This is a genomic window from Rhodohalobacter sp. 8-1 (assembly GCF_038150125.1).
Classification (GTDB): Bacteria; Bacteroidota; Rhodothermia; order Balneolales; family Balneolaceae; genus SW132.
Map to the genome: position 1 here is coordinate 288,357 of NZ_JBBVMF010000003.1, position 57,671 is coordinate 346,027.

At 43.8% G+C, this 57,671-nt stretch carries 51 protein-coding genes (2 of these 51 cut by a window edge); 22 read left to right on the top strand and 29 right to left on the bottom strand.

The window, feature by feature from the left end; all coding sequences use genetic code 11:
* From AABW11_RS04395 to AABW11_RS04420, 6 genes are all read left to right on the top strand, one after another.
* On the top strand, window positions 1-879 hold the 3' portion of the coding sequence (locus tag AABW11_RS04395; RefSeq protein ID WP_340103567.1) for an FkbM family methyltransferase. The gene continues 4,398 nt to the left of window position 1, outside the view; 879 of the gene's 5,277 nt are visible here — the last part of the coding sequence; its start codon lies off the left edge, out of view; its stop codon occupies window positions 877-879.
* A gap of 215 nt (window positions 880-1,094) precedes the next feature.
* Complete coding sequence (locus AABW11_RS04400) at window positions 1,095-2,006, top strand: flagellin (RefSeq protein ID WP_340103568.1); 912 nt, start codon at window positions 1,095-1,097, stop codon at window positions 2,004-2,006.
* 379 nt (window positions 2,007-2,385) lie between these two features.
* Window positions 2,386-3,297 carry a flagellin gene (locus tag AABW11_RS04405; RefSeq protein ID WP_340103568.1) on the top strand — a complete coding sequence of 304 codons (912 nt, stop codon included), beginning with the start codon at window positions 2,386-2,388 and terminating at the stop codon, window positions 3,295-3,297.
* 503 nt (window positions 3,298-3,800) lie between these two features.
* Window positions 3,801-5,012, top strand: coding sequence for a DegT/DnrJ/EryC1/StrS family aminotransferase (locus AABW11_RS04410; RefSeq protein WP_340103569.1), 1,212 nt, complete (start codon window positions 3,801-3,803; stop codon window positions 5,010-5,012).
* Window positions 5,013-5,247: 235 nt separating this feature from the next.
* The gene (locus AABW11_RS04415) at window positions 5,248-7,254 is read left to right on the top strand and encodes a polysaccharide biosynthesis protein (protein WP_340103570.1); all 2,007 of its coding nucleotides are present in this window, start codon (window positions 5,248-5,250) and stop codon (window positions 7,252-7,254) included.
* A 674-nt stretch (window positions 7,255-7,928) separates the two neighbouring features.
* Window positions 7,929-9,053, top strand: coding sequence for a glycosyltransferase family 4 protein (locus AABW11_RS04420; RefSeq protein ID WP_340103571.1), 1,125 nt, complete (start codon window positions 7,929-7,931; stop codon window positions 9,051-9,053).
* Window positions 9,054-9,126: 73 nt separating this feature from the next.
* Here AABW11_RS04420 and AABW11_RS04425 read toward each other — a convergent pair whose 3' ends face one another.
* A complete protein-coding gene (locus tag AABW11_RS04425; RefSeq protein WP_340103572.1) occupies window positions 9,127-9,399 on the bottom strand; it encodes a hypothetical protein in 273 nt (90 codons plus the stop codon).
* 873 nt (window positions 9,400-10,272) lie between these two features.
* Here AABW11_RS04425 and AABW11_RS04430 point away from each other — a divergent pair.
* On the top strand, window positions 10,273-10,524 hold the full coding sequence (locus tag AABW11_RS04430) for a hypothetical protein (protein WP_340103573.1): 252 nt from the start codon (window positions 10,273-10,275) through the stop codon (window positions 10,522-10,524).
* 66 nt (window positions 10,525-10,590) lie between these two features.
* Here the strand turns inward: AABW11_RS04430 and gghA are convergent, their stop codons facing one another.
* The 11 genes from gghA to AABW11_RS04485 all read right to left on the bottom strand — a co-directional run bounded on the left by gghA (window position 10,591) and on the right by AABW11_RS04485 (window position 20,286).
* Entirely contained in the window at window positions 10,591-12,954 is a 2,364-nt protein-coding gene (gene gghA / locus AABW11_RS04435) for a glucosylglycerol hydrolase (RefSeq protein ID WP_340103574.1), read from the bottom strand.
* A 597-nt stretch (window positions 12,955-13,551) separates the two neighbouring features.
* Complete coding sequence (locus AABW11_RS04440) at window positions 13,552-14,316, bottom strand: lysophospholipid acyltransferase family protein (protein ID WP_340103575.1); 765 nt, start codon at window positions 14,314-14,316, stop codon at window positions 13,552-13,554.
* Window positions 14,317-14,331: 15 nt separating this feature from the next.
* A complete protein-coding gene (locus AABW11_RS04445; protein WP_340103576.1) occupies window positions 14,332-14,694 on the bottom strand; it encodes a YraN family protein in 363 nt (120 codons plus the stop codon).
* A 6-nt stretch (window positions 14,695-14,700) separates the two neighbouring features.
* A complete protein-coding gene (locus tag AABW11_RS04450; RefSeq protein WP_340103577.1) occupies window positions 14,701-15,288 on the bottom strand; it encodes a GbsR/MarR family transcriptional regulator in 588 nt (195 codons plus the stop codon).
* Window positions 15,289-15,296: 8 nt separating this feature from the next.
* Window positions 15,297-15,596: an FmdB family zinc ribbon protein gene (locus AABW11_RS04455; protein WP_340103578.1), complete on the bottom strand. Its 300-nt coding sequence runs from the start codon at window positions 15,594-15,596 to the stop codon at window positions 15,297-15,299.
* Between the two features lie 94 nt (window positions 15,597-15,690).
* On the bottom strand, window positions 15,691-16,884 hold the full coding sequence (locus tag AABW11_RS04460; protein WP_340103579.1) for a pyridoxal phosphate-dependent aminotransferase: 1,194 nt from the start codon (window positions 16,882-16,884) through the stop codon (window positions 15,691-15,693).
* Between the two features lie 183 nt (window positions 16,885-17,067).
* Entirely contained in the window at window positions 17,068-17,565 is a 498-nt protein-coding gene (gene coaD, locus AABW11_RS04465) for a pantetheine-phosphate adenylyltransferase (RefSeq protein ID WP_340103580.1), read from the bottom strand.
* Window positions 17,566-17,575: 10 nt separating this feature from the next.
* Window positions 17,576-18,127 (bottom strand): 16S rRNA (guanine(966)-N(2))-methyltransferase RsmD, encoded by a 552-nt coding sequence (gene rsmD / locus AABW11_RS04470; RefSeq protein ID WP_340103581.1) that lies wholly within the window; start codon window positions 18,125-18,127, stop codon window positions 17,576-17,578.
* On the bottom strand, window positions 18,102-19,010 hold the full coding sequence (locus tag AABW11_RS04475) for a hypothetical protein (protein ID WP_340103582.1): 909 nt from the start codon (window positions 19,008-19,010) through the stop codon (window positions 18,102-18,104). Before AABW11_RS04475 ends, rsmD begins: the two co-directional genes overlap by 26 nt.
* Window positions 19,011-19,012: 2 nt before the next feature.
* Entirely contained in the window at window positions 19,013-19,489 is a 477-nt protein-coding gene (locus AABW11_RS04480) for a hypothetical protein (protein WP_340103583.1), read from the bottom strand.
* 134 nt (window positions 19,490-19,623) lie between these two features.
* Window positions 19,624-20,286 (bottom strand): hypothetical protein, encoded by a 663-nt coding sequence (locus tag AABW11_RS04485; protein ID WP_340103584.1) that lies wholly within the window; start codon window positions 20,284-20,286, stop codon window positions 19,624-19,626.
* A 438-nt stretch (window positions 20,287-20,724) separates the two neighbouring features.
* Between AABW11_RS04485 and AABW11_RS04490 the strand changes: the two genes are divergently transcribed.
* From AABW11_RS04490 to AABW11_RS04505, 4 genes are all read left to right on the top strand, one after another.
* The gene (locus AABW11_RS04490) at window positions 20,725-22,032 is read left to right on the top strand and encodes an MATE family efflux transporter (protein ID WP_340103585.1); all 1,308 of its coding nucleotides are present in this window, start codon (window positions 20,725-20,727) and stop codon (window positions 22,030-22,032) included.
* Window positions 22,033-22,261: 229 nt separating this feature from the next.
* Complete coding sequence (locus AABW11_RS04495) at window positions 22,262-22,768, top strand: SixA phosphatase family protein (RefSeq protein ID WP_340103586.1); 507 nt, start codon at window positions 22,262-22,264, stop codon at window positions 22,766-22,768.
* A gap of 245 nt (window positions 22,769-23,013) precedes the next feature.
* Complete coding sequence (locus AABW11_RS04500; RefSeq protein ID WP_340103587.1) at window positions 23,014-23,364, top strand: hypothetical protein; 351 nt, start codon at window positions 23,014-23,016, stop codon at window positions 23,362-23,364.
* A gap of 104 nt (window positions 23,365-23,468) precedes the next feature.
* Window positions 23,469-23,972 (top strand): Dps family protein, encoded by a 504-nt coding sequence (locus AABW11_RS04505; RefSeq protein WP_340103588.1) that lies wholly within the window; start codon window positions 23,469-23,471, stop codon window positions 23,970-23,972.
* A 152-nt stretch (window positions 23,973-24,124) separates the two neighbouring features.
* On the opposite strand, the gene AABW11_RS04510 is transcribed toward AABW11_RS04505, so the two are convergent.
* Together AABW11_RS04510 and AABW11_RS04515 are read right to left on the bottom strand one after the other, a co-directional pair.
* Window positions 24,125-24,913 carry a YiiX/YebB-like N1pC/P60 family cysteine hydrolase gene (locus AABW11_RS04510; protein ID WP_340103589.1) on the bottom strand — a complete coding sequence of 263 codons (789 nt, stop codon included), beginning with the start codon at window positions 24,911-24,913 and terminating at the stop codon, window positions 24,125-24,127.
* A 65-nt stretch (window positions 24,914-24,978) separates the two neighbouring features.
* Entirely contained in the window at window positions 24,979-25,803 is an 825-nt protein-coding gene (locus AABW11_RS04515; protein WP_340103590.1) for a formate/nitrite transporter family protein, read from the bottom strand.
* A gap of 1,216 nt (window positions 25,804-27,019) precedes the next feature.
* Here AABW11_RS04515 and AABW11_RS04520 point away from each other — a divergent pair.
* Window positions 27,020-28,003, top strand: a complete 984-nt coding sequence (locus AABW11_RS04520; protein ID WP_340103591.1) for a hypothetical protein — start codon at window positions 27,020-27,022, stop codon at window positions 28,001-28,003.
* 144 nt (window positions 28,004-28,147) lie between these two features.
* On the top strand, window positions 28,148-28,573 hold the full coding sequence (locus AABW11_RS04525) for a cupredoxin domain-containing protein (RefSeq protein WP_340103592.1): 426 nt from the start codon (window positions 28,148-28,150) through the stop codon (window positions 28,571-28,573).
* A gap of 193 nt (window positions 28,574-28,766) precedes the next feature.
* Here AABW11_RS04525 and hemF read toward each other — a convergent pair whose 3' ends face one another.
* From hemF to hemH, 6 genes are all read right to left on the bottom strand, one after another.
* Window positions 28,767-29,675 carry an oxygen-dependent coproporphyrinogen oxidase gene (gene hemF / locus AABW11_RS04530; RefSeq protein WP_445263740.1) on the bottom strand — a complete coding sequence of 303 codons (909 nt, stop codon included), beginning with the start codon at window positions 29,673-29,675 and terminating at the stop codon, window positions 28,767-28,769.
* A 173-nt stretch (window positions 29,676-29,848) separates the two neighbouring features.
* Window positions 29,849-30,964, bottom strand: coding sequence for a uroporphyrinogen decarboxylase (hemE, locus tag AABW11_RS04535; RefSeq protein WP_340103594.1), 1,116 nt, complete (start codon window positions 30,962-30,964; stop codon window positions 29,849-29,851).
* A gap of 123 nt (window positions 30,965-31,087) precedes the next feature.
* A complete protein-coding gene (locus tag AABW11_RS04540) occupies window positions 31,088-32,326 on the bottom strand; it encodes a uroporphyrinogen-III synthase (protein ID WP_340103595.1) in 1,239 nt (412 codons plus the stop codon).
* A 72-nt stretch (window positions 32,327-32,398) separates the two neighbouring features.
* Window positions 32,399-33,319 carry a hydroxymethylbilane synthase gene (hemC, locus tag AABW11_RS04545; RefSeq protein ID WP_340103596.1) on the bottom strand — a complete coding sequence of 307 codons (921 nt, stop codon included), beginning with the start codon at window positions 33,317-33,319 and terminating at the stop codon, window positions 32,399-32,401.
* Window positions 33,319-34,572 carry a glutamyl-tRNA reductase gene (gene hemA, locus AABW11_RS04550; protein ID WP_340103597.1) on the bottom strand — a complete coding sequence of 418 codons (1,254 nt, stop codon included), beginning with the start codon at window positions 34,570-34,572 and terminating at the stop codon, window positions 33,319-33,321. The genes hemC and hemA overlap by 1 nt, the downstream gene beginning before the upstream one ends.
* Window positions 34,573-34,576: 4 nt before the next feature.
* Window positions 34,577-35,698 (bottom strand): ferrochelatase, encoded by a 1,122-nt coding sequence (gene hemH / locus AABW11_RS04555; RefSeq protein ID WP_340103598.1) that lies wholly within the window; start codon window positions 35,696-35,698, stop codon window positions 34,577-34,579.
* A 325-nt stretch (window positions 35,699-36,023) separates the two neighbouring features.
* Here hemH and AABW11_RS04560 point away from each other — a divergent pair, with 325 nt between their 5' ends.
* A complete protein-coding gene (locus tag AABW11_RS04560; RefSeq protein ID WP_340103599.1) occupies window positions 36,024-36,662 on the top strand; it encodes an aquaporin in 639 nt (212 codons plus the stop codon).
* Window positions 36,663-36,813: 151 nt separating this feature from the next.
* Here the strand turns inward: AABW11_RS04560 and AABW11_RS04565 are convergent, their stop codons facing one another.
* Together AABW11_RS04565 and AABW11_RS04570 are read right to left on the bottom strand one after the other, a co-directional pair.
* On the bottom strand, window positions 36,814-38,220 hold the full coding sequence (locus tag AABW11_RS04565) for an ATP-binding protein (RefSeq protein ID WP_340103600.1): 1,407 nt from the start codon (window positions 38,218-38,220) through the stop codon (window positions 36,814-36,816).
* Window positions 38,217-38,918 (bottom strand): response regulator transcription factor, encoded by a 702-nt coding sequence (locus AABW11_RS04570; protein WP_340103601.1) that lies wholly within the window; start codon window positions 38,916-38,918, stop codon window positions 38,217-38,219. Before AABW11_RS04570 ends, AABW11_RS04565 begins: the two co-directional genes overlap by 4 nt.
* A gap of 112 nt (window positions 38,919-39,030) precedes the next feature.
* Between AABW11_RS04570 and AABW11_RS04575 the strand changes: the two genes are divergently transcribed.
* The 6 genes from AABW11_RS04575 to AABW11_RS04600 all read left to right on the top strand — a co-directional run bounded on the left by AABW11_RS04575 (window position 39,031) and on the right by AABW11_RS04600 (window position 47,357).
* On the top strand, window positions 39,031-39,825 hold the full coding sequence (locus AABW11_RS04575) for an SDR family oxidoreductase (RefSeq protein WP_340103602.1): 795 nt from the start codon (window positions 39,031-39,033) through the stop codon (window positions 39,823-39,825).
* A 455-nt stretch (window positions 39,826-40,280) separates the two neighbouring features.
* Window positions 40,281-40,745, top strand: a complete 465-nt coding sequence (locus AABW11_RS04580) for a hypothetical protein (RefSeq protein WP_340103603.1) — start codon at window positions 40,281-40,283, stop codon at window positions 40,743-40,745.
* A gap of 4 nt (window positions 40,746-40,749) precedes the next feature.
* Window positions 40,750-43,506 (top strand): cation-translocating P-type ATPase, encoded by a 2,757-nt coding sequence (locus AABW11_RS04585; RefSeq protein WP_340103604.1) that lies wholly within the window; start codon window positions 40,750-40,752, stop codon window positions 43,504-43,506.
* Window positions 43,507-43,703: 197 nt separating this feature from the next.
* Window positions 43,704-44,912: a cation:proton antiporter gene (locus tag AABW11_RS04590; protein ID WP_340103605.1), complete on the top strand. Its 1,209-nt coding sequence runs from the start codon at window positions 43,704-43,706 to the stop codon at window positions 44,910-44,912.
* A gap of 210 nt (window positions 44,913-45,122) precedes the next feature.
* A complete protein-coding gene (locus AABW11_RS04595; protein WP_340103606.1) occupies window positions 45,123-46,490 on the top strand; it encodes an MmgE/PrpD family protein in 1,368 nt (455 codons plus the stop codon).
* Between the two features lie 42 nt (window positions 46,491-46,532).
* The gene (locus tag AABW11_RS04600; RefSeq protein ID WP_340103607.1) at window positions 46,533-47,357 is read left to right on the top strand and encodes a phosphosulfolactate synthase; all 825 of its coding nucleotides are present in this window, start codon (window positions 46,533-46,535) and stop codon (window positions 47,355-47,357) included.
* Between the two features lie 226 nt (window positions 47,358-47,583).
* Here AABW11_RS04600 and AABW11_RS04605 read toward each other — a convergent pair whose 3' ends face one another.
* From AABW11_RS04605 to AABW11_RS04615, 3 genes are all read right to left on the bottom strand, one after another.
* Window positions 47,584-48,120: an REP-associated tyrosine transposase gene (locus tag AABW11_RS04605; protein WP_340103608.1), complete on the bottom strand. Its 537-nt coding sequence runs from the start codon at window positions 48,118-48,120 to the stop codon at window positions 47,584-47,586.
* A 149-nt stretch (window positions 48,121-48,269) separates the two neighbouring features.
* Window positions 48,270-50,657, bottom strand: coding sequence for a phosphoenolpyruvate synthase (gene ppsA / locus AABW11_RS04610; protein ID WP_340103609.1), 2,388 nt, complete (start codon window positions 50,655-50,657; stop codon window positions 48,270-48,272).
* A 177-nt stretch (window positions 50,658-50,834) separates the two neighbouring features.
* Window positions 50,835-51,755 carry a DUF58 domain-containing protein gene (locus AABW11_RS04615; protein ID WP_340103610.1) on the bottom strand — a complete coding sequence of 307 codons (921 nt, stop codon included), beginning with the start codon at window positions 51,753-51,755 and terminating at the stop codon, window positions 50,835-50,837.
* Window positions 51,756-51,943: 188 nt separating this feature from the next.
* Between AABW11_RS04615 and AABW11_RS04620 the strand changes: the two genes are divergently transcribed.
* Window positions 51,944-52,840: a dimethylarginine dimethylaminohydrolase family protein gene (locus AABW11_RS04620; protein ID WP_340103611.1), complete on the top strand. Its 897-nt coding sequence runs from the start codon at window positions 51,944-51,946 to the stop codon at window positions 52,838-52,840.
* A 49-nt stretch (window positions 52,841-52,889) separates the two neighbouring features.
* Here AABW11_RS04620 and AABW11_RS04625 read toward each other — a convergent pair whose 3' ends face one another.
* Window positions 52,890-53,591, bottom strand: a complete 702-nt coding sequence (locus tag AABW11_RS04625) for a hypothetical protein (RefSeq protein ID WP_340103612.1) — start codon at window positions 53,589-53,591, stop codon at window positions 52,890-52,892.
* Between the two features lie 178 nt (window positions 53,592-53,769).
* Between AABW11_RS04625 and AABW11_RS04630 the strand changes: the two genes are divergently transcribed.
* The gene (locus AABW11_RS04630) at window positions 53,770-54,738 is read left to right on the top strand and encodes a M28 family peptidase (RefSeq protein ID WP_340103613.1); all 969 of its coding nucleotides are present in this window, start codon (window positions 53,770-53,772) and stop codon (window positions 54,736-54,738) included.
* A gap of 7 nt (window positions 54,739-54,745) precedes the next feature.
* On the opposite strand, the gene AABW11_RS04635 is transcribed toward AABW11_RS04630, so the two are convergent.
* The 3 genes in view from AABW11_RS04635 to AABW11_RS04645 are tightly spaced (at most 12 nt apart) and all read right to left on the bottom strand, a layout consistent with a single transcriptional unit that may run on beyond the window.
* Window positions 54,746-56,203, bottom strand: a complete 1,458-nt coding sequence (locus tag AABW11_RS04635) for an ATP-binding protein (RefSeq protein WP_340103614.1) — start codon at window positions 56,201-56,203, stop codon at window positions 54,746-54,748.
* Window positions 56,204-56,211: 8 nt separating this feature from the next.
* Entirely contained in the window at window positions 56,212-56,712 is a 501-nt protein-coding gene (locus tag AABW11_RS04640; protein ID WP_340103615.1) for a response regulator, read from the bottom strand.
* Window positions 56,713-56,724: 12 nt separating this feature from the next.
* Window positions 56,725-57,671, bottom strand: partial view of an SLC13 family permease gene (locus AABW11_RS04645; protein WP_340103616.1) — the 3' portion only. It continues 445 nt past the right edge of the window; 947 of the gene's 1,392 nt are visible here — the last part of the coding sequence; its start codon lies off the right edge, out of view — the gene reads right to left on this strand; it ends in the stop codon at window positions 56,725-56,727.

A 57,671-nucleotide genomic window follows, 5' to 3' on the forward strand; every position in this document is an offset into this window, starting at 1 on the left:
CCCACCGCAGATGATGTTTGGCTTTATTTTATGGTGAAAATGAATGGAGGGAAATTTAAAGTAAGCCGTTATGAACATAAGCTGATAGAGTGGAAGCAAGAGAACCAAAACACATTGTGGAAAGAAAACCTGATTAATGGTAAAAATGATGAGCAGATTCAAAGAATCATTGAAAAATATGGTGTTCCAATTAAAACTTCTTCGGAACCTGTTTTTACAGTTAGAAGTAATGCAGGAAATTATAAAATGTTACTACCTCAGTGGAAAAATGACCACATCCAAAGAATTATTGCAAATTCAGGACGACCCTATGAGGAAAAAATGCTCTTTGATATGAAGGGAAGAGTAAAAGAGGGAGATCTAATTTTAGATATTGGAGCTAATATTGGAAATCACTCTTTATTTATGGCTAGTATTGGTAAGTGTAAAGTGATTTCCTTTGAGCCAAATAAGCAGTTAGCAGAAAGTTTACGAAGAAGTATTGAAATAAATAAGCTGTCAAATAACATTCAACTTGTCCAAAAAGGGGTAGGCAGAAAAAAATCTTTTGCTAATTTTAAAGATAACATTTCATTCAATTTAGGTGCTCAAAGTTTATCAATCACTGATGATAATGATGGAGCTATAGAGGTGATAACATTGGATAGCATCGAGATTCATGACAATATCATTTTAATTAAAATTGATGTAGAAGGAATGGAGCTAGATGTTTTAAAAGGAGCCAAAAATACGTTGATAGAGCATAAACCAGTTTTATATCTTGAAGCAGGGAAAAAAGAGGACTTTTTGCTACTAAATGAATTCTTGGTGGAGATGGGTTATAAGTATCAAGCGACGTTCAATGCTACTCCTACTCACTTATTTATCAACAAGGCTTAAACTTAATACCAATGCGAAAGTTACATCTTCATATAGGATCCCAAAAGCCCAATACTGACTGTTGTCCAAGTTAGCCTAACCAAGACTGACTAAACATTTTATATAGGAAGTTCTAAAAAAGATTAAAAAATATTTAAGAAGCGGATTTGCCCTACGATAAATGCTGTAACCAACGCAACAAAGCATTTATAAACAAAAAACAAAGGTAAACTATTATGGCAAGTTTTGGTGATTTAAACAGAGTCAATACAAATATTCAGTCGCTGGATTCCCAGCTGTCGCTGAACAGAATTAACAGGGATCTTTCCGACAACCAGCTGAAGCTGTCGACCGGTCTTCGGATCAACAAGGCAGAAGATGATGCGGCCGGATATGCGATCGCAACGAAATTGAACAGCCGGGTGGCCGGCCTTGAGCAGGCAATGTCTAACGTGGGCGATGCCAAGTCGGTTCTTGATATTGCAGAGTCAAGCTTTGACACGGTGATGGACAACCTGATTGAAATGAAGTCTCTGTCGACTCAGGCAGCGAATGATACGCTTGGCGCTGAAGAACGGGGCTACATTGGTGACCAGATTTCCAAACTAGCCGAAGACATCAACGATATCGCTGACCAGACAGTATTCCAGGATACGCAGTTATTGAACGGTGCTGATGGTGGATATTCAGGATCTGTAGATCTGACATTCCAGGTTGGAGAGCGGGCATCAGATACATTGGAAGCATCTATAGATGCTGTGAATGTATCTGAACTTTTTGATGGCGCAGGTACTGGTTCGATTTCTGTGTCAACGGCTGGAGCTGGTGCTCTGTCGTTCGCTGATGGTGCCACGCAAGCAAGTGCTGCGGACTATCGCGGGTTCCTTGAAGGTATCGACGGTGCAATTGAGTCAATGAACGGCCGTGTGAACGAAATCGGTATGACCCAGTCCTCACTGAGCATCCGTGAAGTCACGCTCTCGCAGTCAATCAGCGCGAACAGTTCCGCATCGAGTAGAATTATGGACGCCGATTTTGCCAAAGAGCAGAGTGAGTCTGTCCGTCTTCAGATTCTGCAGCAGACCGCAACGTCCGCACTGGCCCAGGCCAACAACGGACCTCAGTCCGTTCTCGGATTCCTCGGCTAAGACCGGACTCGGAATCTGATATAAGAAGTAAACTTATTCAAAAGCCTCTCGAAATAATCGGGGGGCTTTTTTTTGTTTCAGGGTACAGGGCGCAAGGTTCAAGGTGCAGGAGGGCGGCAAGGAATACTTCAAAATTTAATGAGTGAACTGCAGTGAACAACGTAAGCCTGGAAAATCTGCAATTTTTAATATTAAATTTGACATGCACGGATGGCCATGTTCAATTTCTTACTTGAGCCTTGAGCCTTGAGCCTTGAGCCTTGAGCCTTGAGCCTTGAAAAAAATATTAAAAAATATTTAAGAAGCGGATTTGCCCTACGATAAATGCTGTAACCAACGCAACAAAGCATTTATAAACAAAAAACAAAGGTAAACTATTATGGCAAGTTTTGGTGATTTAAACAGAGTCAATACAAATATTCAGTCGCTGGATTCCCAGCTGTCGCTGAACAGAATTAACAGGGATCTTTCCGACAACCAGCTGAAGCTGTCGACCGGTCTTCGGATCAACAAGGCAGAAGATGATGCGGCCGGATATGCGATCGCAACGAAATTGAACAGCCGGGTGGCCGGCCTTGAGCAGGCAATGTCTAACGTGGGCGATGCCAAGTCGGTTCTTGATATTGCAGAGTCAAGCTTTGACACGGTGATGGACAACCTGATTGAAATGAAGTCTCTGTCGACTCAGGCAGCGAATGATACGCTTGGCGCTGAAGAACGGGGCTACATTGGTGACCAGATTTCCAAACTAGCCGAAGACATCAACGATATCGCTGACCAGACAGTATTCCAGGATACGCAGTTATTGAACGGTGCTGATGGTGGATATTCAGGATCTGTAGATCTGACATTCCAGGTTGGAGAGCGGGCATCAGATACATTGGAAGCATCTATAGATGCTGTGAATGTATCTGAACTTTTTGATGGCGCAGGTACTGGTTCGATTTCTGTGTCAACGGCTGGAGCTGGTGCTCTGTCGTTCGCTGATGGTGCCACGCAAGCAAGTGCTGCGGACTATCGCGGGTTCCTTGAAGGTATCGACGGTGCAATTGAGTCAATGAACGGCCGTGTGAATGAGATCGGTATGACCCAGTCCTCACTGAGCATCCGTGAAGTAACGCTCTCGCAGTCAATCAGCGCGAACAGTTCTGCTTCGAGTCGAATTATGGACGCCGACTTTGCGAAAGAACAGAGTGAGTCGGTCAGATTGCAGATTCTGCAGCAGACCGCCACGTCCGCACTGGCCCAGGCCAACAACGGACCACAGTCTGTACTCGGATTCCTCGGCTAAGACCGGACCCGGATCCTGACATAAGCAGTACAATTATTCAAAAGCCTCTCAAGAAATCGGGGGGCTTTTTTTGTTTCAAGGTGCAGGGTACAGGGCGCAAGGTACAAGGTAGAGGCAGGGAGACGAGTTGGATGATTTTGAAATGTGGTGATCGAAAACTGCAGTGAATAACTATAGCCTGAAAAAAGTCTGCATTTTTCAGTATTAAATTTGACATGCACGGATGGCTATCTTCAACTTTCTACCTGCACCCTGCACCCTGCACCCTGCACCCTGCACCCTGCACCCTGCACCCTGCACCCTGCACCCTGCACCCTGCACCCTGCACCCTGCACCCTGCTTCTTCAAGGGAGAGTCTGAAACTATAAGGAATTATAATCACACTGTAATCCGAATAATGCGTAGGTTTTAATTAGAAATCAGGATTGGTTTTGAGGGTATAAAGGCAATGTTTTCATCTTCATTATCCATCAGGGAAAGATATAACTACTAACTAAACAGTAATGGCAGACCAAAAACAGCGCATTTATCTTTCTTCTCCCCATATGGGCGGAGAGGAACTGGATTTCATCAATGACGCGTTCGAAAAAAACTGGATCGCTCCTTTGGGGTCGAATGTCAACGGGTTTGAGAAAGATCTTCAACATTATACCGGCAGGGGGCACGCTGCAGCAATTACCTCTGGGACGGCAGGTATTCATTTGGCACTGATTTTGTGTGGCGTAAAACCGGGAGATGAAGTCATATGCCAGTCATTCACTTTTGCCGCTACTGCCAACCCCATCCTGTATCAGGGTGCGAAACCTGTGTTTGTCGATTCAGAACCAGATACCTGGAATATGGATCCGGCTCTGCTCGAGGAGGCGATCATCGATCGCTTGACAGTGGGTGAGGGGGAAGAAAGTTCAAAACCCAAAGCAATTATCGCTGTTCACCTGTATGGCATGCCGGCAAAAATGGACAAAATTCTTAAAATTGGAGAGAAATATGGAATTCCCGTGATTGAAGACTCCGCAGAAGCCCTGGGTTCCTCCATCGATAATAGAAAGTGCGGTTCTTTTGGCAATCTGTCAATTCTATCGTTTAACGGGAATAAAATTATTACAACATCAGGCGGTGGCGCTCTTTTGGGAGACGACGAAGATATTATCGCGAAATCCCGGTTCCTGGCCACACAAGCCCGTGATGATGCCCCTCACTATCAGCATTCAGAAGTTGGCTACAATTATCGAATGAGCAACATTGTAGCAGGCATTGGCCGCGGTCAGATGAAGGTGCTGGACGATCATGTGAACATACGGCGGCAGATCCACCAATTTTATTTTGATAATCTCGGACAGTCATGGCTTTCAGGTGACTCTAAGGCAGATCTAAAAAACCAGGCCTCTCCCATGGGGGTCTACTTCCTAAAAGAGCCTGAGGAATGTTTCAGCAACCGCTGGCTGACAACGATCATCATCAACCCGGAAGAAACCGGCGGAGTAAGTCGTGAAGATGTCCGGCTCGCATTAGAAAAAGAAAATATTGAGTGCCGGCCGCTTTGGAAACCGATGCACATGCAGCCACTTTATTCTGAGTCGCCCTATTATGGAAATGGTGTGTCGGAAGTGTTGTTTGAATTCGGTTTGTGTCTGCCGTCCGGAAGTAATATGACGGAGGGGGAACGGGAAAAAGTTCTCTATTTTCTAAAAAAAGAACTTCGAATTGACGATTAATTTTGCAAGGTAATTCGTCGGCCTGGAATAGCAGAAGAAAGGCTTTTAAAAGAGATATAAGACCGATTTTTGGTCATATATTGATAATCCTTAATTATAATATTGTAATCCATGTTTCTAATAAAATTAAATACATTGCTACAAACGTATAGTATTTGGTTATAACGACAATTATCAATTTAGTATCATTATTTACAGAAGATAACAACGTGCCTGCTGTAGATTAGAAATAACAATGTTTCCAAGAAGAGAACAGAATATGGAAGTCGAATCGTATAAGGTTAGGTACAAATATATAAACAGGTTTACCAGGGGGTTATTTTTCCTGGCGGGCGACACATTAGCACTTGTAGTGTCCTCTCTTGTGGCCTATTCAGTCCTTGCACCTTTTGCAGGATCAGAACGGCCGTTACCAGTTGAGTTCACAGGGCTGATGATAGTGTCTCTGCTTGCCGGCCTGTCGGTATTTCGCATGTATGTCGTAAACTGGCGCTACATGAGTATTAGAGAGCTTGTTAGAATATTTGGTGGGCTTACCGGAGGTGGGATTTTTTCACTGATAGTTGCAGAAATGTTTATGAACCCGGGAAATTTCGAGTATGCTTATACGGCCCTCACCCTTATTAATGCACTTGTCCTTGTTGGCGGTTTCAGAATCAGTAAGCGGTTATACATTGAATTGGTATCTGCACCTAAAAAGAGAAAAAAGCACACTATCATTTTTGGTGGGGAAAGTGAGGGAGAGCAAATCCTGCGCGATATCCTCAAAAATGAGCGATGGAACCTCAACGTATGCGGCATATTTGATGACCGCATCATGCCGGGGCTTCTTCTTCATGGCACACGCTTTTTGGGCGGCCGTAGCGAGATGCTCGACTATATCAGGAACAATTCAGTTGACCAGCTGATCGTGGCGTTTCCGGAAATCCCCAAGAAAGACCTTAAAGAGATTATTGATGAGGTAAAATCCATTCGTCCCGATATGGATATAAAAGTCCTTCCGTCCTTCCACTCTATAACTGACGATCCGGTTGGCGTGAAGCATATACGCGATATTAGTATTGAAGATATTCTTGGGCGGGAGCCTGTGAAAATTGATATGGAATCTATAGAGAGCTCTATTACCGGCAAAACCGTATTGATAACCGGCGGTGGCGGATCTATTGGAAGCGAGCTGGTACGTCAGTGCGCCAAACTCAACCCCGAGAGACTTGTGATGCTTGACGTGGATGAAACCGAGTTATTTCACATAGAGAATGAACTTAAGGCAAGTGGATCAAATATTATTCCATGCGTGGCAAATGTGGCTGATGAATTAAAAATGGACCGTATTTTTAAGATGTACCGGCCTGATACCATATTTCATGCAGCAGCATACAAGCATGTACCGATGATGGAATCTTTCCCCGATGAAGCGATTCGCGTAAATGTTGGCGGAACAAGAAATCTTGCAGAGCTTGCATGCAGGTATAATGTCGGAAGATTTGTGATGGTATCGACAGATAAAGCCGTTAATCCTGCCAATGTGATGGGAGCCACGAAGAGAGTAGCAGAAGAGATATGCATGTCGTTTAACGGTACCTGTGATACCCGGTTTATCTCTGTTCGATTTGGCAATGTACTTGGATCAAGAGGGTCCGTTGTTCCCCTTTTCATGGAACAAATATCAAATGGTGGGCCTATCACACTTACCGATCCTAATATGAAACGGTATTTCATGACAATACCGGAAGCAGTGCTGCTTGTGATGCAGGCCGGCGCGATGGGAGATGGCGGGGAAGTGTTTGTGCTCGATATGGGTGATCCGGTAAAAATTATCGATATGGCCAGAGATTTGATCCGACTTCACGGCCTGGAACCGGGTAAAGATATCCAGATTAAGATTACGGGGCTTCGTCCGGGAGAAAAGCTGTTCGAGGAGTTACTGAACGCAGAAGAAGGCGTTATTGATACCAATCATACCGAGATTTTTAAGGCGATATGTAGCAATAAACTTTCTAAGGATGACCTCGATACTAAGATTAACAGGATGACAGAAATTATTAACAGCGGTGATATGAGCACTCTCCGAGATTCGCTGAGGGAAATTGTGCCGACGTACAATTTCAAACAGAGTGATTCAGAAAAGCTGGAAGTTGCCCAGAAGTGGGAAAAATCGACATCAAATAGCGGGGCTAAAAATGGCCGGACGGGATCAAAGGGTTTCAGAAAAAAAGATTCTGTTGCATCCGAGCTGGCATAAGTTAAATAGTAATTTAGTTGTTCAGTGCAGTGCGACCCGATTTTTTTCCGAATATCTAGACTGAAGGAAAAGTAGAGCCACATGACTTTGATAGATATGGATTGAGTGGTAGATTCATAATCAGGCCAGTGCAGTCAATACCTTTTCCAGGATATTTAATAACGATAGATTCAGAAACCGTCAGATGATTTTCCGGTGGATCATGAGTCATCTGTATTATGAAGCGGAGTGTCGTCATTGTCTTCGGTTCAGCACGCTATGTTATAAAACAAAACATTTAAGTATGCCGCACCTTACCTTTCCTCCAAGGCTAAAACTGAATTTAAACGACCAATCAATAGGATGAGATAATAACTGGATGACAGCAGAAATGTGTATTATCGTTAATTTACTGTTTATTTTGATAATTGAACGATGCACATCAGTTGCTTCTCAAATGGCTAATCCATTAGTAAAATTTAATCATAAAAGCGTATTTATAAGCTTTTTCACCTAAGAGATTAATTTTTATTGGCTGCATAATTTCTTAACTATAGATATATCTGAGAAGATCTTGCTTATGCATTGGAGTGCACCATTTTTGGAAAATTAGAAAACAACGTAATACAATAACCGGCATTGTCGGAGAGTAAACGGATAGGCATTTAAATGATAGGGGAAAGAGGAATAATAAAATGAATCTGTACGATTTGATGCTGATCGTGCCTGCTGTATTAACAGCTTACGTGATTAGTTACATATCTATGCCGGCCATTATAAAGGTCGCCGATTTGAAGGAGCTTATCGACAGTCCTGACGGTAAACGAAAGCTGCATAAGCGAATTGTACCCACTATGGGCGGTGTTGGAATTTTTGCTGCTTTTATGATTTCATATTCAGTCTGGGGTCAGGTCGTTGCAGTGGATTCATTCCCGTTTTTTATTGCAGCTCTTTTGATACTCTTTTTGATGGGGGTCCGTGACGATATTGTAGAATTAACCCCTTTCAAAAAATTTACGATTCAGATCATCGCATCAGTTATTCTGGTCTATGGCGGTGGTATTTCACTTAGTAGCTTCAGCGGACTATTTGGTATTGGTGATTTAAGCCTGTCAGGAGGCTCTGTAGCGTCTGTCGTTATACTTATTGCCATCATCAACGCTTACAACCTTATTGACGGCATTGACGGACTTGCAGGCGGAGTTGGAGTGATTGCATCAAGCATATTAGGTATTTGGTTCTGGGGTGCAGGGTTTTTGAGTCTTGCAATTCTATCTTTTTCACTCTCAGGTGCACTAATCGGTTTCCTGGCATTTAACATGTATCCCGCACGTATTTTCATGGGCGATACCGGGGCAATGTCTGTTGGCTTTATATTGGGGTATCTTTCATTGCAGTTCCTGATTTTGAATCACGGGTTGACAGCACAGCCATGGCATATAGCGAATGGCGAGATACTTGCCATATCAATATTAATCATACCAATCATTGATACGCTCCGAGTAATAACGATCCGTCTTAAAAGTGGTAATAGCCCGTTTAAAGCTGACCGTAACCATATCCACCACGAGATACTGGAATTTGGGATTTCTCATCTTTACTCAGCATTCATTCTATGGCTCATAAATATATTTATGATTGGTGCCGCCTATCTCACTATGCCATTGAATATTAACTTACAGCTGATTGTCATTCTCGCAATCGGATTAAGCTTTCTGCCAATTATCAAGATTGTTTACAAGGTTAGCAATAAAATATTTCACTTCGAATCTAATAAGGAAAATCAAGAGTCTCCGAAAACAGCTTACGATATGAAATAGTATTGAAAAGAGAAGCTGGCAGATTTGAGGAGAGGATTTGAACGAAATAAGACTGTTTTAGGCCACCTTCTAATCAGGCGTCTGAATCGCCATTACTTTTGCTCATATCGTATCCGTGCTGCATTTGGAAAAGCCATTCCGAGATCAGGCCTTTTTGGTGTGCCGTTATAAACAGGTCTTTGCTTGTCCTTGCCAGAATCAAACTATGAATGTATAGAGTAGTTCCTATAATTATCTCAGAGCTGAGCGGCCACTGAAGGCCACGCAATATCAGTAATATAATAGAAGCAGACATAATGCTTACTGAGAAGTAATAGAGCAATGTGTATTTTAACGTGCCTTTCATAGAATATCCTTCATTAAAGAGCGGAATACGAGTTTACTGCGCATTTGTGTTATTTCGCTAACACTGTGTTATTTATGCGGCTCCTTATATTAATTAATTCTAATATTAATTAAAAATGGGTAACCCGATTCTAATCTAAATTGGAAAATAGTTTCAAATGAATGTGGGGTGACACATTTCAATCATGCAGTAATTGTCGGAAGGATTAATAAATTCTTAAATAAATTGCCGCTGCAATCAGGTCAATAATCTAATTGAATATTACAGGTAAATGGAATTCAGTTCATTGAATACTGTAAGATTTTATTTCGAACAATATTACCAAAGATGTACAGATATGATGAAATGTAGAAGGAGGTCACTGATCTGTATATTTTTATTTCGCAGTTGTGTTTAGGTTTTTAAAACTCTTGCCGATAATTAAAAGACAATGCTGATACACAAATTTTCAGTGAATATATGTGAAATGTCAAAACCTTATTGGTCAGGCATATAGAAGTGAATATTATAATCAGTGTTATATTATTTATTACATATACACGTTAAATATATACAAATTGCTCAAAGATAATTGTATGTGTGTTAAGCATGTTCATTAAAATCTGAAAATAGTTTTAATGAGGTATTCTGAGAAAAGTTTAAGAATATATTTTCTGAAATAAATTAAACGTAGGTGTAAAGACCTATACGGGAAAGTCTTAAGTGATTTTCACAGTTATCGAACAATAACTTTTGTGTAGATAAGTTTAATTTTGAAATAGGGATTATTAAAATTTATTCATTATTTTTATAGAAAGGTTTTTACAATCAGCACAATTATTATTTGTGGCAAAAATTTTACAATTACAGTTGAAAGATAACAAAGCATAAGTCATGAACATTAAATTTGTTAAGCGTTCACAGATAAAGTCAAGCAAACGGCGATCCTCAAAGTTCAAGCCTTTAATGGACGCACTTGATAAACTTGAACCCGGTGGACAGGCAGTTGAAGTCTCGTATTCGAACGACAAGAGCGTTAATTCCATGCGAACTGCCGTTTATCAATATAATCAAGAGAATAACGTGAAGATTAAAAGTGGAAAAGACGCATCCAACAAACGAATTTATTTCTATCGTGAAAAATAGATAGAAACGTTATTAGGAAATACATTAAAAAAGCCACACTTAGTTGTGTGGCTTTATTTATGTTACTTACTCAGACTTTTCAAATAGGAGTCCCTGGGTAACCGACAATCGAACTGCCTCATCTATCTTTTTTCTCGAGATATTTGGTGTAGATAAAGCAACTTTCCATTTTTCAGGTTCTGTCACGGGTAAGCCCAGAGCTGTTGGAACGACCTGTTTAGACTGCCCTTCCATATTTAGTACAACTACAATCTCTTTTCCACTATTAGGGTCCTTACGGTAGCCGTAGTAAATAACGGTTCCGTTAACCGGCTCAATGTAAGATAAAGTATCCGCCCCCCCGAAGTTGTTAATAAGCCATGGATTATTCATCCTGAAAGTTCTGACATCCAGATTAAAAGATGCTTTATTTGTATTTATATATCGGGCGTGATAATCAACTGTGCAATACGCACTCATATCCCTCATCCATGCGCGGCAAAAATCATGTAATTTATCTGGCGTCCATATGTCTTCATTATTAGAAAGGTGTGAGTTATTCAGCATTGATAAGATATGTTCAACTGAATGATTCGTTGCCTCAACAAGGTGGAGGAGCGTTTTTGTGAAAGATCTTAACTGATCGAGAGTTAAGTAGCCAATATGTTTGAGTCTTTTAAAAAACCGTGACTGTCTGTATTCATTTTCAGTGATTTGCCAATCAAGAAAGTGAGCCTCTTCAGCTACAACTTTAATTGCATAGGTTGTATCTGTATCGCGAATGAAAGTCCAGGGTGTACTTCCGAGAGCCTGAAGAAAATCCATAGGTACGCCCGGTAAAAAACCATTCATTAACAGGGTTGTAGCAGGGTTATTATAGGCATTGTCCATGATCATTTTCAGGGAATTGCCAAGATGGGTATTGATGTTGATCGGCTCCGGATTGGCCTGTGTTCCCCTGCGCATTGTATCATGATTTGCATATCCGCCAATCCATTTCTCCCCCATTAAAAACATCTCCCGAAGGCGCCACCACTTGGAAACCCAGTATGTATAGCTGTAAGGGGTGTTATAGGCAAAAATCATTGGGGCCCATTGAAATGCATGTGGCTGATCCTTAGTCACCTCCCGATAAGTAGAAGCAAGCTCCCAGTCGTCTCGCGGCCAGGGTCGCCCATCTTCGAAAATCATCCAGGGGCGATATTCAACTCCATTCACATTTTGCATCGTGTCGCTCATCTCCCTAAGAAATTGATCATCATGTAGCACTTTATCGCGAGTACTATCATAGTATTTAAAATCTTGTGCCCCATCCACACGGACGCCATCAAACCCATAGTTTATTTTTCTGCGCTGCAGTTCAAGAATCATGGACCGAACAATGGGGTGCTTAAACCTGATGTCCTGCCCGTACATATTTGGTCCGCTAAAAAACATACCAGGCATCACCTCCAGCGCCTGATTATCAGCGTGGCCATATACAACATCAAGCACAACTTTCATAGGACGCGGAAAATTATGTGCGGTCTCAATAAATTCAAGGAGTTCATCCGGGCGCCCGGTTGTGAGCAGAGACGGGTTGATTGCTGCTGCGCCAAATATAGTAACGTCATAGCCCCAATTGAGAATATCAGGTTTACGAAGTCTCACGGTTATTTCTTCACCATTCTTAGATGGAGAGTTAACAGGATCCCAAAAAATATGGCGGTCCGGATGCTCAATAACTGGATCAATGGGCATAAGTTGAATAGCATCGAACCCGGTTAAGTTCATTTCGTCAGCCGTTAGTTCACCACCGTTTTTGAGCTTTGATTCAATCTGTTTAAAACGTTGAGTAAGTGAATGTAATGTCCCGGATATCGTTGCGGTCTGAACATGAATTTCAAGAAGGTTTACGGATGGTTTAATGCGATAGTCTTCTTCCGATGAAAGAGAATGTTTCAGATTATCGAAATAGTGCTGATCCTTCCGCTGCGATAAAGTCCGATCAAGATCGTAGACTTCGGAGGGAGCGTGTATTCCATAAGGCATTGAAATGGCCATCGGATCCCGGATAATTTTTTCACGTCCCGACGGGTACGAATTTTTGACCTGGTACAGAACTCCAAACTGATTATTTGTTCCAACAGCAATTCCATCAACAACAGCGGCCGCAAATTCTCCTTCTGTCTGAATGGGAAAGGAATAGTACTGAAATGATGCATGCTGCTCAGGTTTCTCGAAATTGAGGTACAAATTTGGTATGTACAATTCAAGTAATGTAAGCGATGCTTCCTTAAATTCTGGATTCCAAAATAAAAACCGGGCACTTGAATCATTGAGAACTGTACAGCCCAAGTGGGGCGCAAATGATTGAGCACGCTGGAAAGAGAGTGGTTGCTGAAGATCCGGACGGATATCAAACAAAAATTCACGTGTTTTGTCGCTCCTGTATTCTAAAGACTGACCCATAAATAAATGGCTTATATATTAACCGTTCGAAATATTGTTATTGTAGAGGCAGCGATTTGATATAGTTTTTGAGAGCACTCAGCGATACTGCTTTAACCGATCTGACCTGTAAAGTTACTACTCAACGTCAGCCTCATGTAGTGGGAGAAACTCAGTATTGCAAAACAAAAAATTCATGCTACTACAAATGAATAACTGAGGTAGACTTAATAACCCTTTTAGGTAAAAAAAAACGCTACCAACAGCATCTAATATAGTTGCTGAAAATTAAAAAGCGAATTGATTTTACAGTGACAATAGAAAAGATCGGAATAAATGGCTTGCAGGATGTTATGTGGCTAAATAAAATAATCTTTTGAGTAAGGCATCGAATTACGACCCGTCAGGTTAGTCGAGGCATTGAGCCGGTAAAATCTGTCGAGAATTTTGTGTGATTGCTATCCATGTTTTGCTTTCATATAATTTATTAAAAAATGGAAAGTCATCCTCAAATTTAAAAGAAACATGCAGATTGAACAATCTGAGGATATTAAATCTGTTTGTAGATACGGTGTCTAATTACTTGCAGAATTTCCATTGACAATTAATGGATAAAGGTCACACATCAACGTCGTTTACCGGGAGGTCGAAGTCAGCGGCAGCCCATTGCAGGTAGAGTGCCCGCACGCCGGCAATTTCATCATCGAGCGTGTCGAGGGTCCAGTCATCAGTGGAGATGGCCGGGTAGATATGTGCTGTTGATTTACCTTTTCGCGTAACCAGTGAGCCGCCCTCACTCAGGCGCTGGTTCCCCTCAAAATAGATTGGGACAATGGGATAGCCAAGATCCATGGCTGTACGGAATGGACCTTTTTTGAACGGGCCAATGATACCCTCGTGTTTCCGGGAACCTTCAGGGGCAGCAAAGATGGAGAGTTTTTTCGCTCTCACTCTAGCATATGATTTTTGTAATGTTGTAACTGCTTCTTTTGAATTCTGCCGTTTGATGAAAACCTGGCCGGTGAGTCGCCCAAGAATAAAAAAAAGTGGATTATACTGAAGCTCCCATTTTGCAATGAACCGTACGCGTGGCAGGCCGAGGGCAAGAATAGTAAATAAGTCGAGAGTGGAACTGTGATTGGATATGTAGACAGCCGGAACAGACAGCCTGTCTGTGTGTTGTTTAATGGAGAACCGGATACCGAGAATAAAGAACACCGGGTAAGCGAGCAGCGGAGCAATTTGTTCGATTACAAAGTTGGTTAAACGTCCCAGGGAAATGATAAGCAGAAAGAGAACAAGAGGCGTGATAAGTATGAGTAGTATAAAAAAAACTACCATCGACAAGGATGTTCGCAGTAGTTGTTCCAGTGTTGCTTTCATGCCCGCATTTTAGATTTATCGGAAAGCATCTTCAAAGTGGGTTATATCGGGTGCTTCTTTGTCATTTTGAACGATTGCAATTACATCAAACCGGACAAGTGCAGTTTCCATTTTTCGTTCGTAGACCCACGCCTCGGCAGCTTTTTTCACCAGGGATTCCTTTTGGGGCGTAACGTAATCTTCCGGTCGTCCAAAGTAGGTGCCTGACCGAAGTTTAACTTCAACAAAAATAATCTGTTTATGATCGTAAGCAACAATATCTACCTCAGCCTTTTCAAAATAGTAGTTACGATCGAGAATAAGCCATCCCTTTGACTCCAGATACGCAGACGCAATTTCCTCGCCTTCATCTCCAATTTGACGGCCTGTTTTAGACATAATATTTTAATCGTTGGCGGATACGGTGTTCGCTTCTCCTTTAAGAGACTGATGTGCCTCTGCAAGCTTGACCAGTTTTTTTAGGAATTTTAGATTCTTCTTGTTGATGTAAGGCAGCATCGCTTTTGTGAACCTGTCGAACATCTCCAGGAATTCTATGAAGTTTTCGATTCTCTCCTTAAATTCTTTTTCCTCTTCGGTGAGCTCTTCTCCATTCTCAAAAAGCTTGAGGCATTCTACCAGGTTATGCTGGATGGGGGCAATTTCCCGTTGCTGACGCTCATCAATTAAAACAGCAACAATGTTCCAGACATCTTTTTCGGCAGTATAGAAATCTTTCCGTTTTCCTTTAAAGTGTACCTTATTAACAAGCTGCCACTGCACAAGATTTCGGAGATTCATATTTGCATTCCCACGGCTAATATGCAGCTGATTCATGATCGTATCGGTATCTAATGGCTCGTTTTCTGCATAGAGCAGAGCGTGGATTTGAGCCATCGTTTTGTTGATTCCCCATGCAGATGCCATTTCGCCCCATAGCAACACAAATTGCTCAGATGCTTTTTCATACCGCTTTGACCGTTGTTCAGACATTCGGCTGCTTAATCGGTAGGTTTATCGGGGCCGGACTTAGGCTCTTTTTTATCTGTCGAAGCAGATTTAGATTCCGGCGAATCAGTTTTTGATGAGCTTTCGTTGTTCTTCCCCTTCCCGTTACTTTTCCCGTTTTTGTAATCCGTTACATAGAATCCGGACCCTTTAAAAAGAAGTCCCGTTCCGCCACTGATTAGACGTTTTACAGGCTGACCGGTTGTCGGACACACTTTAAGCGGCTCTTCAGACATTGATTGGAGTACTTCAAATGTGGTACCATCTTCCCTTTTATACTCGTATGTAGGCATACTTGGTTTATTATATTTGTTAATACATTCACTAAACTGACTGAACATACAGCACAAAATGTGCCAAAGTTGTTTTCAGGCGCAAAATGACGGATTAGGTCAAGGCATTAAATCCATTCGATAAACGTTGGATCGCTTCTTTTAATTGTTCCATCGACGACGCATAGCTGATTCTTAACCCGCCAGGTTCTCCAAAAGCATCTCCCGGAACTGCGGCAACCCCATGGTCCTCCAGCAAGTAGAGGCAGAGGTCGGTAGATGTTTTAATAGTTGAGCCAGACGGGGTACTCTTTCCAAGAAATGCACGAATATCGGGGAAGAGGTAAAATGCCCCGGAAGGAGTAAAACAGTCAACACCGTCAATTTCATTGAGCGCTTTAACCATATAATTACGCCGTTCTAAAAAGGAATCTCTCATTCGAGATACTGGGGCCATGGAGCCTGTGTAAGCAGCAATTCCCGCTTTTTGAGAGATAGATGATGGGGCTGATGTTTCCTGGCTTTGAATTTTTGCCAGAGCGCTGATGATAGCCTTAGGGCCGGCAGCATAACCTAGCCGCCAGCCAGTCATGGCAAATCCCTTTGAAAAACCGTTGATCACAACTGTCCTGTCCTGAAGGTCTGGTGCAGCATTCAAAATACTGACATGCTCGCCGTTGAACACGATGTACTCATAAATTTCATCTGAAAAAATGAGAATATCGGGGTATTCTCTTAATACATTGGCAATCTCTTTCAGCTCTTTTAACGTGTAACAGGTGCCCGTTGGGTTGGAGGGCGAGCATAGAATCAGAGCTTTTGTATTAGGAGTGATGTGTTCCCTAAGCTGTTCGGCCGTCATTTTAAACTGATCAGCAAACGATGTTCGTATGGGAACAGGAGTTCCCTGGGCCATTTTTACCATTTCCGGATAAGATACCCAGTAGGGGGCGGGTATTAGCACCTCGTCTCCCAGGTTGATGGTAGCCAGCAGTGAAAACCCGATGGACTGCTTAGCACCGTTGGAGAGGACGATTTCATCGGCGCTGTAAGTGAGGTCGTTGTCTCGCTTGAGTTTATTCACAACTGCCTCCCTCAATTCCGGCATACCTGTATTCATTGTATAGCCATGAAATCCGTCAGTAATAGCTTCGATGGCGGCATTACAAATGTGGGCTGGCGTTTTAAAGTCTGGTTCGCCGGCACTCAGCGATATGACAGACACACCCTCTCTGGCCAGCTGCTTTGCTCGGCCGGATATTTTAAGCGTTTGCGATTCCGATAGATTCTCTGCGCGGTTTGATATCATGGATTGTTGATTTAATTGCTGGAACGCTAAATTTTACTGTCTTGAATGATAGCAATAATCTGCCAAAAAAGAGGGTATTAATACGGAGGAAATGACAAAGTGAATTAAGGAATAATGAATGATAAACACCGAATTACGAACTTGTGTCAGGGTGCAAGATTCGGTGTGCAAGATTCAAATCAATTACTCCATTTTTTTGAGAATGGCCTTATGAATATTGGGTGGAACGAAGCTGGTAATGTCACCATCCCAAAGAGCTACTTCTTTTACAATTGACGAGGATGTAATGGCGTGATTTTCGTCGGGCATCAAAAAGAGTGTATCCAGTTTTGGAGACAGCCTGCGATTGGTAAGTGCCATTTGAAACTCATATTCAAAATCAGAAATTTGTCTTACGCCCCTCAATAGGACTGTAGCATTCTTTTCTTCAGCAAAATCAATCAGCAGGCCCGTAAACTGTTCTACCTCCACTTTATCTTTCCATGGCTTGTCGCTGATGGCTTCACGAATAAGATCTTCGCGTTCCTGTCCTGTAAATAAGGTCTCTTTCTTGCTGTTCACCGCAACTGTTACAACGACCAGGTCAAATATTCGGGTAGCTCGTTCAACCAAGTCAATATGACCGTTTGTAAACGGATCGAAAGATCCCGGATAAATTGCAATCTTTTTGGATTCTTCCATAACCAGACTGTTAAAAGTCGCTGTTCTCCTTCATAAAGATAGATACAATCGTGCGGCCATAGGGCCTTGAATAAACACAGTTGGGATGATCGGAAAAGTCATGGCGTTTATCATGCTCAAGAATAAACCAGCCATCCTTGTTAAGTATATCCCGCTCAAGTACCATCTCAATAATCCCCGTCATGAAAAAGTAGTCGTAAGGCGGATCGGCAAAAATAAAATCAAACGATTGACCCGGGTTTTCAAGATATTCTTCGACGGCTATTATCCTTGTCGAAATTTGGTCTTCAACATCAAATGTGCCTGCAAGTTTTTCGATATGTTTGATGTGGTCCGGTTCTCGGTCCACAAATATTACGCTTTCTGACCCTCTTGAAATAGCTTCAAAGCCCAGATTACCGCTTCCGGCAAACAGGTCAAGCACGATGGTGCCTTCAAAATACCGACGGGCTGCTATCACCGAAAATATCCCTTCTTTTGTGCGGTCGGTAGTGGGACGAAGCAAATCGGTTTTTGGCGTTGGTATCTTTCGTCCTTTAAGAGTTCCCGTTATGATTCTCATGGAGTTCCTTTTCGGGTTGATGATCGAAATTCATGCTCAGTAATATGGCCGGAAATGCACGCTCCAGAGGGAATCCGTACGTTTGTTCAGGGGCCGATATGTGCATTCTTTCCAACGAGTTCATTATAATGTGCTCTCCTGATCGATCCCAGTACGGGGCGAGCACCTTTCGTATTTCAGAAGCGTGGAACCCGTAGAAGTAGATTTGTTCGTGAATGCCACTCATCCAGGAATTTATTTGTGCAAATAGTTTCCAGTAGTAGGGCAGATCGCTGACATTATCGAACCGTATAACAGTAGCACCCCTGAGCTTGCCTAAAAGGAATGAGCTGACGGAGATATAGTTTCGGCTGCAATGAATAGCCAGAAATGACCCATTAATATTGGTGTGATTTTGCCAGTCGATACCAATCTCAAATTCTGAAATGTATTCAGTATGAGACACGTCTCCCAGCAGTTTTTTAAAACCACCCATGGCATTGGAGTCCCGAATAAGCAGAAGGCGATGATCTACATTGCTGAGCTTGTACCAGGTAATTTGAAGATCCTCGCGCGGAACCGATTGTGCAATTATTCGAATGTGAGCTTCCCGTTCATCCGGGTTTTCATATACATAGCGGGGCAGAATTGTCCAGCACTCTTCATCGGCCGGTGACAAGATCCGAATGGAGTTGCAATTGAATCTTTCTTTTAGATCAGCTACTGATCGTTTAATACCGGAAAATGCGTCGTCGTTTCCGTGGACGATCGCATTTTTTACATTGAAGTTAAAGTCGAAAGCACCTATATGCTTCGCTGAAGATGGGTTGTTCTGGTCGTTTACCGAATAATAAATTTGATTATCGGAGTAACAGATTCCAAGACAAACATCCTCATCGGTCATTGTTAATTCCAGTTAGGGGCATTCAGCATTGTCGTACGCTCAAGAGACCCGATTTGATCTTCGCTGCCGGGGTTTTCAAGCAGATACAGTTTAGGCCTAATTGTGTCGTTCAGGGTATATTCGAACCTGTTGTGGGGAGGCCGTGGAGAGTAAATGACGGAATCAGGGTCGTAGGTAGACGGGTCACGGAATTCAAAGAGATCTTCGCCCCGTGCAACCATCATGGAGTCTTGTTTCAAAAATGCTACGAGGCTGTCTAAACCTCCTTCTGTGGGCGGGTAGTTGCCGCGCCGCCGGTTATATTGAACAATTGCATCACGTGCCACTTCCATTCGGTGGCGTTCGCGCTCAACCATTTCACGTTCATCCAGCACTGCCTGGTATGGGCCCACAATGGATATGTACAAGTAATAGCTCATCCCGATTATGATGATGCCGAGTAGTACTGTTAATAGCTGATTACGCTTATCTATGTCCATGAGATAATGAGTTACGTGTTACGCGGGTTATGAAAAATAAAAAGGAAAATAAATGCAGGTGGCCTTACATGCAACTTTCTGTGTGATAACAGGGAAAAAAGAAGTAAAAACAGAGTAACCTACCATTTGACGAGCTATTTACGGGGTTTTAGAATGAGAAGACGTTCAGTAATAGAGCTTTTCAACCCACGCCGCCGGAAAGGAATGAACTGTTCGGAGGGAATTCGCTTTTCTTCGAGCAGGCTAAGTGTAAATTGATCGGAAAAATAATCATCGATCTTTTGTGGTTTTACACTGAATGGTGGCCCTTGCATTTCATGCTGTGGATATACAAAATGATGGAGCAGTATCTTAGTGTCGGGGCCCGCGAGGGAGTGCAATTTATCTACATATGATGTCTGCTTGGTCGGCGGAAGTGCCACAAGGGCGGCCTTATCGTAGATCAGGTCAAAACCTGATTTCTGCGCTGGGTATTTAAGAAAATCTCCCTGCCACAGCTCTATATTTCCAGATGTGTGAATGGTGAATCCTGAATAGTCTTTTGTGTGAAACTCTCTGCGTTGTTCGCTAAAGAAAGAGAGGACAGCTTTTTGAGAAACTTCAACGCCAACCACATCTGCCCCCTGTTGTTCGAGAAAAATCATATCTACCGATTTTCCACAAAGCGGGACTAACACGCGTGAATTGGATGAAAGGTTGAGAGCAGGCCAGTAATTTTTGAGGCCTGGGTAGCCCTCGTCCATGTGAAATCCGGTTTTGTCTTTATTCCAGCGGCTTTCCCAGTAGCTTAGTTCCATGGTATTGGGTAATTGGATTAATAGGTAGTTTAAGGAATTCGGTTATTAGTAATCGGCGTCTGACCACCGAACGCATTATATCAAATCATAAGTAAAGAATTATTAGAATGTTAAATATCTGGCAATTAATAAAACCTACTACGCAAAAGACAGGATGGTATTTTATCTGCCAACGTTCCGGAAGGTTTCAAAAAGTATAAAATGATTATGAAGCCGATTTTATTCATCAAATTTAAACGATAGTTTAAGGAGTTTAAAAAATCGGAATAGCGCTAAAAATTATTCTGTAGTGATTGTTTGGTGTGATGGATGCCGAAAAATTTGAAGCAGTTTAACAATCCGACTTTACACTTTAAACAAAAATGAATCAACCCAGCAGCGTAGTGAAACGCAAAATTATGTTGATACTATCTCAGCGCAAAAAACTTACATGTTAGCGTGAATAAGAAAATACTGAATCTCGCCATTCCCAATGTGATCAGTAACCTGTCAGTGCCTCTACTGGGCGTCGTAGATACGGCGCTGGTGGGTCATCTTGACGAAGTGTACTACCTTGGAGCACTTGCCGTGGGCGGCATGATATTCAATTTCTTGTTCTGGGGCTTTGGGTTTCTCAGGATGGGAACCACCGGGCTCACGGCGCAGGAATATGGCAAGCGCAACCGCCATGGGATTATGATGATGCTGGCCCGGGTTCAGCTGGTTGCGCTTGTAATTGGCATTTTGATTTTGATACTGAAGCAGCCGATATCGGACCTGAGCTTCCAGATAATAGAGAGTGGGGCGGAAGTGGAGCTCTACACACTCGTCTATTTTGATATCCGGATCTACACTGCACCGGCGGTTTTGGCGCTTTATGGCCTGAACGGTTGGTTCCTGGGCATGCAAAATGCAAAATATCCTATGATAATTACAATTGCTCTGAACCTGCTGAACATCGTATTAAATGTATGGTTTATCTACGGGCTGGATATGCATGTCGATGGCGTGGCATACGGAACGCTCATCTCAACTTACCTGGCTCTTGCCCTTGCGATTGCCCTGTTTTTGATTCGATACCGGCGCTATTTTACTCATTTTGTGATGGATGAACTGTTAAACGCAGGGGAGATCCGACAGTTTTTTTCTGTAAACAGGGACATATTTATCCGAACCCTCTGCCTGATTTTCACATTTTCATTCTTTACAGCAAAATCTGCGGAACAGGGCGACCTGATTCTCGCGGCAAATACAATTCTCTTACAGCTCTGGATGGTTGCCTCCTATGGAATTGACGGATTTGCATACGCAGCCGAAAGTATGGTTGGCCGGTTTAAAGGAGCTAAGGATTTACCGCTGCTGAAAAAAGCGGTGTACTACAACCTGGCGTGGGGGCTATCAATAGGAGTTGCAGGATCAATCGTGTATGGCCTTTTTGATGATCAGATCCTGGCTATTTTTACCGATAAGCAGAATGTAATAGACCTGGCGCTGAGCGTAATTTTTTGGACCGTTCTGGCACCATTTATCTCAAGTGTATGCTATATACTTGATGGCGTCTTTATCGGTGCCACGGCAACCGGACCGATGAGAAATACAATGCTGGTTTCAACATTCCTATTTTTTCTGCCCGTGTACTACATTGGTACAATCTACCTGGGTGTTCATGGCCTGTGGCTGGCGATGGTGCTGTTTATGGCTGTAAGGGGAGTTGCCCTTGCTTTTTATCTGCCCCGGGCCGTTTTTAAAGTGAAGATCAGACCATAATAAATTATTGAAGAAGCTAAGTTCGATTAAAAGTCATTTATCATTTAAAAGTTTAGAGCATAATTCTCCACTAAAAAGGGGAGATTGCCCCTACTACGGGATCCCTAATGGAAGAGGAGTGTCCATCGGATTTTACAAGAATCTGATAAACATCCCCTTAAATCCCCTTTTTAAGGGGCACTTTTTTAATTGAATAATCGAACTAAGCTTAAAAGCCAAATACAGTAATATGAATAATGAGAAAACCATATTGATCATGCGCCACGCGAAATCCTCCTGGGATGATTCGTCGCTGAAAGATATCGAGCGTCCGCTGAACGAAAGAGGCCGGAAAGACGCCCCGGCCATGGGCAGGTTCCTGGCCGATCTTGGGCTGATTCCCGATTATATCGTCTGTTCAACCGCTACACGGGCACGCGAAACAATTCAGCTTCTAGCAGAAATTATGGAGATTGATGAACAGGTAATACGCTTTGACGCGACCCTCTACTATGAGGGAACAGATGCATATGTAGCCGCAGTGCGCAACGCACCTGAGGAAGCTGCCGTAGTTCTTGTTGCGGGACACAATCCCTCTGTTGAACAAACGGTAGCCCGTCTGTCCGGAGGAACGGCAGCAAAGAAAATCACAACGGCTAATATTGCCTGTTTTTATACTTCAGCACCAACATGGGAAGACTTTTCAGAAGTGAATACAACGTTTAAATGGCTTACGGGACCCAAAGATCTGCTGTAATGACTTTTTGAAAATCGGTCTTTTGCCAAATTTCTATGTTGACAATACACAGGCACAACTTTAATCTTTTAAAATGCCTGTTGAAATAACGATTTACCAATGTATATCGGTTGCCTGAACATCTCTAAAGCCATGGCAACCGTAATATCCATGATTTAGAAATCCATCAGTTGAAAAATATGGGAAGGTCACCTGAAAAGGTTATATTTTAGGAATTGAATTGAAATTATTGAAAATGTTCTTCTATGATCTACAAACAGAAATTCTACTATATTTGTAAAACACCTTTAAGTGCTGAAGGCCCCTCTGACGTTGAAGTTATCGAGAGAGCCGATGACACTAAACAGTTTCCGGAATTGTTTAAGAAATTTGAAGAGCTTCGGTCTCATGCGTTTAATGAAGATAATTTGTACAGTATAGTTCGGGCTGATGATATTTATGAGCTCTTGCGAACCGGCACAGAGAAGGAAGCAAAAGAGCTAGCTTTCGAGCGTGCCGAGCCTGAGATTATTACCAATCTTCAGCACAGAGTCATGCAAAAGAACGACGAAAACGCACGTGCAATATTGAAAGAAGTCCATGAGCTGGAAGCTTGATTTATCACTGTTTTTCAGGCGGCCGGCATGGAATGAAATACACCTCAAAAGTGTCATATGAGCAAACGAAGCATAAATATTTCACTTAAACGATTGAGGTTAAAATGAGTCAAGCAACAGTCGTAAACGGAAAACAGGATATGGAAATTAACATAGGTATTTCAGCAGAACATCGAGAAAAAATTGCGAATGGTTTGTCAAAAGTACTGGCAGATACTTACATGCTTTATTTGCGTACACATAATTATCACTGGAATGTGACCGGAGAGCATTTTCATTCACTTCACGAGCAGTTTGAAGAGCAGTATACTGAACTTGCTGAAGCTGTTGATGAGATTGCGGAACGAATTCGTGCTCTTGGGCACCGTGCGCCGGGGTCTTTCAGAGAATTTAATGAGCTAACATCTATCGAAGAAGACACAGACCAGCCAAAAGCAATGGAAATGGTTAGACGGCTTGCAGTTGATAACGAAACAGTCCTGCGAACCGCGCGAGAAGCTCTTCCTGCATGTGAGGAGGCAAGCGATGAAGCATCTATTGATCTTATTACAGAGAGACTTCACACGCACTCAAAAACTGCATGGATGCTGAGAAGCCACCTGGAATAATCTCTGTCACCAATATTGTTTCTAAAAGCCACGCCGCTCGGTGTGGCTTTTTTTCTTTCAAAGAGTGACGACCTGAAAAAAATTATCAAAATGGTACAAAGCTTAAGTTCTGGCAGCCATTACAGTTGAAAGACTAAATGAGGCATTTAGTCTCATTCGCTCGAATACTGTTCTCCATTGCTCTCATCTGCCCACTTAAGATTATGATGATTAAATCCATCTCGGATTGAAGGCTTTACAATTTGAAAGTATGGCGACACATCAAAATCACGCGGGGCAAATAAGCTATGGTGACGAATATGCAATATTTCTTCCTGAGATTGTTTGGCGGCCTCACCGTTTGTTTTCTCAGGATCCAGCACCGGTAAAATTGGATAATTAACCTGCTGAAAGGCTTGTGCTATCAGCGAAGAACAGATCGCTTTTGTGGGATCGCCGCTACCAAGAGCAAGTAGTTTTCGACGATGTTTTTTAGGAACCGGCGGAGTCTGTATTAGGTATCTGGCCAGGTCAAAAATATTTTTCAGGTCATACTGGTAGCCAATCCGTTCTAACATATAATCGCAGATCTGCTGAATTTCTTCAGATGAAAGCCCCACCGGCCTGCAAATCCTCATGTGCTTACTGCAATACATGTTTAAAGGCACAATCCTTACGCCTTTTTTAAGGTCAGCCTCAATTAGCGCGTGATCATACTTCTCCTCTTTCTCTTCAGATTGATATTGTCCTATGTAAAGTGTGGCGTGAGACCAAGTGGACTGTGTGATATATTTGATAGCCATACTGATCCGGCTGCCACCATCAACAAGAAGCACATCGCCGGGATTGAGAGCGGCTTTAAGTGCTTCTGTGGTACATGTTGCTGTTGTCTGTTGTTCTTCACTCTCATCTGAGAGAAAGTGAGCAAGTCGGTATCCGATATTGTTGAGCAGACTACTCATGATTAACCTTATTTAAAATCGATTTCGGATTGATTCCAAAGATGTGATTATATGTGTTGTCAAAGCTAAGATTCTCTCTGGGCCTCTTTCTTCTCTGAAGGACTGAGAGCGTACCAGAATGGAAGCGCCACAAGGAAAATCCCGCCCAGGATATTGCCAATAGCTGCCGGAATAAGGTTCCATAAGATTGCGTTTTCCCAGCCAGGTCCCAAACCGGTAGGCATAATCAGGGAAAAGTACCCTATATTTGCAGGGCTGTGCTGAAAATTTGCAGCTACAAAAAGGCTGACTGCTAAAAACACAGGTATGTATTTACCAATAATAGTTTTGCCCATTATGGCGAATACTGCAGCCATCCCAACCAGCCAGTTTCCAAACACCCCGGAAATTACCGCCTGGAACCAGTGTTGATAATCATTGCCTTGAAAATAGGCCATTTTCTTATCAGTAATTTTGGTCAGTTCAGCGAGCACATCCTGCGGGTAATCATGGGCATAATTGATGAAGAAACCAACCAAAAATGCTCCGATAATATTTCCCAAAATAGCGATTCCCCAAAACTTCATGGCTCCAAAAGCAAGTTCATCAGCTCTGCAGTTTAATAGAGAAGCCGGCAGTACAACGTTTGTTTCTGAGAAGAGGTGCGCCCCGGTTAGAATCACCATAAAAAAGCCTACAGAAAAACCAAAACCCTGCAGTAGGAGGTTCAGGCCTGTAGATTCAACACCTGCGGATATAAGGACCGAAAAGAGAGCCCCAAAAGTAATAAAAGATCCTGCCATAATGGACAAAACAAGCGCCTTAGAAAAAGTGAATCCCTGTAAGTTCTGCCAGGTCTCCCGGCTCATTTCGCCTACTACTTTATGAATATCCAGAAATCTGTTTTCCATAATAGTTGAGTTCAATCTTGTAAGTTGAATTCTAATAGTCTTGAAAAGACAGGTATATCATGCCCACGTTTCAATTTTGTAAAGCTCACCTGAAGCAAGTTTCAGTTAACGTATAAATTAAGATAGTCGAACAGACACATACTTTTAAGGAATATTAGCTAAAGAAAGTATCACAAAAGAGTTCACGACTTTTGTAATAAATATGAAGGCAGGACCCTGGATTTCACGAGAGCTAATAAAACAGGCGCAACAAAATAATGATCGCTTCAAAAAGGCCATTGAATACTCAAATTCAGAAAGTGCGGGAGGCAAAGAGGCTTATTTCTGACAATGGTTTTGACTTTTTTATTACCGGAGAATAGTGAGTCCATGAATAAATCAGATAGCTAATCTTTAGGCTTACTAGTGTCATGTCAATTCACATTTGTCGAATAAAGACCTGAGCATTCCCGGTAACTAAACATTAAAACTGTCAACCTAAATCAGGAAAAGACAGTGTTTTTCTGGTCCCGATCCCTCGGGATGTCAGCGTCAAAAATCACCGCTGTCAGATCCCCCATAGGGATCCCTTCGGGGCAGTGGGTGCTGACAGGTTGCTTACGACAATTCATATTTGACTTAACACTAGTTCAAAAAAATAAAATAAGAAATAGAGGTGTTTTTTTCGGTGAAATAATGAATTTGTGAAATTTCATTTCTGTTATTAAAGTGTACAAATTCAAGGAGAGCTTTTACCGCATTTTCGTTTTCCAGCAGTTATTTACTAAATGTGAACTCGAGATTTTAAGGAGACGACTGGACAAATATGTTATATGATCTTGACCACTTAATGATAATATTGTTACAAAATTAAAGGACTCGAATTTTAAGTTATTAGAGAGATTAATTTCCAAGAGTGTTAATGATGAGATTAATGGATCTTTTCAGGACATCGTCTGATCGGTCTAATATTATAGCCTTTTCTATAGTAAGTTTTAAACGCGTTGAAAGCAGACTGTATAGTAAGATGGTTTATATAGGTTGATGATAAATTATAAGCTAATACCTAAACAAAGTAGGTGATTCAAGTATGTTAAAGAGAAGAAAATGAGGGATATGTGACCAGCTATTTACGATCAGAAAAGTTCAAGTTATAACTGAACCTTTAGTCACAATATTTGTCGCTGCATAATCACAGCTAAGTCAACTAAATCTAAAAAATAATCGGAGAACTATTATGAATTTCATCAAACAAATCTTCAGAAAGAGTCTGTTATCAAACGCATTATCTGTATTAATACTGGTGGGTTTATCAGGGTTGGTTCTGCCTGCAGATGCCCAGGATAACCAGCAAATGGAAGAGAAGGTTGAAATGTTACAGGAAATGGCCCCATACGATGGATACCTTCAGGCTCATATGAATGCTCAGCCTCAGGAACTGCTTGGAGGGCCTCTTGAAGTGAATATAAGTCAAAACAGTGGCGGTGTATTTGTCATTCTGCCTTCAAAAAGGGAATTGGATCCGAATGTGTTCGGAACACCTGACATGCCACGTGCATTCGCAGGAACACCGGGCATTAACGGGCTTCCACCGGCAGCACGCGGTGTAAGTAACGGTGAGTATACCGAGATGAAAAATCCATCGCCTTTTGGGGATGAGCATATTGTAATGGCTAATGGTAATTTAAATATTGAAGCACTTGATGCTACCGCTGCAGATGCCTCAGAAACAGAGGATGAGGTACAGTTTATGGCAAGCTGGGAAGACGGGCAGGGTAATACCTACGAGGTGCGCTGCTGCGAAATGCTTGCCACTCACGGTGTTGAATTCCCAACGTTTGGCGGAGTTGTTACGAATACGATTCTTCATGGTGCGAGCCGTGTGGGTACAGCCCTGATGCCTACTGAGTACACTTATTTTGCATTCTGGGGAATGGGACAGGTGCTTAAAAATGGTGATGTACTGGATCAGCCCCGCTTAATTCATGGAATGCTCACTGAGTATGTAAGAAAGGAGGGATACGAACTGGCCTTTGATAATGAAGTGACAGCGGGTCGTAAACACTTTCACTTAATGGTTCCACCCATGATGCCACAAATGGAACAGGGTAACTTCGTCCATAAAAATGTGGAAACCGGTTTCGAACTCGAAAATGGAATGCAATTGCCTTTCTGGCATGTCATGTTCGAAAATCTTGAGATTAACTCAAGCCGGCAATAAACGGTTTTGAAGTATTCATTAAAACTGTCCTGTGGAAACTTTGAAGCAGGACGGTTTTTTAATTCACAATTCCGCCAAATCTGTGCTTCGCAGCATAATGAATTCAAAAGATATTGAAAGATAGGAGAACGGAATATGACACGAATGAAAAGCTATTTTATAAGTGCACTTATTTTTTTGTCAATCATTGTTCTATTAACCGGGAATGTGTTCATTAATAACACATTATCTGACGAAACGACAAGGGAATATAATACTGCTGAGCCCGCCGATACTGTGGGTATGACCAATACAATGAAGTTTGACGCTGATACGGTTAGAATTGAGGCTGAGGAAACAGTCGTGTGGAAAAATTCTTCACTTCTTGCACACTCTGTTACTGCAGATCCATCGGAATCTACCATAGATGGAAGTGCAGAACTTCCGGAAGGTGCCGAGCCTTTCAATTCCGGAATGATGGACCCGGAGGAGACTTTTTCCCACACATTTGAGGTGCCCGGCACCTATAAATACTTTTGCATTCCGCACGAGGGTGCAAATATGTACGGTTGGATAATTGTTGAAGAATAAGAGTAATCCCGGCTGGCCGGAATTAATAAGTTTCTCGAGAAGGGCGAAAGAAATATAACATCCATGAAATTTAGAATTTCGTCAACTCCGCTTAAAATCTTCTGTTCCTATTGACAAAATAAGCCTGAACCCGACATTTTATCTGCCAATTATTAACGATCTTCCGTCTTCCGTCTTCCGTCTTCCGTCATTGTTATACCCACTCTCTTGGACTCTTCAGCACATCCACAAGTTCTGCTTCTTTAGTACCTTTTTCAGGATGGTGATCATAATCCCATCTCACTTCCGGCGGCAGGCTCATCAGGATAGATTCAATCCGTCCGTTGGTTTTTAGACCAAACAACGTGCCGCGATCGTGAACAAGGTTAAATTCCACGTAGCGTCCCCGGCGAATTTCCTGCCAGTACCGCTGTTCCGGTGTGAATGGTAATTTTTTTCTTTTTTCGGCAATAGGGTGGTAGCTTTCAATAAACGCATCGCCAACATCAGTGGTGAAGGCATACCAGTCATCAAGAGACATCTCATCGGTTGCCCTTCTATAATCAAAAAAGAGTCCGCCAATCCCTCTGGCTTCGCCGCGATGGGAGTTATAAAAATACTCATCACACTCTTTTTTGAACTCCGGGTAGAAGCTGGAGTGATGACGATCGCAGGCTTCTTTTAATGTCTTATGAAAATGTTCAGCGTCTTCTTCAAACAGATAATAGGGCGTTAAGTCCGCACCGCCGCCAAACCATCCATCCACCGCGTTGTCCATTGATTCATCATCATAGAGTTCGAAGTAACGGAAATTGGCGTGGACGGTTGGCACCATCGGGTTTTCGGGGTGCAGCACGAGTGACACCCCCCCCGCCCAGAACCATCCGCTATCTACATTGAAATGTTTTTTGATGGGATCAGGCAGTTCTCCCCATACCCTGGAGACATTCACGCCGCCTTTTTCAAACACATCTCCTTTTTCAATGACTCGTGTACGGCCGCCGCCGCCCCCCTCGCGATCCCAGTCGTCCTCTTTAAATTTGCCGCTACCGTCAGTCTCCTCCATCGCGGTACAGATTTTATTTTGAAGATCGTCGATGTAATTGGAGAAATTTTGTTTGATTTGTGACATGTGGAATTAATTGGTTTTACGTTCAATAAATCCCCTATAATGAGGGGAAAGTCGAATAAAAAAAGCGCACCGTGCTTTTCGGCAGAGCGGAGAGTGTGTTTACGGTGCGTTGATGGAATTCCTGAGTTTAGTCTCGATTTCTAGCCCCGCTAACACACCCCTGATCAAAGCCGCTGTACACGGTTTGATCTGTCCCCTCTCGAGAGGGGATTTTCACTTTTCACTTCTGCCTTTTCACTCCCATACTCTTTCACCGTATCTACAAATGCCCGTGCATGATCCACCGGGATATTTGGTAATATGCCGTGACCAAGATTGGCAATATACTTTTGAGTGCCAAAGCGATCAAGCATTCGCTTGGTATGTTTCACGATTTCGGGAATGGGTGAGAGCAACCGTGTGGGATCAAAATTGCCCTGAAGTGTGATATTGTTCCGGGTTTTTTCCCGCGCGTATTCCGGGCTGATAGTCCAGTCGATACCAAGGGCAGATGCCCCGCTTTTGTAGCCGAGCCGCTCGAGTGCATACCATGATCCTTTTGCGAAGAGAATCACAGGCACATCTTTAATCGACTGTGTGATTTCGATCAGGTAGGGGAGGGCCCATTCGTTAAAATCATCGGGACTTAGAAGGCCGCTCCAAGAATCAAACAGCTGGATCGCCTGAGCTCCAGCCTCAACCTGTGCCTGAAGATAGTCGATGGTGGCTTTGGTCAGCTCTTTCATCACATGGCGGGCCGCATCAGGATGCTGAAACAGAAACGCCTTTGCCTTGTCGAAGTTCTTGGATCCTTCGCCCTGAACCATATAGCAAAACAGAGTCCAAGGAGCACCTCCAAAGCCGATAATCGGAACTCTTCCGTTGAGCTCATGACGAGTGAGTGTGATCGCTCTCATCACATGATCCAGCTTCTGAGGTACATCTTCAGCTAAGATAGAAAACGCATCATCTTCTGTTTTGATATTGTTTTCAAGCACAGGCCCTTTCCCTTTCACAAGATCCACATCAATTCCCAGCGCTTGTGGAATGGTGAGGATATCGGAAAAGATGATAGCGGCATCCGGCTCCAGCTCATCAATGGGCTGCAGGGTGATTTCGCACGCCAGCTCGGGCGTTTCAACCCGTTCAAAAAACGTGTATTTTTTTCGAAGCGTCATGTACTGAGGCAGATATCGTCCCGCCTGCCGCATCATCCATACCGGTGGGCGCTCCACGTGTTCACCGTTTAGTGCTCGAAGAAACAGGTCGTTTTTAAGTGCTGGGAAGTTATGTGGCATCATGGTTTTATGAGATTATAATTTGGTGAAGAGTGTCCATCCGCCGGCTGGCGGAGGTCAATGGGGGATGATAATCGGAGCGTTGAATCTAAATGGTAACCTTTAAAGGTTTTAAGACCTTTCTGCTCACCCCCCTGCACCTTTGGAGCTTTCCCCCTTCTCACGAGTGATCCCTTTGGGGGAAGGGGGACTGGGTTTATTGTCCTCAGCGGGTTTAAGTTTTTTTATCCAATACAAAATTTCACTTTCTACGTTTCTTAAATCGTTCATCACGTCATCATCAGTAAACCTGAGAATTTTGAATCCTGCTTCCTCCAGCTCAGCCTGGCGTTCTTTATCTTTCTTCCATTGCTGTTCAAATTCATGAGAATATCCATCGAGCTCAATGATGAGCTTTAAATCTTTACAGAGAAAATCTGCGATATAGTTTAGAACCGGGCGTTGGCGAAGGAATGTGTAACCGGTATGTTTGCCCCTGAGAAGTTCAGACCATAACCGGATTTCTGCTTTTGTGGAATCGTTTCGGAGGTTTCGGGCGAGGTTTTTAAGGTTTTTGTTGTAATAAAGATTGTTTTCATCCCCCATTGCCCCCTTCAAAGGGGGACACTTCGCAATCGGTTCTTTCCCAGTCTCCCCCAAAACCCTTGCCACAAATTTCAAAAATACTTCTGTGTCAGGTTGGGGGCTGATGTGGACGTGCTGGCCGGACTCGATACTCAGCTCTTCTGCAGTCGTGGGGCCGATGGCAAATAGTTCGGCAGAATTTTCAAGCCTGAAACCGCCACTGTGACGGAATGCCTGTACTGAACTTGGACTGTAAAACAATATTCCATCAAATGAATCAAGGTCAGACAGATCTATCTGGTTCAATTCTGTTTTATAAACAACAATATCTTTAACGGTGATGTCCGATTCAGTCAAATAATGCCGGAGCTCATCACGCCGTTTGTTGCCGCAGAAATGAAGTATCAGTCGGTTTTTCATTGCAGGGTCATTCAACACATCATCAATGATGAGATGTGCCAGGCCAACGCCATTTTGCTGATCCGGTATTTTTATCCGACGGAACCCGGCTTCTACGAGAGCCTCTTTTGTTTTTGATCCTACCGCATAGACCGGGGCATCTTCAGGCAGGTCGATACCTGCACGCCTGAACTGATCAATTGCCTTTACTCCATTTTGACTCGTAAAGACAAAAATGGATTGATCAGCCTGTTCAACGGCCGTCTGAACCGAAAGCCAGTCACTTCGGTATTCGATGTTGATAGCCGGCTTCATTACAACATGCAGATTCAAATCCCCGGCCAACGCCAGTTGCTCTGCCGATAATTCGCGCGTTATAAAAATGCTGGGTGACGTAGACATGATCTGATCACCGATCCGTCTGAGTTAAAGTTATGAGACAATATTTTAGAGCAAACAAAAAACCGGTAAGATCTATTTTTTCATCTCTTCAACAAGCTTGTCAGCTCCTTGTGAGAGAAGTTCTTGAGCTGCTTTCCGGCCAAGACCGCCTGCACTTTTTGCCGGTGCAGAAAGTTCAATATCGTAAGAGAGTGAACCGTCCGTTTTTAGTGCTGCGGCTTTCAGGTATAGCGTATCACCGCTATCGTTAAGCCAGGCGTGTGCTCCCACTGGAGCACTGCAACCCGCCTCCATTTCGTTCAGCAGTTCGCGCTCAATACCGGTGCAGAGATTGGTTTCGGCATGATTCAGATTTGAGGTGATATCGATCATTTTGTCGTCATCTTCGCGTACCATCACCGCCATCGCACCCTGGGCGGGCGCAGGAATCATCCAGTCCAAATAGTCTGAAATATGGTGATCGAGATTGATTCGTATCAAACCGGCAGCTGCAAAAATAGCGCCGTGCCACTCTTTTTCTTTCACTTTTCGGAGGCGTGTATTTACATTTCCCCGGATATTCGTGATTTCATGATTAGGATAGCGGTGCAGCCATTGAGCCCGCCTTCGGTTGCTGCTGGTGGCGATGACGGCCTGAACGGTTTCATCATTGAGAAAGTCGATTCCATCGGGGGCAACTAGCGAATCGCGCGGATCTTCCCTTTTACACACAGCCGATACAACAAGGGGTAGTGGATTGTCGGTTGGTAAATCTTTGTAGGAGTGAACGGCAAGATCAATCTGGTTGTCGAGCAGGGCATCATCAAGGGCTTTTGTAAAGACACCTTTGCCCCCCATTTCGGTCAGTGGAGTGGTCAGGTCAATATCACCCTCCGACTTTACGAAAATAAGCTCAGTTTCAAAGCCAAGAGCTTCCAGTTTTCCCGCAACATTTTTGGCTTGCCAGGTGGCAAGTTCGCTTTCCCGGGTACCAATTCGGATGAGATCAGCCATTAGCTTTCTTCCGATTCCAGTTTGAACATATCGGAGACCATTTGCGCTACATCGTCGCTTTGGTGATGGTCTCGTAAATGTTCAATACTATACGCGGCAATTTTATTGACAATTCGCCGCGTGAGGTTATCGATTTTTTCCTGATCGTTGGCACTGATTTTATTCTTAAAAAAATCGAATTCATCTTCTCTGATGGATTCAAATTTTCGGGTCAGTGCTTTGATGGTAGGAACAACTCTCTGCTCATTTATCCAGAGCTGATAATCAGAGAGTTCCTGTTCAATAATTTTTTTCACAAGCGGTACTTCTTCTTCACGCCTTTTATACGCTTCATCTGTTACATCCCCGAGCATATCCATATTGGCGACATCAACAAAATCGAGACGGGCCACATTGGGATCGATATTCCGGGGAACCGACAGATCAAGCATTACTTTAAATTTCGGATTCTCCATCGAGGGACGCATATGTTCCGGACGGATAACAGGTTCAGAGGCACCGGTTGCCACAATCACGAGATCCGCATCGGCAATTTGTTCGGGAAGACGATCCATATCGGCCACTTCAAGATTAAAGCGATCGGCCACAAATTCAGCACGATCTCTCGTGCGATTGATTAACGTGAGCTTGCTTGCCCCCAGGTTAATCAGGTTCTTACAGGTTACTTTTCCGATCTTGCCGGTTCCGACAAGCAAAATATTCTTGTTGGCAAGGCTATCAAATGTTTGGGCTGCAAACTTCACGGCAGCATATGCAACGGTTGCCGCCCCGTGGCCAAGAGATGTTTCGTTACGCGATCGTTTATGCGCTCTGAACACATGCTGCATCAGCCGGTGCATTTCACCAGACACCACGCCTTCTTTACTTGAAAGCTCGTATCCTTCTTTTACCTGCTTCACAATCTGGAGGTCTCCCAGGATTTGGGAATCGAGGCCGGTTGCAACCTTAAAAATGTGCTCGATGGCCCGAGGCCCCTCAAGTTCAAATCCGTATTTATGAAATTCATCCAGGTTGCCGTCTGAATAGTTGGTGAGCAGCCGAATAAGTTCCTGGGCAGTCGCACCATTCGCAATAATTTCAGTTCTATTACAGGTTGACACAACAAAAATACTGTGGATGCCTTCGCGCCGGGCGGCATCAAGAAAGAGCCGTTTCCGAGAATCATCAAGGCTAAATTTCTCCCTGACCTCCACGGGGGCATCCCAGTGGTTAATTCCAATAAGCGTAAAATCGTTTATAGTTGGATGGATCATCCCGTTATGCAGTTACTTCTTTTTTGTTGCTTTTCTCTTGTTCCCATTCAACGTCAGATGGATTCACTTCGTGTTTCAAAACCCGCAGAGATTCCTCGGCAAGTGCCTTAATGTAAAGCGGGTGATCATTTAACCCACTCATCACCTTCATACTCTCAAATTCGAATCCTTCTTCCTCAAGATCTTCCACAAGTTCTACGCCTAGTTCGTACAGCGTCTCAATATGGTCGGTCACAAACGCGATCGGAATCATCAGAAAATTCTTTATTCCATACTCAAGATGCCGCCGGACCAGATCTTCAGTATTCGGTTGTGTCCATTTTTGAGGGCCCACTTTAGACTGGAAACCGAGCCAATAGGAGTGCTTTTCTTCCCGGCGCTCCATCACGGCTTCCATTGTTTCTTTCACTTCAACAGTGTACGGGTCGCCGCTTCGGACTTCAAGCAGTGGTGTGCCGTGAGCACTGAAAATAAGATGTGTTTTTTGCCGGGTTTCATCATCAAGCTCAGCCAGTGCCTCATCAATTCGGTCGTTAATTGCCTGCAGGTAACTTTCGTTTCGGTGATAATTCTTCACATGAAACTGTTTCCACGGTGCGCCTTGCTCGCCAAATTTTTCTTTTTCCACATCTTCCCAGTCACGAAAACTGCTTCCGGTAGTGGTCCAGGAAAATTGCGGATAAAGCGGCATCAAAACCGTGTGAGTGATATCATCCTCAACCATATCATCCATGATAGTATCGGCAAATGGCAGCCAGTAACGCATACAGGTATAAACTTTAACCTCTGCATCCGGCATAATTTTTTTGAAATATTTTTCAAGCCCGCGGCGCTGAGCTTCTGTAAGACCATTAATAGGAGAGCAGCAGTTCGATACAACTTTATTTTGACGATTGGTACAATGCTTATTTCCGGTACATCCTTTGGGGCATCCGTTAATTTCTTTGTAATCTTCGGCTACCGATGGAGCTCTTAATTTAGAGATAACATTTGAGAAAAGTTTTTGAGTAACTCCTCCTCCAAGTTTAATGATATCTTCATCCTGAAAGAGGTTTTTCAGGAAAATACGGACGTTGTCTTCGCGAGTCGGGCCGCCAAGATTCATTAATACAATGCCAATTCGCATAAATTACGTATGTTAAAGTTGTTTTGGGGGTTTATAACAACCCTAAACTAACTCTTTTTTTGTGAAAATAGAGTGAAGAGAGCCTCATCAGATTCAGTCTAAATAAGAAATATCGCCGGGACAATCTCTCCGCCAGCCAGGGAAGACTGTTATCCTGCACTTTCAGTAAAATTATAAATCAAACTGAGGTAAGTAGCTAAAGACTTTAAATTTAGAAGTAAATATCGCTGAATTGATACCAGATTTTGCCGATAATTAGGATTAGATTTGGCTTGATAAAGCCAGGTAGTCGTCGTTACCCATTTTTGATTCGTTACCATACACTATGCTCAGATTTCTTACAGAGGGGTTTGGAACATTGATGCTGGTTCTTGCAATTGGAATATCCACCGACCCCATTGCAGCCGGACTAATGCTGATAATCCTTCTTTATATCGGACACACGTTTGCTGATGTGCACCTCAATCCTGCCGTTTCAATAGGGGTGTGGACCCTTGGCAACGATTCGACATCTGCCCTTTTGTCCCGGGTCTCGGGGCAGTTTATCGGTGCACTGGGTGGTGCATATCTTACCCTTTGGATCGCCCTGATACCATATGCACCGGAACCGGCTTCTTCAATAGGAGTTGCAATGTTTATTCTGTTAGAATTTCTGTTCAGCGGTCTGTTTGTTCTGCTGTTTTTGTTGATGATGTTTCCTGCTTCAATGCGGACAAGGACGCTTTTCGGTGTAATAATAGGGGTTGGGTATTCTGCCTGCCTGATGGTTGTGGAACCTCTTATCGGTTTCGGGATGCATCCCGCACTAAACACGGCGTTTTCAATTGTTGATTATACAGAAGGAGGGATGAGCTATCTGCATCTGCCGGTTTACTTGTTTACACCACTTGTGGCCGGTATTCTTAGCGCACTTCTTCATAAGAAATTGATGATGCCATCAACAACCGATCAGCAGGCAAAATAAAATGTTTAAACCTTAGTTAGATTGATAATGTGAGTTGGTTGCAGTAAAAAAGCAACCTCATTCAAAAGGGGGAGCATTTTTGACCTGATTTATAATCGAACTAATATTAAGAAGGTCGGTAGCTCTCACTTAAAAGTACTCAGCGCGAGCGTCACGCCCTATGCGATTCCGGCTTTTCAATCGTAAACCAAAACAGCGATCCTTCACCCGGGGTGCTTTCAATATGAATGGCCGAGCCGTGGGCGGTGAGTATACTTTTTACAACTGACAGGCCCAGGCCGGTTCCGCCTTTATCGCGTGAACGGGCCTTATCTGTTCGGTAAAAACGGTCGAACAACCTCGAAAGATGATCCTCGGAAATCCCGATTCCCGTATCTTCAACTTTTACGGTGAGATCAGTTTCTGATTCGTTCAGAGAAACCTTCACATATCCCTCATTGGTATATTTGATGGCGTTCGAGACCAGGTTTTCAATTACTTGCTCTATTTTATTAGGATCTGCAAACACTATAACCGGTTTCTTGTCTACAATCAGGTCAAGGCCTTTATCGGCTGCCTGGCTGCGAAACATTTCCTCAACATCTTCAAGCGTCAGCTGCAGGTCAAATGGCTTTTTCTCGATGAAATAGCTGTCTGAATCATATCGCTGAAGAGTCATCAAGTCTTTAAAGAGCCGGTTTATTCGTTCAGTTTGTCTGGATGCCGTCTCAAGGTATTTTTGCTGCTGTTCCTGAGGCAGGTTCTTGAGCTGCAGCATCTCAAGTGATCCCGAAATTGTGTGCAGCGGATTACGGATTTCGTGCGTGATATCGGCAAAAAACTGGCGCTGACGGTCGTACAGGTTTTTGAGGGCTTCATTGTCTGCCCGCAGCCGTTCTGCCATCCGGTTCAGAGATTTTGCAAGTGCGCCAAATTCATCTTTCCGGTCAAGCTGAAGTGTGCGGTCTACATTTCCTTCTGCGATATCTTTAGCGGCTGATTCGAGCTGGATGATTGGTTTGGAGATCGATCTTGAAAAAAGGACGCTCACCAATATCACAAGTCCTATCGATATAAACATACCGGTGTAGATGATCCACCGGATAGTTTTTATCGGTTCATAAATCTGATCTTTCTGAATGCTTACCTGGATGTAACGGGCAGGATTTACAGATCCTTCGATTGCATTAAAGGCAGTTATACGTTCTCTGTCTTCATCGTCTAAAATCTGAATGTTGCCGCTGTTTCGAAGCTGAGATCGTTGTTCTGCGGGCAGTTCGTCGCGTCCAAAAAAAGTGTCACCGTACGGAACTGATGCAAAAATTTCCCCGTCTTCATCATAGATTGCCAGGCGGTAGCCGGAGGTGCGTGCCGCTTCATTCAGGTTTGTCTCGAACTGCTCATTATTCTGGAGGTTTTCAATCGTAATAGCAAGCCATTCGGTGTCGTTCCGAATCTGCTCTTCACCCTGGTTGAGCAGGTAGTTTCGAATAAACAGGATGGAGTAACTGCTGATGGCGGTTATGCCAAATATTAGAAGCAAAATGAACGTCCATGCAAGTTTCGCCCGAATGCTCATGGTTGATAAATATCTCTGTTTAGGCCATACCCAAGACCCCGGTAGGTTTTGATAACGTTGGATGAATCGCCCATTTTGAGCCTCAGATTTTTTACATGAACATCCACGGTGCGGTCAAATACGAATTTATCGTCATCACCAATATGCTCAAGAATCTGCTGGCGGCTGAAAACCATTTTGGGATTTTTAAAGAAAAGTTCGGCCAGTGCATACTCTGTGGATGTGAGATCAATACGTTCTTCTTTCCGGTAGAGGTCTTTGCCCACAGTATCGAGATAGAGATCACCATATTGAATCCATTTGCTGTGCTGTGGCTGCTGACGCCGCAAGAGAGATTCAACGTGCGCTTTTACCAGTTTCAGGCTGGCAGGTTTTGGGATGTAATCATCCGCCCCCAGCTCAAGCCCTTCAATTTCATCCTTTTCTTTATCGCGTGCGGTCAGAAAAATTACGGGTATACCCGATAACACAGGGTGCCGCCGTATTCTCTTGCAAATTTCTTTGCCGTCGATAAATGGCACCATAATGTCTAAGATGGCAAGATCTATTACATCTGCTCGATTTTCTATGAGTGATACGGCTTCTTTGCCATCATAGGCAACTAATACATCGTAATCTTCCATTTCAAGAAAATTTGCGAGCATATCTGCCGGTTCTTTTTCATCTTCAACCAAAAGAATAGTGTGTTTCGGGTGCATAAGTTCTGTTCATGCGTTATTATTTGTGAAAGAAAATAGCGAAAAGCTAGCGGATAGTTCAATCGTTGAGCATCTATTTTGGATTTGTCTTTTCAACTAAAAAAATGCATCAATGTACTACGAAAATAAGGTTGTATGGATTACCGGCGCGTCATCTGGAATCGGGGAAGCACTCGCGTATGCGCTCAACGAAAAGGGGGCAAGGTTAATTCTCTCGGCTCGCAGAACGGATGAGCTTGAGCGGGTGAAATCTAATTGTAAAGGAGATCCGGACAACATAGCGGTTCTTCCGCTCGATCTTACGGATACGGATTTATTAGCGGGTAATGCAAAACAGGCAGAATCACTGTTCGGTAGCGTGGATATTCTTTTCAATAATGGCGGCATCAGCCAGCGTGCACTTGCCCTGGAGGCTGAGTTAGATTCAGTACGAAGGCTGATGGAAATTAACTTTTTCGGGACTATTGCACTTACAAAAGCGATAGTGCCGGGCATGATTGAGAGAGGCCATGGACATGTGGTGGTTACCAGCAGCGTGATGGGGAAGTTTGGTACAAAATATCGCTCAGCCTATGCAGCTTCTAAACACGCGCTGCACGGCTGGTTCGATTGTCTTCGGCAGGAGGTTATCGATCAGGGCGTGGATGTAACGCTGGTATGCCCCGGCTATGTGAAAACAGATATTACCAAAAATGCGATTACTGCCGATGGCTCTAAATTTGACAAGATGGGCAGTGCGCATAAAGAGGCAATGACACCCGAACAATTTGCAGATAAGCTCCTGCCTAAAGTATCAGCCGGAAAAGAGGAAATCTACATCGCCGGAAGAGAGATCTGGGCTGTTTACTTAAAACGGGTTTTTCCAAGTCTGCTCAATAAAATCCTGAGGCGCATAAAAGTTACGTAATGGAGTGCGTTCGCGGCGGACAATTCTCTGAAGAATTATGACCGGCAATATTGCTCAGTTATAATTCAATCTTCTGAGAAGCCTGGTGTATTCTTAGCTCTTTGATATACCAAAATGGAATCATTTTCTGCTTATATGCCTTTTTTAAAGTAAGAGGTTTTGAAAATTTCTTTTAATCTGCATTTTATTTTTGAGCTGTAAATGAGAGAGTTCTTATTCTAAATGGAGACGGGAGGGATAGTAATCAGGTTCCGCATAGTTAAACAGGTTTATTTGTCATGGAAAGTACTCTGGTAAAACTCCTGCTGTTGCCTTTAAAGAGTGTTATATAAATAACTCAAGAAGATTATTAACCTGTCATGGGATTAATAATAGAGTCTTTGATAAGAGACTTCATTTTGTGCCATTTGAAATTTTAGATTGAAACACAGAATATTACACAAGAATAAATCGAGATGAATAAAACTGTTTTCGGTACTAAGGAATTTGAGAAGCCTTACATCAGACACTTCAATAATCAGCAGTATGAATACCAGTTCACCCATCAAGCTCCAGATGCAAAAGCTGTTAAGCTTGCAGGCTACAGCAATTTGATAATTGTTTTTCCTGTTGATGGCCTCTCATCACCGGTCATCCGCAAACTGATTAAAACAGATGATCTGACTGAACCTGTAAAGCAGGGTGGCATAGAATGCGCCGGCCTGTTTGTTTACGAAAATGGAAAAGGCCTCTTCTTTTATGATCATAAAGAGGAAAGCCTGACTGATGCCCGGTTCACGTATCTCCCGGCGAATTCCGATATTCGGATTACCGGCCATCCGGCATTTGCCACTGAGGAGGCGTTTACCAATTTGTATGAGATGATCATGGATGCTATTACTGCATTGAAAGAGGGCGAAGAACCGGGAAATCAGCTATAATCCGATGCCATACAAAGCCGAAGATGCAAAACTTTACGATGCTCATGCCCGTGCACCACAAGAGGTAGTTGAGGGATTATCTGCCGACATTGGAAAAGGTCTGGATGATGAAGAAGTGAAAAAACGATGGGCTAAGCACGGGCCTAATAAACTTCCCAAAAAAGAAGAGGCCAGCGCTTTTAAGATCTTTATAAAGCAGTTTAAAGACTTCCTGATTCTGATTCTTTTTATAGCGGCCGGTATTGCCTTCATGGCTGATCACTTAATTGATACATACATCATACTGGCGGTTATTCTTTTTAATGCTGTGATGGGATTTATTCAGGAGTACCGTGCCGAACAAGCCGTGGAAGCCATCAAAAGTATGGTGAAGCATGAAGTAACGGTTTTGCGCCACGGTGAACAGGTTACCCTTACCCCGGAGCAAGTGGTGATGGGAGATGTGCTGCTACTAAAAGAAGGCCAGTCCGTAGCTGCTGATGCACGCATTATTGATACTCATAATCTGCGTACAAACGAATCTTCCCTGACAGGAGAATCGGAACCTGTTGTCAAAAAAACCGAAAAAATTAAAGAGGGTACAGAGCTTGCTGACCGGAAAAATATGGTCTGGAAAGGAACCAGCGTGGTTAAAGGATCAGGGAAAGCTATTGTAACAGCCATAGGTGCAAAAACGGAAATTGGGAAGATTGCGAAGTCTCTGAAAGAGATGGAAAAGACCGAATCCAATTTCCGAAAGAAAACGGCCAAACTGGCGCAGAAAATGGCTGCGTTAGCTATTTTTACGGCAAGTATCGTTTTTATACTCGGATATTTTGTTCGTGGTTTTGATTTTGAACAAATACTGCTGGTAACCATTGCAACATTAGTCTCTTCCATTCCCGAGGGGCTGCCTGTGGTCATTTCGATTGTTCTGGCCATTGGCGCTAACCGCATGGCTAAACGTAATGCAATTATCCGGGAATTCACGGCCACGGAAGTGCTTGGGTCTGTTTCAACCATCCTTACCGACAAAACCGGTACGATTACGCAGAGTGTTCTTACGGTGAAAAAAATGTTTGGCGGAGATAAAAAAGAGAGGGAAATCACCGGCCTCGGTTATTCACTCGACGGAGCGATTCAGGAGAATGACAGCAAAGTGGTTACGGCCCGTGATGGAGAAATAATACTCAAAAACTCTCTCATCGCCCGCTTCGGAAACAAAGCTTTCATCAAAAAAGAAACTGATGAAAAGTCCAATGGGGAAGAAGAACTTTCGGTAACTGGCAACCCTACAGAACTTGCTTTACAGGTTCTTGGACGGAAAAGCAGAATTGATGAGCTTGAACCCTATAAATTCGTAGAGGAACTGGATGATATCCCTTTTAATTCCGAACAAAAATATCGTGCAAAGCTGGTTCAAACCCGAGAATCGGAAAAAATAATGCTGGTAACCGGCGCGCCGGAGAAACTTCTAGACTACAGTTCTGAAGTGTTAACCGACAAAGGCACTGAAAGCATGAATCGGCAGCTTAAAGAGGAGATTGTCCGAAAAAATGATGAGTGGGCCGACGATGCGATGCGGGTATTAGGTCTGGCACACAAATATATGCCGGAAGATACAGTGGAAATCAGTACCTATGATGTAAAAGATCTGATCTGGACAGGCATTGTGGGTATGATTGACCCGTCTCGTCCTGAGGTGAAAGAAGCGATTGCCGATTGCAGGCGAGCGGGAATTCGGGTGATTATGGTCACGGGAGATCACGCCAAAACCGCCGCTGCCATTGCACGAGACGTTGGGATTTTAGATGAACAGCGTGGCGGGAATAATAATGGTTATCCTCAGGCTTTAACGGAAAGTGAGATTTCGAAGCTTGGTGATGACGAACTGGACGACATGATTCAGCATGTATCTGTTTTTGCGCGGGTGAGTCCCTCCACAAAATTACGCGTAGCAGAAAGGTTGCAGGAAAGCGGAGAGCTTATTGCCATGACCGGAGACGGGGTTAATGATGCACCTGCATTAAAGAAGGCTGATGTTGGCATAGCCATGGGACAAAAGGGTACTGATGTAGCAAAAGACGCTGCCCAGATTGTCTTGTCAGATGACAATTTTGCCAGCATTGTAAAGGCTATTGAGGAAGGAAGAATTGTCTTTAAGAATGTAAAAATTACAAGCTATTTTTTATTGACTACAAACTTTGCGGCAACATCAACTCTAATTGCAGGATTATCCCTGGGATTCCCTGTCCCCCTCACAGCCGTCCAAATTCTTTGGGTGAATATGGTAACCGACGGAATTATGGATGTGGCTTTGGCAACGGAGCCGGGCCATGGAGAGATGATGGACCGGAAGCCTATCAAAAAGAACGAGCATATTTTAACGTGGGATGTCGTTCCTTTTCTTGTGATCATGGCGGCTCTTATGGTCACGCTGGCGATCTATGCGTTTAGTTACTTTCTGCCCAGGGGAACCGAAGCGGCTCGGGCTGGAGCATTTGTAGCGGTTTCATCAACCCAGATTTTCAATGCATTCAATATGCGACACTTGCATAAGTCGGTATTTAGCATTGGTATTGGCGGCAATAAATGGATCAATATCGCTTTTATCGTTTCCGTAATTCTTCAATTAGCGGTGATTAAAATTGACTGGTTTCGGAATATTTTCGGATTTGGCGAGATAAGCTATCTGGAGTTTGCAGTTATATTTCTTGGGTCAAGTATGGTTTTACTGGGTGGTGAGATTTATAAAAAGATCCGGAAGACATTCGGAGTTTAACAAACCTCGTGCACGTTATGATATTGAATCCCATAAGTAACCTTTAAAGAATGACACTAATGAAAATGAGTATGAGGACAAGGACAAACAGTATTATCACCATTTTGTGGAAGTCTCGGTTAAAGCTGAGTTCTTTTTCATGGGTCAGTTTGTACGGAACCGGAGTTATATTACAGTAAATCATTAAAAACAAAGAAATGGAACCCAATCTGTCGATATTTATATTACTTGGTCTGTTACTTTTCTTTGGATTTTTTGCAGGGCAGATTGCCGATCATTTCAATTATCCGCGAGTGGTAGGCTATATTTTGATTGGCGCTGTATTTTCACAGGATCTTCTCGGGCGGTATTTTATGTTTCACGAGAATCCTCTGATGGAACTGGGGCCTGAGCTCGCCACCAAATTTGCACTCGGCAGTATTGCTTTCCTGATTGGTGTGGAACTGGAGCCTGACCGGATCAAAAAACTTGGAAAAACTGTTTTCTTCGGTGCGTTCGGACAAGCGTTGTTTTGTGTTGCGGTGCTTGCCCTGGGAATGTGGGGGTACATGACATATTTTAGTGAAGGTCCCGCCGACCTGATATTGGGTTTGGTAATGGGCACAATTGCGGCTGCTTCGGCACCTGCCGCTACGATGGCGGTTATCGAGGAATATAAAGCAAAAGGACCACTGACGTCAACCGTTCTTGGCATTGTAGCTGTGGACGATGCACTGGGGATTATTCTTTTTACTTTTGCCGTGGGATTAGCCGGACAGGGTAGTTTAGCCGGTAATTTGGGCAGTGCGGGTGTTGAAGTATTGGGATCCATTGTTCTTGGTTGTGCCCTCGGGGCAATACTTGGCTTGGCCGGTAAACGATTTCAGAATCAGAACTTCAGACTGGCGCTAATCATTGCCACAATTATATTTTTTATAGGAATTTCATCCTACTGGCACCTTTCTTATCTCCTTACGGGTATGGTAACAGGATTGGTTTCAAAGCTTGTTTCGTCTTTCGAAACTGAAGAATGGCACAAGCCTTTTGGACATATCGAGGAGACAATATTTCTGCTGTTTTTTACCGTTGCCGGCTATGAATTTGTATTTAGTGTTTTCACTCAGTCTCTTGGATTCATTTTCTGCTACATTATTTTCAGGATTTCAGGAAAATACACCGGAGCATGGATCGGCGCACGTTTAGCGGGAGCGGAAAAAGACGTGGGGCGAAACCTGGGTCTCGCGCTGATGCCCCATGCAGGGGTAGCCATTGGGCTGGCTCTTCTGGCAAAGTCCACTCCTGGTCTGCAAGAGCATGGTCAGCTTATACTGAATACCATTTTAGGAGCTACCATATTCTTCGCAATAGTAGCCCCCATTCTAACTGAAAAAGCATTGCAGAATGCAGGTGAGATCGATAAGAAATAATGAATCTAACCCGGAGAATACACACATATTATTCTTGCTTATTGCTACTGTAAATCTTTCAAAACTCCGGGTAATATTGAAGGGGTTTTGAATGGTGAGATTTTATATAATGTTACATTAATAACAAAAAGAGATAACAAAATCCGACTTTTAACTCGGTAAGAAGTCAAGATCTTTAGCAGAGGGAATAAACATTTAAAACTCGAGAGAATGATTGTACACGAATTGACATCATTTATTAAAAAAGCATCATTTCGTAAATTATCTGATGAAGCCGTTAAGCAACTCAAAATACATCTGCTCGATTCTGCGGGCACAGCCATCGGAGCTATTGAAGGTGAGCCGGTTCAGGCCATTCGTAACATGATTGATGACTTCGGAGGTTCAGAGATGTGCTCACTGATTGGTGGCGGCAAAACAACACCTGATCGCGCGGCCCTTTACAATAGCGGGCTGATCCGCTATCTCGATTTTAACGACAGCTACCTGGCCAAGGGGGAGACCTGTCATCCCAGTGATAATATCGGCGCAATTCTGGCCGCCGGAGAGGCCACAGGTTTAAGCGGCAAAGAGTTTTTGGCCGCATTAGCCGTCGCTTACCAGGTACAGTGCCGCCTGAGTGATGAAGCCCCCGTGCGCGATAAAGGATTTGATCATACCACCCAGGGATCTTATGCCGTGGCAGCTGGCGTTTCGAAGGCATTGAATTTGGATGAAGAAAAAACCGCCAACGCCATAGCCATAGCCGGGACCGCGCTAAATGCTCTTCGCGTGACACGAACCGGCGCTCTTTCAAATTGGAAAGGGTTGGCTTATCCGCACACGGCTTTCGGCGGAACTCATGCAGCTTTTCTGGCTAAATATGGAATAACAGGTCCGCCGGCTGTTTTTGAGGGAAATAAAGGATTTATGGATTCTATCGCCGGAGATTTCTCGATTGACTGGAAATCAGAAGATCTGGAACGTGTGACAGATACCATCATCAAAAAATATAATGCGGAAATTCATTCACAGTCATCTCTCGAAGGAATGATTGAGCTGAAGGAGGAGCACGGTTTTACAGCAGAAGATGTGGAAAAAATTGAGATTGAAATCTTTGATGTAGCGTTTCATATCATCGGTGGCGGCGAGGAAGGCGATAAGACTATTGTTCGAACCAAAGAGGAGGCCGATCACAGCCTGCAGTACATGGTTTCTGCGGCGCTTCTCGATGGGCCCGTGATGCCTGAACAATATAAAAAAGAGCGCATCGAAGCCGATGATATACAGTCGCTGCTGAAAAAAGTGAATGTATCACCGAATCAGGAATATGGCGATCGTTTTCCTGATGAGATGCCTGTAAAACTGACGGTCCATCTTAAGGATGGAAATACCCGCCAAATTGAAAAGAAAGACTACGAAGGTTTCCACACGCGTCCCATGAGCTGGGAAACCATCATCCAAAAGTTTGAAAAGTTGGCTGAGCCTTTTACAACAGCCGATTTGAGAGAAGAAATTATCAATACTGTACAAAATTTTGAAGAACACTCTGTGGACGATCTGACACAGTTACTTGCAAAAGTTGAACGATCGTCCTGAGTGGTTAAATCATTCATTCCATTAACTCAAAACTTCAGGATCATGGCTAAAGAGAAGACATTCGATTTTTTGAATAAAAATGAACGGGAGTCCAAACCGAGGACTAAAGGTGTTACCGAAATACGCGGCCCTTATTACGATGTGATGGGTAAGCGATATTTAAAAGATATCATGGAGACAATGGGTGAGCATGTTGATTCACTGAAATTTTCCGGGGGGTCCTTCTCTCTCATGCCCAAAAAAGCCGTTACCGAACTCATTGACATTGCCCACGACTATAACTCACTGGTATCCACCGGCGGATTTATGGAGTATGTGCTTACCCAAGGCAAAGAATCTGTAGATAAGTATATTGAAACATGTAAAGATTACGGCTTCGATATTATTGAAATCTCTGCCGGATTCATCACCCTGCCTACCGACGACTGGCTTCGGCTCATTGAGAAAGTGCAAAGTGCCGGGCTAAAGGCGAAGCCAGAAATTGGCATTCAATTTGGTGTCGGTGGAGACACTGCCACAAGCGAGCTGGAAAGTGAAGGAACGCTGGACACCGGTTATGCCGCGAAACAGGCCAGGCGATTTGTTGATGCCGGCGCGTATATGATTATGATCGAGTCGGAAGGAATCACCGAAAATGCAGATCCGTGGAGAACAGATGTGCCGGCTGAATTTATAAACGAAATAGGCCTGGAAAAGCTGATGTTCGAAGCAGCCGATCCGGAAGTCTTTGCCTGGTATATCAAAAATTATGGCCCTGAAGTAAATATGTTTGTTGATAACAGCCAGATTGTGCAGCTCGAAACACTGCGTCGCGGCATTTGGGGGACCAAAAGCCTTTGGGGACGTGTGCTGACGTATAAAGATTAGTAGCATTCACTCGTTCCGAAGCTCCCGCTTGTATGTATTTAGCGGTAAAGAACTTTCAAGCGTCCGCCAGGTCCTTTCCCTATGAATCGCTTGGCGGGTAGCATACATTCGCTGATAACAAGGTGACGCTTGGAGGATCCCGGTAAAGCACCGGTAACGCTTCAAGGTCACTTGGCTCGTTCCGAAGCTACCGCTTCGGAACGCAACCAGGAAGCTCCGCTTCGAATCAACCTCCATACAAAGTAACCGGCAACAGAGCCTTCAGCCCCAAATAGTTTCTTGCTGAGGAATACCTCCAATGTTCTGGAAAATCTACGTACCCCCGCTTGACCGGATTCTCGTGAATGTAGTCTAACTTTTGCACCATCATCTCAAGTGTGGTAATCTGCTTGGCATGAACTCCCTCTTGCCAAACCTGGTATTTACTCTGGGTTTTGTGCTTTAATTTTGCCCGTTTGAGCTGCTTCAGCAGACGGTGGAAATTTCCGAACTCCAGAAAATTGATAATCTGCCGGGCGGAAAAGGATTTAAAGTTTTTCAATTTCTTCGACAGATCGTCCCCTTTTGCAATAAAATGAATGTGGTTCTCCATAATCACATAGCCATATAGTTCAACATCTCTTGATTTTTGAAGAAATAGGAACCCTTCAAGTACGATTTGGGCAATTTCTGGATTTGCAAACAGCGGAAGGCCGTCAACAATACTGCTGGTTAGAAAGTATGGATATTCTGTTTCGTGGATTATGTATCGGCTGCGGCTCATTGCTCATTATCAACGTTCTTTTGTTGTATGAGCGTATTTTGTGGGAAACCTTACAATCTTTTTAGTAAAAGCAGAGCTTCCGGGTTGCGTTCCGAAGCAAGAGCTTCGGAACAAGCAGAAAGCAGGAGCTTCGGAACAAGTAAATAGCTCTAATCTTTTCCCTCGGCCTTCAAAATATTTTTGATTCCCGTGGCGATAGCATCGGGGTTAAAGGATATACTGTCGATACCTTTTTCTACCAGGAACTGTGCGTATTCGGGAAAATCACTGGGTGCCTGACCGCAGAGCCCGATTTTCTTGCCTGAGTTTTTAGCTTTCTCAATGGCCTCGGCAATGGTTTTTCGGACGTGGGCATTCCGTTCATCAAAGATATTGCTGACCAGTTCTGAATCCCGGTCCACGCCAAGAGTCAGCTGTGTGAGATCGTTCGAGCCGATAGAGAATCCGTCAAAGACTTCTGCGAAATCTTCCAGACCGATTACATTTGATGGGATTTCCACCATCACAAAAAGCTCAAGCCCGTTTTCACCTTGTTTGAGGCCGTTTTTTTTCATCTCTTTCACAACCTCTTTAGCTTGATCAACTGTTCTGCAAAAAGGGATCATTAGTTTAATATTATCAAGACCCATATCGTTTCTTGCGCGCTTCATTGCCAGGCATTCGAGGCGAAAGCCCTCGCGGTACTGATCGCTGGTATAACGGGATGCTCCACGAAAACCAAGCATCGGGTTTTCCTCATCAGGCTCAAACTGTTTCCCACCGAGCAGATCCGCATACTCGTTCGATTTGAAATCACTCATCCGCACAATAACTTCACGGGGATAAAATGCAGCAGCAATAGTGCCCACAGCCATCGATAATTTTTCCACGAAGTAGTTTTCTTTATCACCATAAGGAGCGGTTAATTCATTAATCTCTTTAACAGCCTCGTCATCTTCCAGTTCGTCAAAATGAACCAGTGCCAGCGGGTGCACCTTAATAGAATTATTGATAGCAAACTCAAGCCGCACAAGTCCGACGCCATCCACCGGGTATGAGGCATACTGGAAAGCCAGCTCCGGGTCGGCAAGAATCAATTCTACGTCAGTATCAGGATCAGCAAAATCCTCGGTATCAATCTCTTCCTCTTCCCATTCCAGGATGCCCTCATAGATTTTTCCAGTTTGACCCTCGGCACACGAGACAGTTATTTCCTGGCCGTCCCGGATCTTTTCGGTGGCGTCTTCGGCCCCCACCACGGCCACAGCCCCGAGCTCCCTCGCCACAATAGCTGCATGGCTGGTTCTGCCTCCGCTATTCGTTACAATAGCTGATGCCTTTTTCATAAGAGGGTCCCAGTCGGGATTGGTTATTTCAGTGATCAGCACGTCGCCTTTTTCAAGATCGTCAGAATCCTCCGGTGATTGAAGAATCCGGGCTTTACCTGCGGCAATTTTGTCACCTATACTTTTCCCTGTGGCAATTATCTTTCCATCATCTTTTAAGGAGTATTGTTTTAACTTACTGATCTTTTCTTTTGACGAATGAACCGTTTCCGGACGGGCCTGTACGATGTATATTTCACCGGAATTCCCGTCTTTTGCCCATTCAATATCCATCGGTTTTCCGTAGTGTTCTTCAATTTTCAGACACCATTTTCCAAGTTTTTCAACTTCTTCATCAGACAAAATAAAAGAGAGCCGTTCCTCTTTGGTCGTTTTTGCATCTTTGGTATTCTGGCCGTCTTCATTCGTTGTCTCAGAGTAAATCAGTTTTTTTTCTTTTTTTCCGGCAGATTTTGAGATGATCGGAAGCTTATCATTTTTCAAATTTCGTTTATAGAGATAAAACTGGTCGCCAAGAACTTCACCGCCGACTATATAATCACCCAGCCCCCAGCTTCCGTTAATGAAGATGACATCTTCAAATCCATTATCGGGTTCAATAGTAAAGGCTACTCCTGAGCAACTTTTATCTGCACGCACCATTTTTTGAACTCCCGCCGAGAGGGCAATCTTCAGGTGATCAAAATCATTATCTTCACGATATTTTATAGCCCGGTCGGTAAAGAGAGATGCATAACAATTTTGAACAGTGTTAGCCACATTCACTCCTCCTTTAATATTCAGGTACGACTCGTGCTGGCCGGCGAAACTCGCCTCCGGAAGATCTTCTGCTGTGGCACTGCTGCGGATAGCAACACTCTCCAGGTCTTTTTCGCGCTCTTCTAATTCTTGATATGCCGTTTTGATTGCTTCAATGAGCTCCTCCGGCATTGAGGCATTCATGATCTTACTGCGAATAGTTTTTCCAATCTCTTTGAGATTTGAAAATTCTTCTCTGTCCAGTTTTTCGAGCTGTTCCCCAATTGGATCTTTCAGTTCATTTTCGTCGATGAATTTCCAGTATGCTTCGGCTGAGGTTGCAAAACCGTCGGGTACACGAATGCCTTCTGAACTGAGCTCGCGAAACATCTCGCCTAGCGAGGCATTCTTTCCTCCCACGTCTTCTACTCTCGATTGATTTAGTTCGTTAAAAGGATATATATAGTTAGGCATGCTTTAAGTTTTTTTACATTCCTATTGACTTTAAAAACATGAGCAGAGCGATTTACGTTTCTTAGAGGCGTTACAGTATTTGTCTTACGATCCCTCAACTCTCATTTTGACATTCACTAAAAACTCACAACTCATCCCTCAAAACTCTTATCCATTATCTTCCATCTCTTATCTAAATCACATTAACCGCTTACGCTTATTGAGATAGGCAAGCAAAGCGAGATCGAGAGATTTCTGCGTGTCAATCTCCTCGAAGTCAACTAAAGCGTCACTACAAGCGATTTTGAATTTGTGGGTGTACTCATTTACTTTTGCCTTGTAATCGTCTTTAACTTGGCTGGGTATAACCTCAATTTCTGATCCGGTCTCCATATCTTCAAACAAAAACTTTCCATCGCTGAAGTCCAGTTCCCGTTCGCTCTTATGCTCAAGCACGTTAAAGAGGAGAACCTCGTGTTTTTGATGACGAAGATGGCGGAGGGCCGAAATGAGTGCGTCATGACCATCTACATTTTCGAACAGGTCGGTGAGAATCACAACAAGGCTCCGGCGGTCGAGCTTTTCGGCAAGAGAGTGAAGGGCATCAGCTGAGGCAGAACTCCGCTGGTCTTTCGACCGTTTTTTCTCCTGTTCAAGTTCTTCTTCAAGATGTTGATAAATAAGCCTCAGGTGGCTTCTGGTTGATTTTTCGGGTAGCCGCAACCGTATATCTTCATCAAACAGGGTGAGGCCGGTTGCGTCGCGCTGGCGGTTCATCATGTAGGCGAGGGCTGAAGCAAAATGGATGGCGTATCGCAGTTTGCTCCAATCTGCAAAATGCCGAAAGTACATGGAGCTGCTGACATCGAGTGCTATGTGAGCACGTAAATTTGTTTCGGCTTCGTACTGCTTTACATAAAAGCGTTCCGACTTCCCATATACTTTCCAATCGATATGCTTAAAATCATCTCCCTGATTGTAGGGGCGATGTTCGGCAAACTCAACGCTAAAACCGTGATAGGGGCTACGGTGAAGGCCTGAGACAAAACCTTCAACAATTTTACGGGCTTTAAGCTCGAGGGGAGCCAGCTGATTTAATAGTTTGTGATCTAATATCATAAGGGAACCTACCGGTTTCTGTCCGCATCAACAAGATGAAAAGTTTCCAACGAACTATTTTGATACATCATTACATTATAATTACTCTTACCTTTCAACCGCGAGTAAAGAGTTCTCTAAAGAGAAATAATAAGAGAGGGTGTTGAAAAGCCCTCTGTAAGCGTTCAGTTAATAAATTTAGCAAGATCATGTCTACCGTAATTACCTCCGTTGATCAACTTAATTTTAAGCGTTCCGAATTGAAACCCATGACGGCTCCATCGAAGGTTATGATGGTTGAGCCCACCTATTATGATGTGGAGTATGTCATCAATCCGTATATGAAAAACCAGATTGGTGCTGTAGATAAAATACAGGCCAGGAATGAGTGGGAACATTTGCGTGACGGCTACAAAGAACTTGGATTTAAGGTAGATGTGCTGGACGGCCGTGAAGGGTTTCCCGATATGGTATTTTGCGCAAATCAGAGCCTGCCCTATATCAGCCCTGAGGGTGATAAACATGTCTTGATGTCTATCATGAAAGCAGATCAGCGCAAAGGTGAAGTACCATTCATCGAGCAATATTACCGTCGAAAAGGCTATGCGATTCATCATATTGAAAGTGAAACCGTTGAGTCATTTGAAGGCATGGGGGATGCACTCTGGCACTTTAAACACGGCCTGATCTGGGGAGCCTATGGATTCCGGAGCTCGCTGGAAGTATATGATCAAATATCAGAACTGTTCGATGTTCCTGTCATAGCCCTTGAGCTTCAGCGGGAAGAGTTTTACCATCTCGATACGTGCATGTGCGTCCTCAATGAAGAGACTGTACTTGTGTATAGTGATGCCTTCACAGCCCAGGGGATGGATCTTATCAGTGCTATGTTCGATACCGTGATTGAAGCGACAGCCTACGAAGCTGAAAACCTGTTTGCCGTAAATGCAGTTTCACCTGATGGGTTGAACGTGCTCATCCAGCAGGGATGTACCGATGTAAACCAAAAGCTTCGCGACGCCGGTTTTTATGTTCACGAATACAGTACGTATGAATTCCTGAAAAGCGGCGGCAGCGTGTTTTGTATGAAGATGATGCTCTGGTAATCAGTTTTGAGTTTTGAATTTTTAGTTACAACTAAACACTCAAAATTAATCACTGGTTACTAATTCGGTACCGTATAATATCTTCGAGCGGGACATCCTCACCGCGTTGGGCCTGAAGTTCTTCGATAAGAGACGTTGATACCCCAATTCTTTGCATCCGAATAAGTTGATCCGGCGTCACATCCTTGTAGCCCAGGTCGTGAACATTACTTGTATAGTACGCAGTTACTCCGGCATCGCGCAGCTGTACGAAGTCGTCAATCGTCAAATCATATCCCAGCTCAATCATCATGGCCATAAACGTGGAGGATGCATCTGCTCTTGCAAGTCTGCGGGCGTCATCAAGTGTCAGGTTCTCAAAGCCAAGAGACCGCACGTTGGAAACGTAAGTAGCAGTTACCCCATCTTCCCGAAGTGACCGAAGATCGTCATCTGACAGATCTCCGTAGCCCATTTCAACCATTCGTTCGCCCATTCGATCGAGGAGATCCTGGGTCGGGCCTCCCATATTTGTTACCGAGGAGATTACATCTGTTGGGCCTGAGCTTGAAAAGAATCCGGTGCCTGTTACGAATGAAATACCTATAAATACGATGATAATGGCGATAATGATTCTACCAGCTTGTCCGGAAGATTTATTATTGTTTGATGAGGACCTTGACTGTTCTACCATCTTGTCGATATATGTATCAAGCGGGTCTTGCCTGGAATCTTTACTTTGATTTCGGTAATGGTCAGATTTTTTATTCATGACGGGTATTCAGATTAAATTTTCGAGGCAAGATTAATGTACGCAGATTCTCACTTTTTGTTTTCATTTTATGAATTGAATTAAAGATCAGGCGATGTCTGTTTTCACATGTGAAAATTCTATATTTAACGCCCCAGTACCTGCCCGATAAATCCCAAATGATTAATTCAGTTTCAAGATGATGGTAAAGATCAATCGATATCTGTTACTTTTAATTTCTCCTCTACTTTTGTTGGCATGCAGTCAACAGGCTGACTACGCATCTGATCCGGCCCAAGCCGAACAGCACCAGTCCCTTAAGGATGTCGAATATTTGTCTTCAGACGCACTTGGCGGAAGGGAAACGGGCACGCAGGGGAATCGAATGGCGCGCGAATACATTGAAAACCGGTTTGATTCTCTCGGACTGAAGATGTTTGGAGCGAGCTACCGGCAGCCGTTCAGCCAGGCCGTGTCTACAGGTGAAGCAGATACTGATACCGTGACAGCGATAAATTTGGTTGGATATGTTGAAGGGAGTGTCAATTCGGAGAGATTCATTGTGATAACGGCACATTACGACCACCTGAAAACCCGGCAAGAAAGTATTTATAATGGGGCAGACGATAATGCCTCAGGTACCGCCGGATTGATGGCCGCAGCCGCATATTTCACAGAAAATAGTCCTGAAAACAGCATCATATTTATCGGCTTTGATGCAGAAGAGAAAGGTCTTGCCGGCGCACGATATTTCACTGAAAATCCGCTTGTGCCGCTCGATCAGGTCGTAATAAACATCAATATGGATATGATCAGCACAAATTTCGAGAATGAACTTTACGCTGTAGGTACTTATCACTATCCCTTTTTAAAACCATTTATTGAAGAGTACACAAATGATGCACCGGTGAATGTACTATTTGGTTATGACTCTGACGAGTGGGATCAAAACTGGACGCTTGCATCTGATCACGGCCCGTTTCATCAAAAAGATGTGCCATTTATCTATTTTGGTGTGGAAGATCACGAACATTATCACGCTCCATCAGATACGTATGAAAATATCAACCCGGAATTTTACCTGGGAGCTGTTGAAACTATTATCGGGGTGATTGAGGGTCTGGATCGGGATTTGAATGAGATTGCTGAACAGTCAGGCCGGTTCTGAGATTAATCTACTGAACCGGAAGCCTGACCGTGAAAATCGCGCCCCCCGTATCAGAGTTTTTTGCGCTGATGGTGCCGCCGTGCTGCTCCACAATATCTTTTGATATGGAGAGGCCGATCCCTAAACCAAATTTCACATCAGATTTTTTCGTGGAGAAATTGGATTCAAAAATTCGATCGAGGTGCTCTTCTTTGATGCCAGGCCCCGAATCCTCAATAGTGACCACAATCTGCTGGCTTTTAGTTTCACATTGAATAAACAACGACCCATTTTTACCCATCGCGTCAGCTGCGTTGAGGATAATATTTGTCCACACCTGGTTCAGGGCTGCCGCATTTGCCCGTATCTCCGGGATCTCTTCCAGGTTAATCTCAATGTCGTAATATTTGATTCGGTTGCTGGTCAGCTGCAGTGTGTCGTGGATTCCCTCCCGAATATCGATCTCCTCCCATTCCTGATCGGAATCGCTCCGGCTGTAGCTCTTCAGGCTCTGAACCATACCCGAAATCCGGTTGCCGGCCGATTCGATATTTTGAAACATTTTTCCCATCTCAAAATAATTCAGATAATTGTTGAGCTCATTACTCCCGCTGATATCCTTTTCTTTAAGAATGCCGATCAGGAATTCGGGAAACTGAGCCATCAGCCTTAATTGCTGTTTACGGGCGTCCGGGAAGCTTTTTTCAAGCTTATTGGCTCGCTTACGTATCGTTTTCGTGTCGGGGTACCCGGCTTTTTTCCCGGACTCATAAAATTTCTGCGCCGTATCACGCCCGACTATGTCATCATGGAAGTCGTTTAAGAGACTGGTAATGCGGGTTTCAAGTGTTTCAGTCGATCGAAGCAATGACGCTGCCGGGTTATTTACCTCGTGGGCAAATCCTGCCACAAGCTGACCAAGGGTCGCCATTTTCTCTTGGTAGATAAGCTGTTCCTGCGCTTTTTGAAGGTCATTATAGGCTTTTTTTAGCTCGTTTCGTTCGCTTTGAAGCCGCTGGTTCACGGAATCGAGTTTCATCTGAAGGATAATGGTCCCCCGGAACCGCTCCAGTAAATTGGCGAGAATCAGCTCATCAAAATAATCCTGCATTCTCGGTGATCCCGCAATCAGCTGCTTGAGCTCTACATCCGGAATTTCAAGGATAGTACACGGTTTTGTGGTTATCGCCGTCGTGAGGGATGGCCTGCCGGTAGTATAAGCAATGATACCAATAATTGATCCGGGCAGAAGATCCAGTACAGGAAAGTTTATACCGGTATGAGGTTTCTTCTTGTATAGCTTTGCCTCACCATCCAAAAGGATATAAATATTTTGTAGCTCGTCGCCTTCCCGAAAGAGCTCCAAACCTTTCTCTGTTTTTCTGAGGAACCGACCCGAGTCACTTTCATCGTCAATCAGCCGCCGGATGAGCTTTGTTACCTGCGTTCGGTCTTCAAGCCACTGTGTTCCAAATTTAAATTTCATAAAGTTAACTATTGATCTGTGATGCCACGCTCTTTGCGTATGTAGTCGGCTATGCGCGTGCTGTCGAGAACACTCATATATTCCATCGGGTTGTCTGCCTGCTCGATCACATAATCCGTCAGAAGTTTACGCGTTGTTTCAACCAGGTCACCTTTTTCCCATGGTTTGGCAATGTAATGTTTGAGGTCAGCTTCATTCACAGCCCGAACCGTTTCATCCAAACCGGCCTGGCCTGTGATGAGGACTTTCCGGGTGCGTTCAGTATTTGGGTTTTTCTGCATCTCAACCAGCAGCTCAACGCCATTTTGCCCCGGCAGAACATGATCACAAAGGATCAGCCCAATCTCATGGCCGTCATCAATCAGTGCGTTAATGAGCTCCCGGGATTCCTCGGCAGAATCAGCCATTTCGATTGGGAATGTATCCTCAAACTCCTCAAGATCTCTTACAATAGCATCGAGAACTTCAGGTTCGTCCTCAACAACAAAGATGTAGATTTTATGTTTCATAGCGAGCATGATTTAAATGATATTTGGCCAGTAAAAAACAGAGAGAAGCAGGATCAGTGCCAGGCCAATAATACCAATGATGGAACCTGACAGCAGCATGTGCTTCGTTTTGAGAACGCCGGTACTTTCAGCAATGGCATTGGGCGGTGTTGATATTGGGAGGATCATCGCAAAGCTTGCCGACAGCGCAATGACCAGGCCAATCATCAGCATACCAAAAACACCTTCCAGCGCACCGGAGGTAACCAGCGTGAGCGCCAGCGGAATTAGCAGGGAAGCCGTAACCGTGTTCGACAGAAAATTGGACATAATCAGCGCAACGGCCCCGAACACAACAAGTACCATTATAGATGACAGATCTCCCCAGGCGATACCGCCAACGAGCCAGCTTGCGAGTCCGGTGTCTTTCATTGAAATACCCAGCGCTATTCCTCCAGCAATTAGCCAAAGGACTTCCCACGGAAGCTTCCTGATATCCTGTTTGCCGAAAGCAGAAGAAAGCGTGAGCACTACAACGGGAAGCAGCGCCACAATACTGCTTTTGATACCGTGAAACCCTTCGGTGACCCAAAGCAACACGGTAATCCCGAATGTGACATACAAAAGTATGGCATGTGTTGACGTTTGAAGTTTTGAATCCATATCAAGCGCAACAAACTCTGTAGCGGGCGGGTGGAGCCGGAGCAGAACTTGCCAGGCAACAATTAGCATTACAACTGCGAGCGGGAGTGCGTAAAGCATCCAGCTGCCAAAGGCTACTGAAAGTCCCTGCTGATTCAAAGCGGCAATCACAACGGCGTTAGGCGGCGTTCCTATAGGTGTGGCTATTCCTCCGATGTTTGCTGCAAATGGCACGGAAAGCGCAACACCAATCCGGGCAGGATCACCGGCATCCATTTTAGCGATGATGGGAATAATGACTGTAATCATCATTGCTGTAGTAGCTGTGTTGCTCATAA

Bases quoted from the DNA above. Each gene is read 5' to 3' on its own strand.
- AABW11_RS04400 (WP_340103568.1), top strand. From the start codon at position 1,095: ATGGCAAGTTTTGGTGATTTAAACAGAGTCAATACAAATATTCAGTCG.
- AABW11_RS04405 (WP_340103568.1), top strand. From the start codon at position 2,386: ATGGCAAGTTTTGGTGATTTAAACAGAGTCAATACAAATATTCAGTCG.
- AABW11_RS04410 (WP_340103569.1), top strand. From the start codon at position 3,801: ATGGCAGACCAAAAACAGCGCATTTATCTTTCTTCTCCCCATATGGGC.
- AABW11_RS04415 (WP_340103570.1), top strand. From the start codon at position 5,248: ATGTTTCCAAGAAGAGAACAGAATATGGAAGTCGAATCGTATAAGGTT.
- AABW11_RS04420 (WP_340103571.1), top strand. From the start codon at position 7,929: ATGAATCTGTACGATTTGATGCTGATCGTGCCTGCTGTATTAACAGCT.
- AABW11_RS04425 (WP_340103572.1), bottom strand. From the start codon at position 9,399: ATGAAAGGCACGTTAAAATACACATTGCTCTATTACTTCTCAGTAAGC.
- AABW11_RS04430 (WP_340103573.1), top strand. From the start codon at position 10,273: ATGAACATTAAATTTGTTAAGCGTTCACAGATAAAGTCAAGCAAACGG.
- gghA (WP_340103574.1), bottom strand. From the start codon at position 12,954: ATGGGTCAGTCTTTAGAATACAGGAGCGACAAAACACGTGAATTTTTG.
- AABW11_RS04440 (WP_340103575.1), bottom strand. From the start codon at position 14,316: ATGAAAGCAACACTGGAACAACTACTGCGAACATCCTTGTCGATGGTA.
- AABW11_RS04445 (WP_340103576.1), bottom strand. From the start codon at position 14,694: ATGTCTAAAACAGGCCGTCAAATTGGAGATGAAGGCGAGGAAATTGCG.
- AABW11_RS04450 (WP_340103577.1), bottom strand. From the start codon at position 15,288: ATGTCTGAACAACGGTCAAAGCGGTATGAAAAAGCATCTGAGCAATTT.
- AABW11_RS04455 (WP_340103578.1), bottom strand. From the start codon at position 15,596: ATGCCTACATACGAGTATAAAAGGGAAGATGGTACCACATTTGAAGTA.
- AABW11_RS04460 (WP_340103579.1), bottom strand. From the start codon at position 16,884: ATGATATCAAACCGCGCAGAGAATCTATCGGAATCGCAAACGCTTAAA.
- coaD (WP_340103580.1), bottom strand. From the start codon at position 17,565: ATGGAAGAATCCAAAAAGATTGCAATTTATCCGGGATCTTTCGATCCG.
- rsmD (WP_340103581.1), bottom strand. From the start codon at position 18,127: ATGAGAATCATAACGGGAACTCTTAAAGGACGAAAGATACCAACGCCA.
- AABW11_RS04475 (WP_340103582.1), bottom strand. From the start codon at position 19,010: ATGACCGATGAGGATGTTTGTCTTGGAATCTGTTACTCCGATAATCAA.
- AABW11_RS04480 (WP_340103583.1), bottom strand. From the start codon at position 19,489: ATGGACATAGATAAGCGTAATCAGCTATTAACAGTACTACTCGGCATC.
- AABW11_RS04485 (WP_340103584.1), bottom strand. From the start codon at position 20,286: ATGGAACTAAGCTACTGGGAAAGCCGCTGGAATAAAGACAAAACCGGA.
- AABW11_RS04495 (WP_340103586.1), top strand. From the start codon at position 22,262: ATGAATAATGAGAAAACCATATTGATCATGCGCCACGCGAAATCCTCC.
- AABW11_RS04500 (WP_340103587.1), top strand. From the start codon at position 23,014: ATGATCTACAAACAGAAATTCTACTATATTTGTAAAACACCTTTAAGT.
- AABW11_RS04505 (WP_340103588.1), top strand. From the start codon at position 23,469: ATGAGTCAAGCAACAGTCGTAAACGGAAAACAGGATATGGAAATTAAC.
- AABW11_RS04510 (WP_340103589.1), bottom strand. From the start codon at position 24,913: ATGAGTAGTCTGCTCAACAATATCGGATACCGACTTGCTCACTTTCTC.
- AABW11_RS04515 (WP_340103590.1), bottom strand. From the start codon at position 25,803: ATGGAAAACAGATTTCTGGATATTCATAAAGTAGTAGGCGAAATGAGC.
- AABW11_RS04520 (WP_340103591.1), top strand. From the start codon at position 27,020: ATGAATTTCATCAAACAAATCTTCAGAAAGAGTCTGTTATCAAACGCA.
- AABW11_RS04525 (WP_340103592.1), top strand. From the start codon at position 28,148: ATGAAAAGCTATTTTATAAGTGCACTTATTTTTTTGTCAATCATTGTT.
- hemE (WP_340103594.1), bottom strand. From the start codon at position 30,964: ATGATGCCACATAACTTCCCAGCACTTAAAAACGACCTGTTTCTTCGA.
- AABW11_RS04540 (WP_340103595.1), bottom strand. From the start codon at position 32,326: ATGTCTACGTCACCCAGCATTTTTATAACGCGCGAATTATCGGCAGAG.
- hemC (WP_340103596.1), bottom strand. From the start codon at position 33,319: ATGGCTGATCTCATCCGAATTGGTACCCGGGAAAGCGAACTTGCCACC.
- hemA (WP_340103597.1), bottom strand. From the start codon at position 34,572: ATGATCCATCCAACTATAAACGATTTTACGCTTATTGGAATTAACCAC.
- hemH (WP_340103598.1), bottom strand. From the start codon at position 35,698: ATGCGAATTGGCATTGTATTAATGAATCTTGGCGGCCCGACTCGCGAA.
- AABW11_RS04560 (WP_340103599.1), top strand. From the start codon at position 36,024: ATGCTCAGATTTCTTACAGAGGGGTTTGGAACATTGATGCTGGTTCTT.
- AABW11_RS04565 (WP_340103600.1), bottom strand. From the start codon at position 38,220: ATGAGCATTCGGGCGAAACTTGCATGGACGTTCATTTTGCTTCTAATA.
- AABW11_RS04570 (WP_340103601.1), bottom strand. From the start codon at position 38,918: ATGCACCCGAAACACACTATTCTTTTGGTTGAAGATGAAAAAGAACCG.
- AABW11_RS04575 (WP_340103602.1), top strand. From the start codon at position 39,031: ATGTACTACGAAAATAAGGTTGTATGGATTACCGGCGCGTCATCTGGA.
- AABW11_RS04580 (WP_340103603.1), top strand. From the start codon at position 40,281: ATGAATAAAACTGTTTTCGGTACTAAGGAATTTGAGAAGCCTTACATC.
- AABW11_RS04585 (WP_340103604.1), top strand. From the start codon at position 40,750: ATGCCATACAAAGCCGAAGATGCAAAACTTTACGATGCTCATGCCCGT.
- AABW11_RS04590 (WP_340103605.1), top strand. From the start codon at position 43,704: ATGGAACCCAATCTGTCGATATTTATATTACTTGGTCTGTTACTTTTC.
- AABW11_RS04595 (WP_340103606.1), top strand. From the start codon at position 45,123: ATGATTGTACACGAATTGACATCATTTATTAAAAAAGCATCATTTCGT.
- AABW11_RS04600 (WP_340103607.1), top strand. From the start codon at position 46,533: ATGGCTAAAGAGAAGACATTCGATTTTTTGAATAAAAATGAACGGGAG.
- AABW11_RS04605 (WP_340103608.1), bottom strand. From the start codon at position 48,120: ATGAGCCGCAGCCGATACATAATCCACGAAACAGAATATCCATACTTT.
- ppsA (WP_340103609.1), bottom strand. From the start codon at position 50,657: ATGCCTAACTATATATATCCTTTTAACGAACTAAATCAATCGAGAGTA.
- AABW11_RS04615 (WP_340103610.1), bottom strand. From the start codon at position 51,755: ATGATATTAGATCACAAACTATTAAATCAGCTGGCTCCCCTCGAGCTT.
- AABW11_RS04620 (WP_340103611.1), top strand. From the start codon at position 51,944: ATGTCTACCGTAATTACCTCCGTTGATCAACTTAATTTTAAGCGTTCC.
- AABW11_RS04625 (WP_340103612.1), bottom strand. From the start codon at position 53,591: ATGAATAAAAAATCTGACCATTACCGAAATCAAAGTAAAGATTCCAGG.
- AABW11_RS04630 (WP_340103613.1), top strand. From the start codon at position 53,770: ATGATGGTAAAGATCAATCGATATCTGTTACTTTTAATTTCTCCTCTA.
- AABW11_RS04635 (WP_340103614.1), bottom strand. From the start codon at position 56,203: ATGAAATTTAAATTTGGAACACAGTGGCTTGAAGACCGAACGCAGGTA.
- AABW11_RS04640 (WP_340103615.1), bottom strand. From the start codon at position 56,712: ATGAAACATAAAATCTACATCTTTGTTGTTGAGGACGAACCTGAAGTT.